General features: G+C 65.5%; 48 protein-coding genes, 1 tRNA gene and 2 rRNA genes (2 of these 51 only partly in view). 37 read left to right on the forward strand and 14 right to left on the reverse strand.

The genetic code is table 11. The annotated features are described in order from the left end of the window. The 3 genes from WMC41_RS02320 to WMC41_RS02330 all read left to right on the forward strand — a co-directional run. A 23S ribosomal RNA gene (locus WMC41_RS02320) occupies positions 1–1,449 on the forward strand; it begins 1,434 nt to the left of the window's first position. Positions 1,450–1,783: 334 nt separating this feature from the next. Beyond that, a 5S ribosomal RNA gene (gene rrf, locus WMC41_RS02325) occupies positions 1,784–1,898 on the forward strand. 100 nt (positions 1,899–1,998) lie between these two features. Further along, positions 1,999–2,075 (forward strand) — tRNA-Met (locus tag WMC41_RS02330). 127 nt (positions 2,076–2,202) lie between these two features. On the opposite strand, the gene WMC41_RS02335 is transcribed toward WMC41_RS02330, so the two are convergent. The 7 genes from WMC41_RS02335 to WMC41_RS02365 form a co-directional block, all read right to left on the reverse strand. Then, a complete protein-coding gene (locus tag WMC41_RS02335) occupies positions 2,203–2,814 on the reverse strand; it encodes a cupin domain-containing protein (RefSeq protein WP_272804466.1) in 612 nt (203 codons plus the stop codon). A gap of 50 nt (positions 2,815–2,864) precedes the next feature. Continuing rightward, positions 2,865–3,623: an SDR family NAD(P)-dependent oxidoreductase gene (locus WMC41_RS02340; protein WP_432346906.1), complete on the reverse strand. Its 759-nt coding sequence runs from the start codon at positions 3,621–3,623 to the stop codon at positions 2,865–2,867. Positions 3,624–3,639: 16 nt separating this feature from the next. Beyond that, positions 3,640–4,818, reverse strand: a complete 1,179-nt coding sequence (locus WMC41_RS02345) for an amidohydrolase (protein WP_432346907.1) — start codon at positions 4,816–4,818, stop codon at positions 3,640–3,642. After that, positions 4,815–6,683: a dipeptide ABC transporter ATP-binding protein gene (locus WMC41_RS02350; protein WP_432346908.1), complete on the reverse strand. Its 1,869-nt coding sequence runs from the start codon at positions 6,681–6,683 to the stop codon at positions 4,815–4,817. The genes WMC41_RS02345 and WMC41_RS02350 overlap by 4 nt, the downstream gene beginning before the upstream one ends. Then, a complete protein-coding gene (locus WMC41_RS02355) occupies positions 6,683–7,594 on the reverse strand; it encodes an ABC transporter permease (RefSeq protein ID WP_432346909.1) in 912 nt (303 codons plus the stop codon). Before WMC41_RS02355 ends, WMC41_RS02350 begins: the two co-directional genes overlap by 1 nt. A gap of 8 nt (positions 7,595–7,602) precedes the next feature. Next, positions 7,603–8,592 carry an ABC transporter permease gene (locus WMC41_RS02360; protein WP_432346910.1) on the reverse strand — a complete coding sequence of 330 codons (990 nt, stop codon included), beginning with the start codon at positions 8,590–8,592 and terminating at the stop codon, positions 7,603–7,605. A 68-nt stretch (positions 8,593–8,660) separates the two neighbouring features. Then, entirely contained in the window at positions 8,661–10,190 is a 1,530-nt protein-coding gene (locus WMC41_RS02365) for an ABC transporter substrate-binding protein (RefSeq protein ID WP_432348236.1), read from the reverse strand. A gap of 703 nt (positions 10,191–10,893) precedes the next feature. On the opposite strand from WMC41_RS02365, the gene WMC41_RS02370 reads away from it, so the two are divergent. The 15 genes from WMC41_RS02370 to WMC41_RS02440 all read left to right on the forward strand — a co-directional run bounded on the left by WMC41_RS02370 (position 10,894) and on the right by WMC41_RS02440 (position 28,699). Then, positions 10,894–11,970, forward strand: a complete 1,077-nt coding sequence (locus tag WMC41_RS02370; RefSeq protein WP_432346911.1) for a transporter substrate-binding domain-containing protein — start codon at positions 10,894–10,896, stop codon at positions 11,968–11,970. Next, the gene (locus tag WMC41_RS02375) at positions 11,971–12,675 is read left to right on the forward strand and encodes an ANTAR domain-containing response regulator (RefSeq protein WP_272804473.1); all 705 of its coding nucleotides are present in this window, start codon (positions 11,971–11,973) and stop codon (positions 12,673–12,675) included. A 281-nt stretch (positions 12,676–12,956) separates the two neighbouring features. Beyond that, a complete protein-coding gene (locus WMC41_RS02380; protein ID WP_244768088.1) occupies positions 12,957–14,204 on the forward strand; it encodes a transporter substrate-binding protein in 1,248 nt (415 codons plus the stop codon). Between the two features lie 64 nt (positions 14,205–14,268). After that, on the forward strand, positions 14,269–15,138 hold the full coding sequence (gene urtB / locus WMC41_RS02385) for an urea ABC transporter permease subunit UrtB (protein ID WP_432346912.1): 870 nt from the start codon (positions 14,269–14,271) through the stop codon (positions 15,136–15,138). Between the two features lie 28 nt (positions 15,139–15,166). After that, the gene (gene urtC, locus WMC41_RS02390; RefSeq protein ID WP_432346913.1) at positions 15,167–16,288 is read left to right on the forward strand and encodes an urea ABC transporter permease subunit UrtC; all 1,122 of its coding nucleotides are present in this window, start codon (positions 15,167–15,169) and stop codon (positions 16,286–16,288) included. Continuing rightward, complete coding sequence (urtD, locus tag WMC41_RS02395) at positions 16,285–17,049, forward strand: urea ABC transporter ATP-binding protein UrtD (protein ID WP_272804477.1); 765 nt, start codon at positions 16,285–16,287, stop codon at positions 17,047–17,049. The genes urtC and urtD overlap by 4 nt, the downstream gene beginning before the upstream one ends. Further along, positions 17,042–17,737, forward strand: a complete 696-nt coding sequence (gene urtE, locus WMC41_RS02400; protein ID WP_432346914.1) for an urea ABC transporter ATP-binding subunit UrtE — start codon at positions 17,042–17,044, stop codon at positions 17,735–17,737. The genes urtD and urtE overlap by 8 nt, the downstream gene beginning before the upstream one ends. Before the next feature lie 11 nt (positions 17,738–17,748). Then, positions 17,749–18,783: an aliphatic amidase gene (locus WMC41_RS02405; protein WP_432346915.1), complete on the forward strand. Its 1,035-nt coding sequence runs from the start codon at positions 17,749–17,751 to the stop codon at positions 18,781–18,783. 71 nt (positions 18,784–18,854) lie between these two features. Beyond that, complete coding sequence (locus WMC41_RS02410; RefSeq protein WP_432346916.1) at positions 18,855–20,186, forward strand: purine-cytosine permease family protein; 1,332 nt, start codon at positions 18,855–18,857, stop codon at positions 20,184–20,186. A 58-nt stretch (positions 20,187–20,244) separates the two neighbouring features. Next, positions 20,245–21,264, forward strand: a complete 1,020-nt coding sequence (locus tag WMC41_RS02415) for an alpha/beta fold hydrolase (protein WP_432346917.1) — start codon at positions 20,245–20,247, stop codon at positions 21,262–21,264. A 45-nt stretch (positions 21,265–21,309) separates the two neighbouring features. Then, the gene (locus tag WMC41_RS02420; RefSeq protein ID WP_432346918.1) at positions 21,310–22,122 is read left to right on the forward strand and encodes a CbbQ/NirQ/NorQ/GpvN family protein; all 813 of its coding nucleotides are present in this window, start codon (positions 21,310–21,312) and stop codon (positions 22,120–22,122) included. Positions 22,123–22,147: 25 nt separating this feature from the next. Next, positions 22,148–24,337, forward strand: coding sequence for a nitric oxide reductase activation protein NorD (locus WMC41_RS02425; protein ID WP_432346919.1), 2,190 nt, complete (start codon positions 22,148–22,150; stop codon positions 24,335–24,337). Between the two features lie 273 nt (positions 24,338–24,610). Next, positions 24,611–25,267 carry an ABC transporter ATP-binding protein gene (locus WMC41_RS02430; RefSeq protein ID WP_432346920.1) on the forward strand — a complete coding sequence of 219 codons (657 nt, stop codon included), beginning with the start codon at positions 24,611–24,613 and terminating at the stop codon, positions 25,265–25,267. Beyond that, complete coding sequence (locus WMC41_RS02435) at positions 25,264–27,663, forward strand: FtsX-like permease family protein (protein WP_432346921.1); 2,400 nt, start codon at positions 25,264–25,266, stop codon at positions 27,661–27,663. The genes WMC41_RS02430 and WMC41_RS02435 overlap by 4 nt, the downstream gene beginning before the upstream one ends. Next, positions 27,653–28,699: a lipocalin-like domain-containing protein gene (locus WMC41_RS02440; protein ID WP_288083162.1), complete on the forward strand. Its 1,047-nt coding sequence runs from the start codon at positions 27,653–27,655 to the stop codon at positions 28,697–28,699. Before WMC41_RS02435 ends, WMC41_RS02440 begins: the two co-directional genes overlap by 11 nt. Positions 28,700–29,196: 497 nt before the next feature. Here WMC41_RS02440 and WMC41_RS02445 read toward each other — a convergent pair whose 3' ends face one another. Continuing rightward, a complete protein-coding gene (locus WMC41_RS02445; protein ID WP_288083161.1) occupies positions 29,197–30,084 on the reverse strand; it encodes a PfkB family carbohydrate kinase in 888 nt (295 codons plus the stop codon). Between the two features lie 124 nt (positions 30,085–30,208). Continuing rightward, on the reverse strand, positions 30,209–31,297 hold the full coding sequence (locus WMC41_RS02450; protein WP_288083160.1) for a LacI family DNA-binding transcriptional regulator: 1,089 nt from the start codon (positions 31,295–31,297) through the stop codon (positions 30,209–30,211). A gap of 261 nt (positions 31,298–31,558) precedes the next feature. On the opposite strand from WMC41_RS02450, the gene WMC41_RS02455 reads away from it, so the two are divergent. The 3 genes from WMC41_RS02455 to WMC41_RS02465 all read left to right on the forward strand — a co-directional run bounded on the left by WMC41_RS02455 (position 31,559) and on the right by WMC41_RS02465 (position 34,238). Beyond that, entirely contained in the window at positions 31,559–32,404 is an 846-nt protein-coding gene (locus tag WMC41_RS02455) for an ABC transporter substrate-binding protein (protein WP_244768073.1), read from the forward strand. 125 nt (positions 32,405–32,529) lie between these two features. Continuing rightward, positions 32,530–33,453, forward strand: coding sequence for an amino acid ABC transporter permease (locus WMC41_RS02460; protein ID WP_244768072.1), 924 nt, complete (start codon positions 32,530–32,532; stop codon positions 33,451–33,453). After that, positions 33,453–34,238 (forward strand): amino acid ABC transporter ATP-binding protein, encoded by a 786-nt coding sequence (locus WMC41_RS02465; protein WP_288083159.1) that lies wholly within the window; start codon positions 33,453–33,455, stop codon positions 34,236–34,238. Before WMC41_RS02460 ends, WMC41_RS02465 begins: the two co-directional genes overlap by 1 nt. Positions 34,239–34,292: 54 nt before the next feature. Here WMC41_RS02465 and WMC41_RS02470 read toward each other — a convergent pair whose 3' ends face one another. Genes WMC41_RS02470 through WMC41_RS02480 form a run of 3 tightly spaced genes read right to left on the reverse strand, consistent with a single transcriptional unit; the run spans position 34,293 to position 36,972 of the window. Next, positions 34,293–35,231, reverse strand: a complete 939-nt coding sequence (locus tag WMC41_RS02470; protein ID WP_244768070.1) for an ornithine cyclodeaminase — start codon at positions 35,229–35,231, stop codon at positions 34,293–34,295. Between the two features lie 10 nt (positions 35,232–35,241). Further along, positions 35,242–35,952: a GntR family transcriptional regulator gene (locus WMC41_RS02475; RefSeq protein ID WP_432346922.1), complete on the reverse strand. Its 711-nt coding sequence runs from the start codon at positions 35,950–35,952 to the stop codon at positions 35,242–35,244. An 18-nt stretch (positions 35,953–35,970) separates the two neighbouring features. After that, positions 35,971–36,972, reverse strand: a complete 1,002-nt coding sequence (locus WMC41_RS02480) for an SIS domain-containing protein (RefSeq protein ID WP_272804492.1) — start codon at positions 36,970–36,972, stop codon at positions 35,971–35,973. A 150-nt stretch (positions 36,973–37,122) separates the two neighbouring features. On the opposite strand from WMC41_RS02480, the gene WMC41_RS02485 reads away from it, so the two are divergent. Together WMC41_RS02485 and WMC41_RS02490 are read left to right on the forward strand one after the other, a co-directional pair. Continuing rightward, positions 37,123–38,625: an FAD-dependent oxidoreductase gene (locus WMC41_RS02485; protein WP_272804493.1), complete on the forward strand. Its 1,503-nt coding sequence runs from the start codon at positions 37,123–37,125 to the stop codon at positions 38,623–38,625. A 65-nt stretch (positions 38,626–38,690) separates the two neighbouring features. Continuing rightward, positions 38,691–39,530, forward strand: coding sequence for a sugar phosphate isomerase/epimerase family protein (locus WMC41_RS02490; protein ID WP_432346923.1), 840 nt, complete (start codon positions 38,691–38,693; stop codon positions 39,528–39,530). 196 nt (positions 39,531–39,726) lie between these two features. Here the strand turns inward: WMC41_RS02490 and WMC41_RS02495 are convergent, their stop codons facing one another. Next, a complete protein-coding gene (locus WMC41_RS02495) occupies positions 39,727–40,797 on the reverse strand; it encodes a LacI family DNA-binding transcriptional regulator (protein WP_432346924.1) in 1,071 nt (356 codons plus the stop codon). Between the two features lie 225 nt (positions 40,798–41,022). On the opposite strand from WMC41_RS02495, the gene WMC41_RS02500 reads away from it, so the two are divergent. From WMC41_RS02500 to WMC41_RS02515, 4 genes are read left to right on the forward strand one after another with little or no spacing between them, the layout of a single operon-like run. After that, the gene (locus tag WMC41_RS02500) at positions 41,023–41,859 is read left to right on the forward strand and encodes an ABC transporter substrate-binding protein (protein ID WP_432346925.1); all 837 of its coding nucleotides are present in this window, start codon (positions 41,023–41,025) and stop codon (positions 41,857–41,859) included. A gap of 56 nt (positions 41,860–41,915) precedes the next feature. Next, on the forward strand, positions 41,916–43,424 hold the full coding sequence (locus WMC41_RS02505; RefSeq protein ID WP_432346926.1) for an amino acid ABC transporter permease/ATP-binding protein: 1,509 nt from the start codon (positions 41,916–41,918) through the stop codon (positions 43,422–43,424). Positions 43,425–43,437: 13 nt separating this feature from the next. Further along, positions 43,438–44,445, forward strand: a complete 1,008-nt coding sequence (locus WMC41_RS02510) for a Gfo/Idh/MocA family protein (protein ID WP_432346927.1) — start codon at positions 43,438–43,440, stop codon at positions 44,443–44,445. Positions 44,446–44,490: 45 nt separating this feature from the next. Further along, positions 44,491–45,615 (forward strand): NAD(P)/FAD-dependent oxidoreductase, encoded by a 1,125-nt coding sequence (locus WMC41_RS02515; protein WP_432346928.1) that lies wholly within the window; start codon positions 44,491–44,493, stop codon positions 45,613–45,615. Positions 45,616–45,621: 6 nt separating this feature from the next. On the opposite strand, the gene WMC41_RS02520 is transcribed toward WMC41_RS02515, so the two are convergent. Further along, entirely contained in the window at positions 45,622–46,617 is a 996-nt protein-coding gene (locus WMC41_RS02520; RefSeq protein ID WP_288083152.1) for a LysR family transcriptional regulator, read from the reverse strand. Positions 46,618–46,779: 162 nt separating this feature from the next. On the opposite strand from WMC41_RS02520, the gene WMC41_RS02525 reads away from it, so the two are divergent. From WMC41_RS02525 to WMC41_RS02570, 10 genes are all read left to right on the forward strand, one after another. Continuing rightward, on the forward strand, positions 46,780–48,360 hold the full coding sequence (locus WMC41_RS02525; RefSeq protein WP_432346929.1) for an ABC transporter substrate-binding protein: 1,581 nt from the start codon (positions 46,780–46,782) through the stop codon (positions 48,358–48,360). 41 nt (positions 48,361–48,401) lie between these two features. Next, positions 48,402–49,124 carry a maleate cis-trans isomerase family protein gene (locus WMC41_RS02530; RefSeq protein ID WP_432346930.1) on the forward strand — a complete coding sequence of 241 codons (723 nt, stop codon included), beginning with the start codon at positions 48,402–48,404 and terminating at the stop codon, positions 49,122–49,124. Positions 49,125–49,150: 26 nt separating this feature from the next. Continuing rightward, positions 49,151–50,035, forward strand: coding sequence for an ABC transporter permease (locus WMC41_RS02535; protein WP_244768058.1), 885 nt, complete (start codon positions 49,151–49,153; stop codon positions 50,033–50,035). Positions 50,036–50,039: 4 nt separating this feature from the next. Then, on the forward strand, positions 50,040–50,987 hold the full coding sequence (locus WMC41_RS02540) for an ABC transporter permease (RefSeq protein WP_272804502.1): 948 nt from the start codon (positions 50,040–50,042) through the stop codon (positions 50,985–50,987). Between the two features lie 11 nt (positions 50,988–50,998). Continuing rightward, the gene (locus tag WMC41_RS02545) at positions 50,999–52,519 is read left to right on the forward strand and encodes an aldehyde dehydrogenase family protein (RefSeq protein ID WP_432346931.1); all 1,521 of its coding nucleotides are present in this window, start codon (positions 50,999–51,001) and stop codon (positions 52,517–52,519) included. Between the two features lie 23 nt (positions 52,520–52,542). Beyond that, entirely contained in the window at positions 52,543–53,568 is a 1,026-nt protein-coding gene (locus tag WMC41_RS02550; RefSeq protein WP_432346932.1) for a dipeptidase, read from the forward strand. Positions 53,569–53,687: 119 nt separating this feature from the next. Then, entirely contained in the window at positions 53,688–54,452 is a 765-nt protein-coding gene (locus WMC41_RS02555; RefSeq protein ID WP_288083148.1) for an ABC transporter permease, read from the forward strand. Positions 54,453–54,462: 10 nt separating this feature from the next. Beyond that, on the forward strand, positions 54,463–55,242 hold the full coding sequence (locus tag WMC41_RS02560; protein WP_432346933.1) for an ABC transporter ATP-binding protein: 780 nt from the start codon (positions 54,463–54,465) through the stop codon (positions 55,240–55,242). 22 nt (positions 55,243–55,264) lie between these two features. Beyond that, positions 55,265–56,239 (forward strand): ABC transporter substrate-binding protein, encoded by a 975-nt coding sequence (locus WMC41_RS02565; RefSeq protein ID WP_244768052.1) that lies wholly within the window; start codon positions 55,265–55,267, stop codon positions 56,237–56,239. Positions 56,240–56,299: 60 nt separating this feature from the next. Further along, on the forward strand, positions 56,300–57,671 hold the 5' portion of the coding sequence (locus tag WMC41_RS02570) for a phytoene desaturase family protein (protein WP_272804507.1). Its footprint extends 239 nt past the window's final position; only the first 1,372 of its 1,611 coding nucleotides appear in the window; the start codon lies at positions 56,300–56,302; the stop codon falls past the right edge of the window.

Consider the following 57,671-nt stretch of genomic DNA (forward strand, 5'->3'; position numbering starts at 1 on the left):
GGTTCCTGCTTAAAGTTAATCTGAGCAGGGTTAGCCGGCCCCTAAGACGAGGCGGACACGCGTAGTCGATGGGAACCACGTTAATATTCGTGGGCCTGGTGGTAGTGACGGATTGCGTAACTTGTAAGGGTTTATTGGATTATCCTTGCAGGGAAGCGGTTCCAGGAAACAGCTCCACCGTATAGACCGTACCCGAAACCGACACAGGTGGTCAGGTAGAGAATACCAAGGCGCTTGAGAGAACTCTGCTGAAGGAACTCGGCAAATTGCACGCGTAACTTCGGAAGAAGCGTGACCCTTTTGCACGCAAGTGTGATGGGGTGGCACAGACCAGGGGGTAGCGACTGTTTATCAAAAACACAGGGCTCTGCGAAGTCGCAAGACGACGTATAGGGTCTGACGCCTGCCCGGTGCTGGAAGGTTAAGAGGAGAGGTGCAAGCTTTGAATCGAAGCCCCAGTAAACGGCGGCCGTAACTATAACGGTCCTAAGGTAGCGAAATTCCTTGTCGGGTAAGTTCCGACCTGCACGAATGGCGTAACGACTTCCCCGCTGTCTCCAGCAGAGACTCAGTGAAATTGAATTCCCCGTGAAGATGCGGGGTTCCTGCGGTTAGACGGAAAGACCCCGTGCACCTTTACTATAGCTTTACACTGGCATTCGTGTCGGCATGTGTAGGATAGGTGGTAGGCTTTGAAGCGGGGACGCCAGTTTCCGTGGAGCCATCCTTGAAATACCACCCTTATCGTCATGGATGTCTAACCGCGGCCCGTCATCCGGGTCCGGGACAGTGTATGGTGGGTAGTTTGACTGGGGCGGTCGCCTCCGAAAGAGTAACGGAGGCGCGCGATGGTGGGCTCAGACCGGTCGGAAATCGGTCGTCGAGTGCAATGGCATAAGCCCGCCTGACTGCGAGACTGACAAGTCGAGCAGAGACGAAAGTCGGTCATAGTGATCCGGTGGTCCCGCGTGGAAGGGCCATCGCTCAACGGATAAAAGGTACGCCGGGGATAACAGGCTGATGACCCCCAAGAGTCCATATCGACGGGGTTGTTTGGCACCTCGATGTCGGCTCATCGCATCCTGGGGCTGGAGCAGGTCCCAAGGGTTTGGCTGTTCGCCAATTAAAGCGGTACGTGAGCTGGGTTCAGAACGTCGTGAGACAGTTCGGTCCCTATCTGCCGTGGGTGTAGGAATATTGACAGGATCTGTCCCTAGTACGAGAGGACCGGGATGGACATATCTCTGGTGGACCTGTTGTCCTGCCAAGGGCATAGCAGGGTAGCTATATATGGAAGGGATAACCGCTGAAGGCATCTAAGCGGGAAACCCACCTGAAAACGAGTATTCCCTTGAGAGCCGTGGAAGACGACCACGTTGATAGGCCGGGTGTGGAAGCGCAGCAATGTGTGAAGCTTACCGGTACTAATCGCTCGATTGGCTTGATCGTTCTCATTGAATATGCTCATCGAAGATGAGCAAAGACCTTTTGTCCTCACGGGCGCATCGCGATCTTCGATCGCTGCCCTGCGGACGGCGCGCCGGACGACCGGCGGCTCGGCTCTGCCGGCTGTTGGATCGCCAACGCGAAAAGGTTCAAAGACGTGTTCAAAACAAAGAAGGCATTGCCTTTACCAGCTTCTCAAAACATGCACGAAGCATGCGCATACGTTCCCGTATGGCCGCTTTGGCACCCCTGTGAGCGACGAGCGAACAGGAAAGGTTTGCCAAAGCAAGACAGGAACGATGTTCATGCCGAAGGCATCAACATTGCCCTTAGCCGACCTGGTGGTCATGGCGGGGTGGCCGCACCCGTTCCCATTCCGAACACGGCCGTGAAACGCCCCAGCGCCAATGGTACTTCGTCTCAAGACGCGGGAGAGTAGGTCGCTGCCAGGTCTGCTAAAGGCAATGTGAAACAATCTTCTCGGAACAAAATCGGCCAAAACCGACAAGGACCGCAAAAGCGGAAACCCCACTTCTTGAAATACCGGAATATCGCGGGGTGGAGCAGCCCGGTAGCTCGTCAGGCTCATAACCTGAAGGCCGCAGGTTCAAATCCTGCCCCCGCAACCAACGATCCCAAAGAGCCCCCTCCGTGGGGCTTTTTGCGTTTCTGGGCTGTGCCGCCTCGCCGTAACCCGACAACGCTTCCTCCCACCCCGAACATCCCAAAACATTGCATATTCTTGCGCGAAGAGCTTCAAAACGTGGGTGGGGTGCATACCCATAGGATGCTCGCTGCGTCATTGCCTATATTGCGGTAGGAATGCGGAATGCTCGAGCGGAAGCAGAAACCGTCGCCGGCTTCGAGGCGGAAGGTGTCGCCGTTGAGGGTCAGTTCGACGACGCCGGTGAGGACATAGCCGACCTCCTCGCCCTCGTGCGTGATGGTCTCCCCGCTCTGCCCGCCCACTTCCAGGTGGTGGATGTTGCATTGAAGGAGATGACCGTCCTTATAGGGAATGATGCGTTCGAGCATGAGGCCACGCGAGGTGCCCTTGTGCCTGTCGAGGGTGATGAACGGACGCGTGCCCTTGCGGAAAATGACGGATTCGTTGTCGGCCGGCTCGTCGAAGAGCCAGCCGATGTTGGTTTCGAGCACCTGCACGACGCGATGGATCATCGGGAGGGAGGGCAGGACCTTGCCGTTTTCCACCTTCGACAGCAGGCTCTGCGAGCATTCGCTGCTTTCGGCGAGTTCCTTCAGCGTCAGGCCCTTCATCTGCCGTGCGAGCCGCAGCCGGACGCCGAGGCTCTTCTTGGTGTCGCTGAGGCTGTCGCGCTGAGAGCCCTGCCTCTTCTCCCGCTTCATTCCGGTTCCTTCTCGGCCGCTGATCGTGCTGGGCGGCGTGTCGTTGAAATTCAATGGGCCATGCCGCCATCGACCATCATCTGCTTTGCAGTGATATAGCGGGATTCCTCCGATGCCAGAAACACATAAATCGGCGCCACCTCGTCCGGCGTGCCCTGTCGGCCGAGCGGTACGATGCGCTTGACGACCTCGCCATGCGCCTCGACACCGCCCATGAGGGCGATGGCCGGGTTGTTGAACGGCGTGTCGATCCAGCCGGGCAGGACGGAGTTCACGCGGATATTGTCCGGCGCCAGCTCCTGCGCGAGCGCCACGGTATAGGCAATGACCGCGCCCTTGGCGGCAGCATAGCCCGTCATGCCCGGTGCGCCGCGAAGGCCCGCCAGCGAAGAGGTGGTGATGATGCTGCCGCCGCCGGCCTTGCGGATGACGGGGGCGGCATATTTCGTCGCGAGGAACGTGCCGCGGGCATTGACGTCGAACACCACGTCCCAGTCGGCGGCGGAGAACTGCTCGGCATGGCCGAGCCTCTGCAGCCCGGCGAAAAAAACGAGCGTATCGATCCCGTTCATCCGGCTTTCGGCCGCCGCGACGGCATCGCGCACGCTCGCCTCCTCGCGGACGTCGCAGGCGATGGCCGAGGCGTGGCGGCCCGTTTTCGCGAGGCTTGCGACCGTTTCCTCGGCCGCCGGCCGGTTGATGTCGGCGATGACGATGTCCGCGTCGTTGTCGGCGAACTGAATGGCCGCGGCTCTTCCGATGCCGGTGGCGGCGCCGATCATCAAGGCTTTCTTGCCTGCAAGTCTCATGTCTCTTCTCCTCTGGTCAGGTCGTTTGCGATTGGCAGGCCTGCGCAAGCGCGACCCAATAGTGCGCACCGAGCGGCAGGATCTCGTCGTTGAAGTCGAAGTCCGGGCTGTGCAGCGCCGTTGGGCGGCCGTTGCCGATCCAGGCATAGGCTCCCTTGCGCGCGGCGAGCATGAAGGCGAAGTCTTCCGAAGCCATGCTCGGCGGAAATTGCGTGACCGGCGCCCCGCCGGCGGGCGAGAGTTCCGCGGCGCGCAACATGATGCCGGCGGCGTCCGGATCGTTCGTCGTGACGGGATATTGCGACGTGAGGTCCAGGGCGATCGCGACGGCATGGGTCCGGGCGATGCCCTCGACGATCTCGTGCATCCGGCGGTGCGCCGTCCGGGCGACGCCGGGATCGAAGTAGCGCAGGGTTCCGCGCAGCGTGACGCTGTCGGGCAGCGCGTTCAGGGAATGACCGCCGTGGATTTGGGTGATCGAGAGCACGAGTTGCTGGTGCGGATCGATGGCGCGGCTGACGATGGCCTGCAGCGCCTGCGTCAGAGCGCCCGCCGCCACGATCGTGTCAGTGCCGAGATGCGGCAGGGCCGCATGCACGCCGTTGCCGCTGACCGTGATCGTGAAGAGGTCCATGGCCGCCATCATCGGCCCCGGCTGCACCGCGATCCTGCCCGTTTCGAGGGAGGGCCAGTTGTGCAGGCCGAAGACGAGGTCGCATTGCGCATGGTCGAAAAGCCCGTCCTCGACCATGACCCTGCCGCCGCCGGCCGCCTCCTCGGCCGGCTGGAAGATGAAATGCAGCGTGCCCGCCAGATCCTCCTGCCGGGAGAGATAGTCGGCCGCGGCGAGCAGCATGGCCATATGCCCGTCGTGCCCGCAGGCATGGGTGGCACCGGGTCGGGCGGAGCGGTAGGGCAGGGACGATTGCTCGTTCAGCGGCAGGGCGTCCATGTCCGCGCGAAAGCCGATGCTTGGTCCCGCCCTCTTTCCCCGCAGGCTCGCCACCAGACCGGTTCCGGCAAGGCCCTGCCTGACCGGCAGGCCCATCTCGTCGAGACGGGCCGCCAGGAAGGCCGCCGTCTCGCGCTCCTCGAAGGCGGTTTCGGGGTTCCGGTGGAGATGATGCCGCCAGGCGCGGTGGGCGGCCGCGCGCTCGCCGAAGAATGCCGACGCCCGTTCGAGGGAGGAGGTCATAGGCTGTCCATTCGTTTCAGGTCGGATCCGTCGCGCGCCGCCGCCGCGATCGAGGGGGTCGGCAGGCGGTCGAGGCCGAGATGGCATGCGGCCGCGCTTCCGCCCGCCCGGGGTGACAGCGGCGGCTCGACGTTTCGACAGGTCTCGATGACGAAGGGGCAGCGGCTGCGGAAGGAGCAGCCTTCGGGAATGTGGATCGGGTCAGGCGGCTCGCCTTCGAGCAGGTAGTCCTTCGGCAGGAAGGGCTTTTCCTCCACCGTGCTCACCGAACTCAGAAGCGTGCGCGTGTAGGGATGGGCGGGCTCGCCGAAGATCGTCTCGTTGTCGCCGATCTCGACGATCTTGCCGAGATACATCACCGCGATGCGGGCGCAGGCCCGCCGCACCATGGCAAGGTCGTGCGAGATGTAGAGATAGGTGATGCCGTGCTTGCGCTGAAGGCTGTCGAACAGGTCGAGAAGCCTGGCCTGCTCGACCTGGTCGAGCGCGGACAGCGTCTCGTCGAGGATCAGCACGCTCGGTTCGAGAACCATCGCCCGGGCGATGTTGACGCGCTGCCGCTGGCCGGCGCTGAGGCCGACGGGCAGGGCGTCATAGAGATCGGGCGACAGGCCGACGTCCTGCATCACGCCGCAGACCCGTTCCCGCAGTCCGCGTCCCGAGGCCAGCCGGTGGATGCGCAGGGGCTCGGCGATCGTCGCACCGATCGAAACATGCGACGGGATGGACGTGTAGGGATCCTGCAGAAGGAGCTGGAACCGCCGCCGCATCGAAAGCAGGGCCGCGCCGCGCAGGGTGGCGACGTCGACGCCGTTCACCTCGATCGCGCCATGATCCGGCGGTTCCAGCGAGGAGAGCAGGCGCGACAGGGTGGATTTTCCGCAGCCGGATTCGCCGATGAGCCCGAGGCTCTCGCCGCGCCGGACTTCGAAGGAGACGCCCCGGACCGCCTGTACCCGGTTCTTGCGGAACAGCGACGTGCGATCCTTCACCGCATAGGTCTTGGCGACATCGCGCACGCTGAGGACGACGGGTTCGGCATTGGCCTCGGGTAGGCTGCCGACGCCGTGCCAGAGGCGGGGAACCTTGGCGAGGAGATCCTTCGTATAGGGGTGAACCGGGTTCCTCTGGATCCTGCCGGTATCCTGCGCCTCCACGATGCTCCCCTTGTCGAGGACGACGACCTCGTCGGCGATGTCGACGATGGTGCCGAAGGAGGAGGAGACGAAGACGATGGAGGTGCCGAAATCCCGTTGCAGGTCGCGCAGCAGCCGCAGGATCTGCGCGGCGACGGTCACGTCCAGCGGCTGGGTGATGTTGTCGGCGACCAGCAGCTTCGGGTTGGAGATCAGCGCATCGACGATCATCGCCCGCTGCATCATGCCGCCGGAGAACTGGAAGGGATATTCGTCGAAGCGCGCGCGGGCGGAGGGGATGCGCACGGCATCGAGCAGGTCGACGACGCGCGTCCTCGCCGCCTGGCGGGAAAGGCCGGGCTCGATGGTCCGCAGCTTCTCCTCGATCTGATGGCCCACCGGCACGGTCGGGTCGAGCGCCGTCGTCGGATTGGCGCCGATATAGGCGATCTCGCGGCCGCGCAGGCGCGCCATGTCCGTCTCCGGCAGGGCGAGGAGGTCGCGGTCCCGATAGATCACCCTGCCGGCGGTGATCACAAGCGGCGGGCGCACCCAGTTCACCAGGGCGCGCGACAGAAGCGTCTTGCCCGCGCCGCTTTCGCCGATGATGCCGAGGACGGATTTCGGCTTCACCGCGAAGGTGACGTTCGAGATGAGGGGGCGTGCTGTACCGGCCGAACCGAGGCAGATGCTGAGGTTTTCGACGTTCAGGAGAGGTTCCGCCGCCATCATGCCGCTCCCTGCAGGACGAGGTTCCGGCTTCTCTCCAGAACGCCGCCCATGAGGTTGAGGCTGCCCAGCGAAAGTGCGAGCAGGCAGCCGGGGACGATGGTGATCCACCAGGCATTCAGCAGATATTGCGTGCCGCCCGAGATGATGGTGCCGAAGGTCGGCGTCGGCGGCTGGATGCCGATGCCGATGAAGCCGAAGATCGCCTCGAAGATCATCATGCGCGCCACGTCGAGGACCGCGACGAAGGCAATGGGCGGCAGGATGGACGGTGCGATATGGCGGACCATGATGCGAAGGTCCGACGCGCCGATGATGCGCGCGGCGCGTACATATTCCTTCTGCCGCTCGGCGAGCGTCACGCTGCGCGCGACTCGGGCATAGATCGGCCAGCCGGAGAGCACGAGCACCGCGACGATGGTGAACGGGTTCGGCCGGGACATGCCGAGAATGGTGATGGCGAGGATGATGACCGGAATGGACATCTGGATATCGGTGATGCGCATCAGGACGACATCCGTCCAGCCGCCGCGATAGCCGGAGAAGATGCCGATGGCGCAGCCGAGCACGAACATCAGCATGACGCTGACGACGCCGATCAGGAAGGCGTTGCGCAGCCCGACCAGCGAGCGCAGCAGGAGGTCGCGGCCGAGCTGGTCGGTACCGAGGAAATAGGGGAGCCTGCCGCCCTCCATGAAGACGGGGGGCAGGAACTTGTCGGCGACGGAGATCTTCGTGGCGGAGGCGTCGATGACGAAGGGCCCGAGCAGCGTCAGCAGGCAGAGCGCAAGGAAGAGCAGGCTCGCCACCTTCATCTCGGAGGAGCGCCAGGCAAGGCGCAGGATGCGGGCATTGACGCTCTGGCCCCGGGCCGGGGCGGAGGACTGCGGGATGGAGGATAGAACGGCCATGATACCCCTCAGAACTTCAGGCGCCGGTCGATCGTCGTCGAGGCGAAGTCGACGGCGATGTTGATGAAGACGAGCACGGTGCTGGCGAAGATCGCGACGGTCTGGATCACGGGGAAGTCGCGCTGGAAGACCGCATTGATGGTCAGGAGCCCGATGCCGGGGAAGCTGAAGATGTATTCGACGACGAAGAGCCCGCCGAGCAGCATGCCGATCATCTGCGCGCCGAAGCTGTTGAGCAGCGGTACGGCCGCGTTGCGCAGCACATGGTGGAACAGCATGATCCGCGCGCTGAGGCCGCGCACCTGGCCGATCTCGTAGAACGGGTCCTGCACATTGGTCGCGACCGCCACAGAGATCGAGCGGATCATCACCGGCGCGAGTTCCACCGCGACGACGATCGCCGGGATGATGACATAGCCGATATGCTGGTAGCCGATGGCGGGCAGCCAGCCGGTGCGCGCCGAAAGCAGGTAGATCAGCACGATGCCGACCCAGACATTGGGCAGCGAGACGAGGAAGGAGGAAAGGTAGAGGGCGACCTTCTGGGGCCAGCCGCTGTTCCTCACCCCGGCCAGGATGCCGAGCGGTATCGAGACGAGACAGGCGAGCAGGAAGCCGCAGGCGGCGAGCAGCAGCGTATAGGGCAGGGCCCTGGCGATCAGCTCGATGACGGCGGCCCGCTCGACGGGCGGCGAGCCGGCGGCGTCCTGGGAGCCGCCCGTGGTGCCGCCCTGCTTGCCGCGGATGAAGGAATTGCCGAAGTCGCCCCTGGCGATGTCGCCGAGATAGCGCAGGAACTGCATCGGGATGGGATCGCGCAGCCCGAGGCGTTCGGCCGTTTCCTCCATGGCGCTCGGCGTCGCCATCGGCCCGAGGATGATGCGGATCGGATCGCCCGGCGCGATGCGCAGCAGCGTGAAAATGACGAAGGCGACGGCCAGGACGATGAGAACACCCTGACTGATGCGCCGCAAGAAGAATTCCAGGGCAAAAGCCATCTTTGGTAATCCGGCGATACGGGAACGGGAGCGGGCGATGCGGTGCTGGCGCATCGCCCGCAGGCGGCCTAGGACAGTGTCGCCTTCGACAGATCGATCGGCCCGTTCGGATAGAACGTGACGCCGTCGAGCCTGGCGCTCATCGCGCGCAGGAAGACCGAGGAGAAGAGCGAGATGCTCGGCGCCTTCCCGGCGATGAGCGGCAGGGTCTCTTCCTGCAATATCTTCAGGCGCTCCTCCGTGGAGGTGGCGCTGCGTTCCTTGTCGAGGGATGCGTCGATCTGCGGGTCGCTGACGCCGTTGATGAGTGCGAACTGGGAATGATAATTCGGCCGCAGCACGAGGTCGGGTTCGGGCGAGCCGGTGATCCAGCCGACATCGATGATATGACCGGGGCCCTGGCCGTCGGCGCGGCGATAGAGCTGTTCCTCCCAGGCGGCGGGCTCAAGGGTGGTGAGCTTCACCGGGAAACCCTGTTCCTGCAGCATGGCGGTGATGAGCTCGCCATATTCGCGGGTCTTCGGATAGAAGCCGACAGAGGTGATGTACTCGATTTCCGGCAGGCCCTCACCGTTCGGGAAACCGGCCTCGGCGAGAAGCGCCTGTGTCTTTTCCGGATCGTATTCCGGATAGCCCTTCACGTCGGTGAAGCCGAACTTCACCGGCGAGATGTGGCAGTTCGATGCCTGTCCGGCCTCTCCGACCACGGCAAGGACCTGGGAACGGTCGATGGCATGGCAGACCGCCAGCCGGATGCGCGGATCGTCGAAGGGCGGCTTGTTGCAGCGGAAGTGGAGATATTTGTTCTCGCTGGAAAGCGAGCGGTCCGTCTTCAGGCTCGCCTCCTTCTGGAGAGAGAGATACTGCTCCGGCTCCAGGCGCTCGGTCAGGTGATACTGGCCGTTGAGGAGGCCGAGCACGCGGGTGTTGGCGTCGGGCACATAGGCCCAGACGATCTCCTCGATGGTGGGCTCGCCCTCATGGAAATCGTCGAAGGCGGCGAACTTGATCTGGTCGCCGACGGTCTCGACATATTTGAACGGGCCCGTTCCGTTCGGCCTTTGCTTGAGCGTATCGGGATTGGCGACGTCGGCGGCCGACAGGATCGGCAGGAAGCTCGAAACGTACCAGAAATTCAGCGCCGGATAGCCGTATTGCCTGGTGTTCAGCCGCACCGTGTGGTCGTCGATCACTTCGACGTCCACGCGCCCCGGATACCAGGCCGAGGCCGGGCGGTCGGGGTTGGAGGCATATTCGTAGGTCGCCTTGACGTCCGCCGCGGTGAAGGGCTTGCCGTCATGGAAGGTGACGCCCTGGCGCAGTTTGTATTCCAGCGTGTGCTCGTCGATGACGGACCATTCGGTCGCAAGGTCCGGCAGGATCTCGCCTGGATTGGCCTCGCTCATCGGGCATTTGGTCAGGTGGCCGAAGAGGAAGCCCTCGGCGGTGATCTGCGGGGCGACCGTGTGCGAGGTCGGGTCCCAGCTGCTGGTCACGGTGCCTGCCGCCGCGAAGATGAGCGGGCCGGATGCGGCCGCGGCCCGGCTGGCAAGGCTCGGTAGCGAAAGCGCGGCGACGCCGAGGGCGGTCGCCTTCATGAATTCACGTCGGTTGATCGTCACGGTCAGGTTCCCTCTGGTTGGCGAAAAGGCACGCAGAGAGGCGCCGGCTCTCGGCCGGAAAATGTCGATGAAAAATGCTGCCCCTCCAGGAAGGCGGATTTCTCTGGATCCGCTTGCTTCCACGCGTTTTGTAAACTTAAACGCAACTATATTCAAGTGACTTGAATGTGAAGGTGGTGTAATTTCCTTTCGCGCCTCTCGCTTGAGGAGCGTGGTCGGCAAATCCGCTGAGACGGGCACGCCCTCGATTTCCGGCGGTTTGCGGCGTGTTGCGTCGAAAAGGCAGGCGATATGGCGGCGGCACAAAAGCGCGAAGAACCGCATGTTGACATTCCGCATTTCTCGATCTTATCGTAACGGGACGTCAATCCGTTGACGGGCGGCAAGGTTGCCGCCGGACTTCTGAGCGCAATGTCGCCTCCTGTGCCTCGCATCGTTCCGAGGCTGGGAGGTTTTTTGTTTTCTGGCGGGAGAACGAAAACAGGCGCATCCTGGGAAACGCGGACGGACGGCACTTCGGCAAGCTGAAGCCATGGGGCGACAAGACCTCACCGGCGATGGCCGATCAAGAAAAGGGGATCAAATACAGGGATGAACCGAGACAATGGGAGCTCTCAATCGAAACCAGCGGACCTCCGCGCCATGGCGTGTGGGGGTCCTGTTCTCGAAGACCGGATTCATGTCGGTCATCGAGGAAACCCAGCTGCGCGGCACGCTGATCGCCATCGATGAAATCAACGACCGGGGCGGCGTCAACGGGCGCCCGATCGAGCCGATCGTCTACGATCCCGGCTCGGAAATCCGGTCCTACGGGCAATATGCCAAGCGCCTGATGGTCGAGGATGGTGTCAGCACGATCTTCGGCTGCTACACCTCGGCGAGCCGCAAGGCGGTCCTGCCGGTCGTCGAGCGGCTGGATGGCCTTCTGTGGTATCCGACGCTCTACGAGGGCTTCGAGTTCTCGCCGAACGTCATCTATACGGGCGCGACGCCGAACCAGAATTCCGTGCAGCTGTGCAAGGCGCTGATGAGCCAGTTCGGCAACCGGTTCTTCTTCGTCGGGTCGGACTATGTCTATCCGCGCGAATCCAACCGCGTGATGCGGGAGCTGGTGCGCAACAATGGCGGAACGGTCGTTGGGGAGCGGTATCTTCGCCTTGAGGCCGACCGCAGCGAATTCGTGCCGCTGGTGCGCGAGATCAAGCAGGCGCAGCCGGACGTCATCTTTTCGACGGTCGTGGGCGAATCCACCACCTTCCTCTATCAGGCCTATCACGATCTCGGCCTCAATCCGAAGACCGTGCCGATCGCCAGCCTCACCACGACCGAGGCGGAGATCCGGGCGATGGGCTACGATGTCGGGGAGGGGCATTATACGGCCGCATCCTACTTCCAGGGAATCGAGACGGCGCGCAACAGCAGTTTCGTCAGCCACTACCAGAAGCGCTACGGCGACGACGAGCCGACCAATATGTGCCTCGAAGCCTCGTATTTTCAGGTGAATCTCTTCGCGCGCACGCTGGAGGAGACCAATTCTCTCGACACCAGGCAGTTGCGCACCTTCGTCATGGGCGCGGAATTCGAGGCGCCGCAGGGAAGCGTGTCGATCAATCCCGTCTGGGGCCATGCGGATGTGTGGACGCGCATCGGCCGGGCGAACCGGCAGGGCCAGTTCGACATCGTCTTCCAGTCACAGGCCAGCGTGAAGGCCGATCCCTATCTCATCGGCTACGGCCGTTGCCTGGAGAATTGCTGAATGCAGCGAACAGAAACGCGCCGTCCCGCGCGGGAGGAGAAGATGCCGGACATGTCGAGGGCGGACTACGGGCACGATCGCTGGATCGGTACGCAACGGCCGGAAAGCCGCGCCAGCGCGGAGGAGCGCCCGCGGCAGGCGGGCCTGCCGGCCGAATTCACCGTCGCCGTCATCGTCGAGCGTGACGACAACGGCGAGTTCCTGATCCGGGAATTGCAGCGGCAGCGCGTCGCCGTGCGGCACATCTGGCCGAAGCCGGCGCAGATTCCCCTGCAATACGACGCGATCTTCTGCCTGCTGTCGGACGATCTTCCCCAGCGCATACCCTGGGTGCCGGGGGAGCCTTCCTCTGCGCTCATCCTGGTGGATGACGGCAAGGCGCCCCTCAATTTGAAGCTCGTCCACAACTGCGCGGCGCATGGCATGCTGCATTATCCGGCAACCGCCCGGATGATCCAGTCGGTGCTGATGATGGCCCGCGAGCATTTCCAATATGAGCGGCGCCTTCGCGGGCGGATCGACAAGCTCGACGAGAACCTGCGCACCATGCGCCTCGTCGAGCGGGCGAAGGCGCTGCTCATCCGCTTGAAAAACCTGAGCGAAGAGGAGGCCTACAACTTCCTGCGCAAGCAGGCGATGGAGAAGCGCGTGACCATCGGCGCCGTCGCTGCGGCGGTGATTGACTCGCACGAACTTCTCAGTTAGCGTTTTGGAATTGTCCGCGGCAAAGACGCCGCGCACATAAAGGGTGACGAAACCCCGCGGGTCCGCAAAGAGCGGAACGTGGGGTTTTTTGTTTTTCTGAATGGCCTGATGCAGGCCCGGTGAAGCAACGCTGGTGGCGTTGCATCCGGACCCGCCGACAGCCCGAGCACATTCCCCGCGGCGAGGACGCCGCAAACAAATCCAGAGGCGAAGAGGCCCCGAAACGATCTGCCGGACCGGCGGAGCGCTTCGGGGCCTTTGTTTTTTGATGGAGACAGAGGGTGAACAAGAACAGGCGTGAATTTCTGAAAGTTGGGGCCGCAGCAGGCGCGGTGTCGCTGGTCGGCTTTCCCCATATCTGGTCGAAGAATTCCTCGCTGGCCTTCGCACAGGACGGCGAGATCAAGGTGGGCGTGCTCTTCTCGCTGACCGGCACGACGGCGATCATCGAGGAGTCGCTGAACAAGGCGACGCTGATGGCGATCGAGGAGATCAACGCCAATGGCGGCATCAACGGCCTGAAGATCACACCGGTCGTGGAGGACCCCGCATCGGACCCGGCGACCTTCGCCGAAAAGGCCCGCAAGCTGGTGCTCTCCGACCGCTGTGTTTCCGTCTTCGGCTCCTATACCTCGGCGAGCCGCAAGGCGGTGCTGCCGGTCTTCGAGAAGCAGGAGAACCTCTTCTGGTATCCGACGCTCTACGAGGGCCGCGAGTGCTCCAAGAACGTCATCTATACCGGCGCCGTGCCGAACCAGCAGCAGGACGATTTCATCCCCTGGCTCGTCGAGAAGTTCGGCAAGCGCTGGTACCTGATCGGCTCGAACTACATCTACCCGAAGGAAGAGAACAACTACTGCAAGAAGCTGCTCGAAGGGCTCGGCGCGGAAGTGATCGCCGAGGAATACGTGCCGCTCGGCCATTCGGAATTCTCCTCCGTCATCAACAAGTTCCGCTCGGAAAAGCCCAACGTCATCTTCTCGACGGTGGTCGGCGATTCCGTCGTGGCGCTGCACCGGCAGTATCGTGCGGCCGGCCTCGATCCGGCGACCATGCCGATGGCAAGCCTCACCACCTCGGAGAACGAGGTCGCGGCCATGGGCGGTGACGCCGCCGCCGGCCACTTCACCTCCGCACCCTATTTCATGGTCTTCGATTCCCCGGAGAACCAGCGTTTCGTCGAGGCCTATCGCTCGCGCTGGGGCGGCGACAAGGTCACGCATTTCGTGTCGGAATCCGCCTATTTCCAGATCCACCTCTTCAAGCAGGCGGTCGCCAAGCTTGCCGCGAGCGACATCGGCCCGCTCGCCATCCGCGAGGCGGTGAAGGGCGAGGAATACAAGGCGCCGCAGGGGCTCGTGAAGGTGGAGCCGGAGAACCTGCATTGCTGGCTGCGCCCGAAGATCGGGCAATGCAAGCCGGACGGGCAGTTCGAGATCCTGACGCAGTCCGCCGACTGGCTGGAGCCCAATCCCTACAGCGCCTATCCCAACCAGAAGTGCACCGCCGAAGGCCTCAAGGAGGTCTGATCCCCCAAGCAGCCGGCGGCCGTCTGTCGGTCGGCCGCCGGCCCAACCTGCGGAGAAGGTGCATATGGACTTCGTCGTTTCGCAAATCCTGACAGGCCTCAGCCTGTCGTCGATCCTGCTTCTCGTGGCCCTCGGGCTTGCGATCATCTATGGCGTGACCGGCGCCATCAACCTTGCCCACGGCGAGTTCGTGATGCTCGGCGCCTATTGCGCCTGGCTGCTGCAGAGCCAGCTTGGCTGGAGCCTGCTGGCGAGCCTTGCCGTGATCTTCCTCCTGATCGCCGCGCTCGGCTGGCTGATCGAGGTCGCCGTCATCCGCCATCTCTACGACCGGCCGCTGGACACGATCCTTGCCACCTGGGGCCTTGGCGTGATGACCCAGCAGATCGTCCGCCTGACGGCTGGCGGCGAGCTGCGCTACGTCCAGATGCCGCCGTCGCTCTCCGGCAGCGTCGATATCCTCGGTGCGACCGATTCGGCCTACCGGCTCTTCGTGCTCGCCGTGGCGCTCGGCCTCTTCCTCGCGACCTGGTGCATCTACCGCTACACGCCCTTCGGCCTGAAGCTTCGGGCGATCACCCAGAACCGCGCCATCGCGTCGAGCTTCGGCATCAATTCCGCCAGGGCCTACCGGCTGACCTTTGCTTACGGGGCCGGAATTGCGGGGCTCGCCGGCGCGCTGATCTCGCCCTTGAAGAGCGTCTCGCCCGAGATGGGCACGACCTATGTTGTCGACGCCTTCATGGTTGTCGTGCTCGGTGGCGTGCAGAGCCTTGTCGGCACGCTCGCGAGCTCTGCCGTGCTCGGCGAGACCTCCGGGCTCCTTGCCTATTACAGCAACGACACGATCGCCAAGGCGCTCGTTCTCGTCGCCATCGTCATCATCATCCGGTTCCGGCCGCAGGGCTTGTTCGCCCCGCGTGTGCGCGCCTGACCGCCCGCGTCAACGAGAGGTTCCGTCCTTGTCTGGAAAAGTCTCCCGCCAAATCCTCCTCTACGGCGCCGTCTGTCTGGCGATCCTCATCGTGCCCGTGCTGGTCGACGACGCCTTCCTGCTGAACAAATATGCCCGCTACCTGATCTTCGGCATGCTGGCGATCGCGCTCAGCCTGTCCTGGGGCTATGCCGGCATCCTCAATCTCGGCCAGGCGACGACCTTCGGCCTCGGCTCCTACTGCATGGCCATGTTCCTGAAGCTGAAGACGGTGCCGATCCACACCGGCAGCGACGGCCTTCCCGACTTCATGGTCTGGAACAACGTGACGGAACTGCCTTGGATCTGGGTGCCGTTCCATTCCATGCCCGTTGCGCTCCTTGCCGGCATCCTCGTCCCGGCGCTCTTCGCCGCGCTGCTCGGCTGGTTCATGTTCGGCGGGCGCATCGCCGGCGTCTATGCGGCGATCATCACGCTTGCCGCCATGGTGGTGGTCAACCTCATCATCATCGACCAGCAGAGCTATACCGGCGGCTTCAACGGCGTCACCGATCTTGCGCGGTTCGAGATTTTCGGCCTGACCTTCGACGCCTACTCAGCCTCGACCTACTATCTCGTCGCGATCTGCCTCACGGTTACGCTGTTCCTCGCGCTCGCCGTTTCGCGCAGCAAGACCGGCCTCATCCTGCAGGCGGTGCGCGACCAGGAGGAGCGGGTGCGCTTCTTCGGTTATGACGTGGCGCTCTACAAGACCTTCGTCTTCGCGCTTTCGGCCGCCATCGCCGGCCTTGCGGGCATGCTCTACACGATCATCATGGAATTCGCCTCGCCGACCTTCCTCGGCGTGCCGCTCAGCCTTTCCATCGTGATCTGGGTCGCCGTCGGCGGCCGGCAGAGCCTTCTCGGCGCCATGCTGGGCGCGGTGCTCGTCACCGGCGTGCAGGGCGCGCTGTCGGAAACCGAAGCCTTCCTCGAAACCTGGACCCTCGTCATGGGCGGCCTCTTCGTCCTCATCGTGCTGTTCATGCCGAAGGGGCTGGCGGGCGCCGCCCTCGTGCGCCGCTTCCCTAAGGCGGAGCGCAAGGGCGGCGCCCGCCATGCCACCGAGCAGACCTCCAAATCCCAACCCCATCTCGGAGGTGCGCTATGACGCCCGCACGCGAACAGCTCCTTGCGCTCAAACAGGTGACCGTGGCCTTTTCCGGTTTCATTGCTGTCGACCGGCTCGACTTCGAGGTGGCGTCGGGCGAGCTGCGCTGCCTGATCGGCCCGAACGGTGCCGGCAAGTCCACGACGCTCGACCTCATCTGCGGCAAGTCCCGCATCACATCCGGGGAAATCGCCTTCCGCGGCGCTCCGATCCACGTTCTCAAGGAATTCCGGATCGCACGCACCGGCATCGGCCGCAAGTTCCAGGTGCCGAGCGTCTTTCGCGAACTGACCGTCCGGGAAAACCTGGAGATCGGCTGCTCGCGCGATCCGGGCGTCTGGCGCAACCTGTTCCGCTTCTCCGGCGGGGTGGACACCGAGCGGCTGGAACGCCTCGCCGTCCTCGTCGGGCTGGAGGATCATCTCGAAACCCAGGCAGCGCAGCTTTCGCACGGCCAGACGCAATGGCTGGAGATCGCCCTCATCCTCGCCCAGGACCCTGCGCTCATCCTGATGGACGAGCCGACGGCCGGCATGACGGCGCACGAGACCAACATGACCGCCGAGCTCTTCAACCGGCTGCGCGGCAAGCACACGCTCGTCGTCGTCGAGCATGACATGGGCTTCGTGCGCGACATCGCCGAGACCATCTCGGTCATGCATCAGGGCAAGCTGCTGGCGCAGGGCACCGCCGACGAGGTTTCGCAGGATGCGAAGGTCCGCGAGGCCTATCTCGGTTCGGGAGGCATCGGCCATGCTTGAGCTTTCCGATGTCGACGGCTTCTATGGCCGCAGCCGCGCACTCCAGTCCGTCTCGCTCTCGGTGCGGGAGGGGGAATTCCTGACGGTGCTCGGGCGCAACGGCGTCGGCAAGACGACGCTGCTGCGCACCATCCTCGGCCTCATGTCGCGCTGCGCCGGCTCGATCCGGCTCGACGGGGCGGAGATCAACCAGCTCCCCACGCACATGAGGGCACGTGCCGGGCTCGGCTACGTGCCGCAGGGGCGGGGCATTCTGCCGAGCTTCACCGTGCGCGAGAACCTTCTCATCGGCACCTTCGCCGCGGAGAAGCCGGCGCGTACGATCCCCGACCACATCTTCGATCTCTTCCCGATCCTCAAGGAATTCCTCGGCCGGCGCGGCGGCAACCTCTCGGGCGGCCAGCAGCAGCAGCTCGCCATCGCGCGGGCGCTCCTGTCGGAGCCGAAGATCCTGCTGCTCGACGAGCCGACGGAGGGCATCCAGCCCAACATCGTCGAGCAGATCGAGGACGTGCTGATCGACCTCAACCGCAAGCACGGACTCGCCGTGATCCTCGTCGAACAGAACATCAAATTCGCGCGGCGGGCCTCGCACCGCTTCGCGATCCTCAATCGCGGGAGCGTGGCCCTGTCCGACGACATCGGCGCGCTCAGCGATGAGCTCATCCAGAGCCACCTCGTCGTCTAAGGAGACTTGAAATGTACCATGGTGACATCAGCAGCAGCAAAGATACCGTCGGCGTTGCTGTCGTGAACTACAAGATGCCGCGGCTGCACACCAAGGCCGAAGTGCTGGAGAACGCCCGCAAGATCGCCGCCATGATCGAGGGCATGAAGATCGGCCTGCCGGGCATGGATCTGGTCGTCTTCCCGGAATATTCGACCCACGGGATCATGTACGATTCCAGGGAGATGTACGAGACCGCCTCGCAGATACCGGGCGAGGAGACGGCGATCTTCGCCGAGGCCTGCCGCAAGGCCAATGTCTGGGGCGTCTTCTCGCTGACCGGCGAGCGCCACGAGGAGCACCCGAACAAGGCGCCCTACAACACGCTCATCCTCATGAACAACAAGGGCGAGATCGTCCAGAAATACCGCAAGATCATGCCCTGGGTGCCGATCGAGGGCTGGTATCCCGGCGACTGCACCTATGTCTCCGAGGGGCCGAAGGGCCTGAAGATCAGCCTCATCATCTGCGACGACGGCAACTATCCGGAGATCTGGCGCGACTGCGCGATGCGGGGCGCCGAGCTCATCATCCGCTGCCAGGGCTACATGTATCCGGCCAAGGAGCAGCAGGTGCAGATCTCCAAGTCGATGGCCTGGGCGAACAATGTCTATGTCGCGGTCGCCAATGCCGCCGGCTTCGACGGCGTCTATTCCTATTTCGGCCATTCCGCGATCATCGGCTTCGACGGGCGCACGCTCGGCGAATGCGGCACGGAGGAGAACGGCATCCAGTATGCCCAGCTCTCCGTCTCGGCCATCCGCGACGCCCGCCGCAACGGCCAGTCGCAGAACCATCTCTTCAAGCTCCTCCACCGCGGCTACACCGGCACGATCAATTCCGGCGACGGCGACCGCGGCGTCGCGGCCTGCCCTTACAACTTCTACGCCAGGTGGGTGAACGACCCGGACGGGACGCGCGAGATGGTCGAGGCCATGACCCGCGGCACGGTCGGCACGGATGAATGCCCGATAGACGGCATCCCGCACGCGGCCGCCCATCGCTGATGCCAACCGGGCCATCCGGTCCTGGGAACCGGATGGCCTTCCTCAACAAGAAAGACATGAGGGGAACGAACATGTCTACACACTCCAAAGGGCCCGGCGATCCGTCGCCGCTCGATGCCGACCATGTGCTCGGCGAGGAATACGAACATGCGCCGGTGCCGCTTTCGGCCCGGCACAGCCTGTTTTCCATGGTGACGGTCTGGGCCGGCTTCCCGGCGATCATCACCGGCTCCATGACCGGCTCGATCCTCGTGCTGGGCATGGGCTTTTCCCGCGCGCTCGCGGCGATGGTCATCGGCAACCTGATCATGTTCGCCTATGTCGGCGCGCTCGGCCTTTCGGCGACGCGGAGCGGCCGGAATTTCGCGCTGATCGCGTCGGAAGTCTTCGGCACGAAGGGCTATGCGCTCGCCTCGGGCCTGCTCTCGACGCTGCTGCTCGGCTGGTTCGCGGTGCAGACGGGTATTACCGGCGCGCTCATCGCCAGCACCTACGAGATGAACTATGTCGCCATGACCATCGTGGCAGGCCTGCTCTACATCGCCATCACCTTCATCGGCGTGCGCGGCCTGCACCTGATCGGCCTCGTCTCGGTGCCGCTGTTCTTCGTGCTCGGCCTGTTCGTGGTGTTGCATTCGGCTTCGACCACCACCTTCGATGCGATCTGGAGCTATGCCGGCAACAACGGCGTCGCCACCATGTCCATGGGGGTCGGGCTGACGGTCGTCATCGCCCTCTTCATCGATGCCGGTACGGTCACCGCGGACTTCAACCGCTGGGCCCGGACCGGCACCCATTCCCTCATCGCGACCTTCTCAGCCTTTCCGGTCTCCAACCTCGTCGCCATGCTGGTGGGCGGCATCCTGACGGCGGCCCTTGCCGTGCCGCATGCCAACCCGTTCGGGGCGGACAACATGTTCGGCTACATGAACACGCTGCAGATCGGCTGGCTCAGCGCGCTCGCCTTCCTGTTCCTCTACATCAACCTCGGCTCGGTCTGCTCGCACTGCCTCTACAATGCGGCGACGGGCTGGTCGCGCATCCTCGGCTCGAAGATGCGGCTGCTCGCCGTCGCACTCGGCATCCTCGGCATCGTCATCGCCGCGGGCAATGTCTGGGCCTTCTTCATCCAGTGGCTGTCGCTGCTCGGTATCGTGGTCCCTCCCATCGGCATGATCCTGCTCGTCGAGGCCTATGCCTTCAAAAGCGGCGGCGGGGTGGAGAAGGAATGGCGCTCGACGCCCTTCATCTCCTGGGTGATCGGCGCGGCCGTGGGCTTCATCGTCGAGTTCTATGCGCCGCAGCTTTCCACCGCGATCAGCGCGGGCATCGTCGCCGGCATCGCCCATTTCGCGCTCTCCTCGCTGAAGGACCGGCGGTCCGCCGTGGATGCATCCGCTTGAAAGCGGCGGCGCGCCTCGGCGCGCGCCGAACGCGCATTTTCAATGAAGGAAAACAGACATGACGCTCGATTACGAGATCTTCGAACTCGGCGATTTCGCCCTGCAGAACGGCGCGATCCTGCGCGAGGCCAAACTCGCCTACAAGACCTTCGGCACCCTCAATGCCGCGAAGGACAACGCCATCCTCTATCCGACCTGGTATTCCGGCCAGCACTACGACAACGAATGGCTGGTCGGCCCGGGCATGGCGCTCGACCCCGGCAGGTATTTCATCATCATCCCCAACATGTTCGGCAACGGCCTCTCCTCCTCGCCAAGCAACATGCCGGAGCCCTATAATGCTGCGCGTTTCCCGAAGGTGACGGCCTATGACAATGTCCGCGCCCAGCACCGGCTGGTGACGGAGCATCTGGAGATTTCGCATCTGCGCCTGGTGACGGGCTGGTCCATGGGCGGGCTCCAGACCTTCCATTGGGGCGCGATGTACCCCGGCATGATGGACCTGCTCGCGCCCTTCTGCGGCTCGGCGAAATGCTCGCGCCACAACTTCGTCTTCCTCGAAGGCGTCAAGGCGGCCCTGACGGCGGACGGTGCTTTCCAGGACGGCTGGTACAAGGAGAAGCCGCAAAAGGGCCTGCGCGCCGCCGCCCGTGTCTATGCCGGCTGGGGCTTTTCGCAATCCTTCTACCGCGAGGAACTCGACCTGAAGACGCTGGGCTACGCCTCGCTGGAGGACTTTCTCGTCTCCTTCTGGGAAGGCTTCTTCCTGCCGAAGGATCCGAACAACCTGCTTGCCATGCTCTGGACCTGGCAGAACGGCGACATCTCTGCAAACGAACTCTACAACGGTGACTACAAGGCCGCGCTCAACGCCATCAAGGCGAAGGCCTATGTCATGCCCGGCAGAACCGACCTCTATTTTCCACCGGAGGACAGCGAGAACGAGGTCGCGAACATGCCGAATGCGACCTACGTGCCGATCCCCTCGATCTGGGGGCACTTTGCCGGCGGGCCGGGTACCAACCCCGTCGACGTCAAGTTCCTGGACGACAAGCTGAAGGAACTGCTGGCGTCCTGAAATCCCCCGCGCCGCGATGGCCGGGAGCATCGCGGCGCCAACTCCATGAGGTCTATCGTGACGAACCTGGATGCCTATCGCATTTCCAGCGAACCTTTCTATCGGCCGGTCGAAAGCGAGATCGCGCTGTTTACGGCCGCCCACAAGAGCCGCATGCCCGTCATGCTGAAAGGGCCGACCGGCTGCGGCAAGACGCGCTTCGTCGAGCACATGGCTTGGCGGCTGGGCAAGCCGCTGATCACCGTCTCCTGCCATGAGGACATGACCGCCTCCGACCTCGTCGGCCGCTACCTGCTCGATACGGACGGCACGGTCTGGCACGACGGACCGCTGACCCTTGCCGTGCGCGAGGGGGCCATCTGCTATCTCGACGAGATCGTCGAGGCGCGGCAGGACACCACCGTCGTCATCCACTCGCTGACCGACGACCGGCGTATCCTGCCGCTCGAGAAGAAGAACGAGGTGGTGCGGGCGCATCCGGATTTCCAGGTCGTCATCTCCTACAATCCGGGCTACCAGAGCGTGCTCAAGGACCTGAAGGAATCGACCAAGCAGCGCTTCGGCGCCATTGCCTTCGGCTATCCGTCGCCGGATATCGAGGCGGAGATCGTCGCCCGGGAGGCGGGCATCGACCGGCGCACGGCGGAGACCCTGGTGCGCATCGCCGAGCGGTCGCGCAACCTCAAGGGGCAGGGCCTCGAAGAGGGAGCCTCCACGCGCATGCTCATCAATGCCGGGCTGCTCGTTGCCGCCGGCATTGCCATCGAGGCGGCCTGCCAGGTGGCGATGGTCGTGCCGATCACCGATGATCCTGATCTGCGCGATGCGCTCTCCGGCGCCATCGCCGCCTGCCTTTGAACGTTTCATGCAGGAGGCGGCAATCATGAATGCGCCCGATGGATTTCCGCCCGAATGGCGGGAGCGCTGGCATGTCGCGCATGGCCGCATCGACCGGGCCGGTTACGGCGACCTCGTCGCCGATGCCTATCGCCGCGCCGGCCCCGCCCTTGCGGCGCTTGCCGGCCCGGCTTTTGCCGTTCGGCTCGCCTCGGCGGTATCGCAGGTCGCGATCCGCTCGGGCCGGCTGGCCGCAAGCCGCGTGCCGCAGGCGGCGCTTGTCGCATCGCGCCATTTTGATGAGGTGGGGATGAACGCCTGGGCGGCGGCGATTGAGGATGTCGCGCGCCGGGCGCCGGAGGCCGCGCTTCCCCTTCTGGAAAACACCGGCCGGCTCCTTGAGGCACTGGATGCGCGGGATTTCGTCGCCTTCGTGCGCATGGGCCTGCATATCGGCGCCAAGGACGTGGCGCGCCGGCGCGCTTTCTTCGCATTGGAAAGCGGCGAGGCGATCCGCCTGGTCGAGGGGCGCGGGGCGGGAGGCGGCCTTGCTGAATGGCGCCATGGCCTCGGCCTTTACCTCAAGGCTCTCTGGGGCATGGCGCCGCCGATTGCCGAAGCGCCGCCGGATGCGCCGGAACAGATGCGGCGCAGGCCCGGTTTCGGTGGTGGCGGCGTGCGCCTGCCGGCCGCCTTCGCCGGCTTCGAGGGCGGCGAGGCGAAGCTGCTCTACCGCGCCGCCGTCGCGCATATCGGCGCGCATCATCGCTTCACGCGGGCAAAATTTCCCGCCGCCGGGCTGAAGCCGCTGCAGATCGCCCTCGTTTCCCTCATCGAGGACGCGCGTGTCGAAAGGCTCGCCGCCCGGACGATGCCCGGCCTTGCCGCCCTCTGGCGACGCTTCCATGTCGCCCGGCCGGAAGGCCCGCCCATCGCGATCGCCCTGATGGCCCGGCTTGCGCGGGCGCTGGTGGATCCGGACTATGCCGATCCGCATGGCTGGGTGGAGAAGGGGCGGACACTCTTCGCCGAGGCCGTCCGCGAAAATATCGGCGACCAGCAGCTCAGCCGACGCATCGGCGGGCTGCTCGGCAACGATATCGGCCAGATGCGCCTGCAGTTCGACGCCAGGACCTATGTGGTGCAGCCGGCCTACCGCGACGACAATATCGGCATCTGGGATTTCGGCCCGGACGACAGCCAGGCGCCGGTCGAGATCGAGGCCATGCTCGAAGGCGCGCGGATCGAGCAGCAGGCCGGCGACGATGGCCGCCGCGAGGAGGGCGAGGATGGCGATACGGCGAGCGGGCGGCTGGCCGAGGCGCAGGACGAGGACGGCCTGCTCGTTGCCCGCTACCCGGAATACGACCATGTCACCGGCCGCTACCGGCCGGAATGGTGCCGGGTGCGCGAAATGCCGGGCCAGATCGGCCTGCCCCGTGTAGCATCGGCCTTGAGCGAGGCGCGGTCCGACCTCGTCGACCGGCTTTCGACGCTCATCAAGGCCTCGCGGATCAGCCGCCAGCAGCGGGTCCGCGGCCAGACCGAAGGGGAGTTCCTCGACATGGACGCGAGCATCGCCGCCATGATCGCGCGGTGGGCGGGCGAGGTGCCGGATACGCGGGTCTACGGCCGCTACGAGCGGCGTTCGCGCGACATGTCGGTGCTCGTGCTGATCGATTCATCTCGCTCCACGACGGAGAGGGTGCGCGGTTCGCAAGGCTCCGTGCTGGAGATGGAGCGGTTGTCGACGGCGCTGCTCGCCCGCGCGATGACGGATGTCGGCGATCCCTTCGCCATCGCCGCCTTCTGCTCCAATGGGCGGGAGGACGTGCGCTACATGTGCATCAAGGATTTCGGCCGGCCCTTCGACCGCTTCGCCATCGCCCGCCTCGCAGGGCTTACGGGCGACTATTCGACCCGGCTCGGCGCGGTTATCCGCCACGCCGGCAGCGATCTTCGCCGGCAGCGCAGCTACCGCAGGCTGCTCCTCATCGTCACGGACGGCGAACCCTCCGACATCGACGTCGACGACCGGCGCTATCTGGTGGAGGATGCCCGCATGGCGGTGCACGAACTCGGCCGCGAGGGGATAGACACCTTCTGCGTGGCGCTGGATTCGGACGCGGATTCCTATCCGCAGCGCATTTTCGGGCCGCGCGGTGCGATATGCATCGACTCGATCGACCGGCTCGACACGCTGCTGCCCGCGGTCTACCTGAGGCTGCGAGCCTAGAGCATTTCCAGCCGAAGCGAAGTCGCTTCGGCGTCGGATAATGCGGAAATGCTCTAGTGGGCCGGCCGGCAGGGTGTTTCCGGCGGTCCGGAAGCTCGGCGGGAAAGAACCGTGATTGGCGCCGGGCCCTTGAGGAATATGCCTGTCGTTCGAAATTCGGATCGTTGCGGCCAACGATCCGACGCGATGCGGCCGGGCGTCGTTTGTGTGCCTTGTCGACGGATCTTGCGACTTGGCCTTTTTACTTTCCGCCGCATGCGATAGCTGTGTTGCATGCTGCTTTCGATCGAGGACCTGCGGAAATCCTATTTAGGCCCGGAAGGCCCGGTGCCTGTGCTGCGCGGCGTGACGCTCTCGCTCCAGGCCGGCGAGACGCTGGCGCTGACCGGCGAATCCGGTTCGGGCAAGAGCACGCTGTTGCACCTCGTGGCGGGGCTGGACGCCGCAGACGGCGGGCGCGTTCTGCTCGACGGGCAAGAGGTTACGAGGCTCGACGACAGCGGGCGCGCGCGACTGAGGCGAAGCGCGGTGGGCATCGTCTTCCAGCAGTTCAACCTCATCCCCTCTCTGGACGTCGCCGTCAACATCGCCTTCCAGGCGCGCCTGAACGACACGCCGGAACCGCGGGCGCTTTCCCGGCTGGCCGGCGCGCTGGGCCTGGAGCCGCACCTGCGGAAATATCCGGAGCAACTGTCCGGCGGCCAGCAGCAGCGCGTGGCGATCGCCCGGGCGCTCGCGGCGCGGCCGAAGCTGATCTTGGCGGACGAACCGACCGGCAACCTCGACGAGGCGACCGCGGACGAGGTGATGGAGCAGTTCCTCGCGCTCGTGGCGGAGACCGGCGCGGCGCTCCTGATGGTCACGCACTCCCCGCGCCTTGCCGCGCGGCTCGGACGGCAGGCGCATCTCAGCCAGGGCCGCCTCCTGTGACTGGCGCGATCCTTTCGGCACTGGCGTCGCACTGGCGACGCAACCGGCTCCAGTTGCTGACGCTGGTGCTCGGCCTCGCGCTGGCGACGGCGCTGTGGTCGGGCGTGCAGGCGATCAACGCCGAGGCGCGCGCGAGCTATGACGCGGCCGCCGCCACGCTGGCCGAAGGCCGGTTCGACCAGCTCCTGCCGCCCGAGGGGGATGCCATGCCGCAGGCGCTTTTCGTCGCGCTGCGCCGCGCCGGCTGGCTGGTCAGCCCGGTGGTGGAGGGCAGGTTGCGGGTGGGCGGAACCGCCGTGCGGCTGGTCGGCGTCGATCCGCTGACCGCGCCGCCGGGTTCGGCGGCGCGCGCGGCACTGGCGCGCGCCGACCTCGACCGTCTCGTGCGCGCCGACACGCTGGTCGCCGGGCCGCAGACGGCCGCGCTCCTTGCGCCGAACCTGTCCAACCCGGTCCTGGTCGATCAGGCGATCGCACCAGGCACCGTGCTTGCCGACATCGGCGTTGCCCAGAAGCTGCTCGGCCGCGCGGGGCGCATCAGCCGCCTCATCGTCCTGCCGGACCAGCCGCTGCGGCAACGGCCGTTGGCCGAGATCGCGCCGGACCTGCTGCTCCAGCGCGCCGACGGTGCGACCGATGTCGGCCGGCTCACCGACAGCTTCCACCTCAATCTCACGGCCTTCGGCTTGCTCAGCTTCGCGGTCGGCATCTTCATCGTCCACGGGGCGATCGGCCTCGCATTCGAGCAGCGGCGCGGCATGGTCCGCACCCTGCGCGCGCTCGGCGTGCCGCTGCGCCGCCTGATCGTCCTGATGGTGCTGGAGCTTGTGGTGCTGGCGACGGTTGCCGGCGCGCTCGGCATCGTGCTCGGCTATCTCATCGCGGCGCTCCTGCTGCCGGACGTTGCCGCGACGATACGGGGCCTTTACAGCGCCGACGTCGCCGGCACGCTGCAGATCCGTCCGGCATGGTGGCTTTCGGGAATGGCCATGGCGCTCGGCGGCGCCTTGCTCGCCTCGGCGAGCGCGTTGTGGCGGCTGGCGCGGATGCCGGTCCTGGCGAGTGCCGGCGGACGCGCCTGGGCGCTGGCCTCGGGGCGGACGCGCAAGCTGCAGGCCGTGGCGGCAGCCCTGCTGCTCGCGGCGGCAGGCGTTCTGGCCGTCGTCGGGACCGGGCTCGCCGCCGGCTTCGTGCTGCTCGCCTGCCTGATGCTCGGCGCGGCCCTTGCGCTGGCGCCGTGCCTTGGGGCGATCCTGCGCCTTGGCGAAGCACGGGCAGCCCGCGCCATGACGCAATGGTTCTGGGCGGACACCCGCCAGCAACTTCCCGGCCTCGGGCTTGCGCTGATGGCGCTGCTGCTCGCCATGGCCGCGAATGTCGGCGTTTCAACCATGGTCTCGAGCTTTCGCCTGACCTTCGTCGGCTTCCTCGACCAGCGCCTGTCCGCCGAGCTCTACGTCGATGCGGAGGCTGTGGCGGACCGGGCAGGCCTGGAACGTTTCCTCGAGGCGCGCTCCGACGCGGTGTTGCCGATCATGTCCGTCGATGCGACGCTCGCCGGGTTGCGGGCGGAGATCTTCGGCGCGCGCATCGGCTACACCTATCGTGAAAACTGGCGCTTCCTTAACGCCGTCCCGGCCGTCTGGGACGAGGTCGAAGCGGGCGGGGCCGTCATCATCAACGAGCAGCTTGCCCGCCGTGCCGGACTGAGCGTGGGCGACGCGCTCGCGCTTGGCCCCGGACTGTCGATGCCGGTCGCGGGCGTCGTCGGCGACTATGGAAACCCGATCGGCCAGGCCATCGTCGGCGAGGCGCTGTTCCGCCAGGCCTTCCCCGGCGTCGTGCCGCGGCGTTACGGCGTGCGCACCGACGACCCGCAGGGCCTGCGCCAGGCGCTCGTGGAGGCGTTCGACTTTCCTCCGGCGCGCATCGTCGACCAGGCGGCGCTCAAGGCGTTCTCGCTGTCTGTCTTCGAGCGTACCTTCTCGGTGACCGGGGCACTGAACGTGCTGACGCTGGCGGTTGCGGCGTTCGCGATCTTGATGAGCCTGCTCACGCTGGCGGCGATGCGGCTGCCGCAGATGGCGCCCGTCTGGGCGATGGGAACGACCCAGCGCCGTCTCGCCGGCATGGAGATCCTGCGCACCGTGCTGCTCGCCGCGCTCACCGCGGTGCTGGCCTTGCCGCTGGGCCTGGTGCTCGCCTGGGTGCTGCTCGCCATCGTCAATGTCGAGGCGTTCGGCTGGCGCCTGCCGATGTACCTGTTTCCAGCCGAATACACCCGCCTGATGCTCTTCGCGCTCGGCGCCGCGCTTTCCGCCGCGCTCTGGCCGGCCTGGCGGCTGGCGCGCATGGAGCCTGCCGCGCTGCTGAGGATCTTCGCCAATGAACGTTAGGGCCCTGCTCTTCCTGCTGCTGGGTGTCGGCAACGCCTTCGCCCAAGGTTTTGCCGGGCTCAGCACCGACGCCGAGGGCTTCGCCGTGCCGGAGCGGGGCAGGCAGCTCGCGTTCCCGCAGGATCACGGCGCCCATCCGGACTACCGGATCGAGTGGTGGTACGTCACCGCGAACCTCACCGGGCCGGACGGTGCGGACTACGGCCTGCAATGGACGCTGTTCCGCTCGGCGCTCGCACCGGGCGAGGGCGCGGCATGGGAGAGCCCGCAGGTGTGGTTCGGCCATGCCGCCGTCACCAGCGCCGCCGTGCACCGCGCCACGGAGCGTTTCGCGCGCGGCGGCACAGGCCAGGCGGGCGTGACGGCCGAGCCCTTCGCGGCCTGGATCGACGACTGGCAGATGGCGGGCGACAGCCTGGACCGCCTGCGGCTCACGGCGACGGGCAAGGATTTCGCCTACGATGTTGCCATGCGCGCGGAAGGCCCGATTGTGCTGCACGGCGAGCAGGGCTATTCGGTGAAATCGGCGAAAGGGCAGGCGAGCCACTACTATTCCCAGCCTTTCTTTGCCGTGGAGGGAACGATCACCCTGCCGGAAGGCGAAATCCCGGTGCGCGGCACTGCGTGGTTCGATCGCGAATGGTCGTCGCAGCCGCTGGCGGAGGAACAGTCCGGCTGGGACTGGTTCTCGCTCTCCTTCGACACAGGCGAGAAGCTGATGGGTTTCCGCCTGCGCGATGCCGCTGGCGGCGACTTCACCTCCGCCACGTGGATCGCGGCGGACGGTACGGCGACGCCCTATGGCGACGGCAGGCTCGTCGCGACCCCGGTGGAGACGAGCCGGGTGAAGGGGCAAGACATCCCGACGCGCTGGCGGCTCACCCTGCCCGACCGTCGGCTCGACGTCACTGTCGGCGCGCTCAACACGCAGGCCTGGATGGATCTCGGCATTTCCTACTGGGAAGGTCCCGTGCGCGTGGCCGGCAGCCATCCCGGCAAGGGCTATCTGGAGATGACGGGCTATGGGCAGCGATAAGCATGACCCATAGCCGGCCTCGGTAACGCACGGTGGCGATCCCCGACCCGTTCCAATATCCGGTGCGTTGGTGGGAAAGATGGATGAATGGTGACAGGCAGAAGCGGTTGCAAGGTTGCCTTGAGGCCGGCTCCTGCCAAATTCACCGTATCGCGGCTCGCGTCGCGACCGGAAAGGGTTGAGATTTGGTGGGAAGCGGGCAGGCGGCTTTCGCACCCCTTCGTGTCGATGAACGCAAAGGTATCGGCCTGCGTCTTCGTGCGCAGTGGCAAGGTGCGCCAATCGACTGTCGGATCGTGCCAGGCGTTGCAGCCGCGTGCCTGCCGCTCGCCTCGTGGCAGAAGCGCAGGCCCGAGGGGGCGCGGATCATCGGCGCCGAGACGGGCAAGGCGAAAGCGCGGGCGTCGCCAATTGCGAAACCGGCGTGCAAGCGGAATGCCGTGAAACGGAGCACACGGGTAGAGGGCTCCGGCCGGATCAGCATGGAACCGCGTCCGTCAGGCGTCTTCGGGCACTTTTGCGGGACGGGTGGTGCGATAGATCTCCTCGAGGCTCATCATGTTCGAGAGGTCGACGCTCATGGTGGCGGCATGGCCGAAGGCGCCGCGTATCAGGCAGGTCCGGGCCGCCGCTTCTGCCGCATCCTTCAGGATCGTTTCGGGATCCCGCTTGCCGAGCAGGCCGACGAGGACATTGGCGATATAGGTGTCGCCGGCGCCGAGCGTGTCGATGGCGTCGACCGGTTGGGCCGGCGCCTCGAACACACCGGCCTCGCCGGCAAGGACGGCTCCGTCGATACCCCTGGTGACGAGGCTCCAGCGCGCACCGGCCGCTCGCGCGGCCTGCGCCAGCGCAAGGGCCTCCTCATGGCGCGTGCCTCCCGCGGAAAGGGCGAGGAGGAAGCAATGGGGCGCGACCTGGGCGATGCGCTCGGGATCGTGGACGGTTGCAAGATCGTAGGAAACCTTCGTCGCCGCCGCAAAGCGCGGCAGCCAGGCATCGACATGGCTCGACCGGCCGGTATGGACGGCATCGAAATCCGAAAGCCGCGCGAGGTCCGCCCGCAAAGGCGCGATGATCGACACGCCGAGATTGGCGCCGATGAACACCCGCTCGCCCTCCTGCGTCTCGATCACGCAATAGGCCGTCTGTCCCGGTTCCATCCGCAGCGAGGAAACATCGACGCCTTCCTCGATCAGCGCCTGGCGGATCAGCCGCCCGGCGTCGTCGTCGCAGACTGCGCCCGCATAAGCCGTCTCGGCGCCGGCGCGGCGCGCGAAGACGGCATGGTTGACGCAGTTCCCGCCGGGGAACATCAGGTTCTGGTCGAGGTAGCAATCGACCACATTGTCTCCGAAGGCGAGGATTCTGGTGCGGCGCGACATCGGGCAGGCGTCTCCTGATAAGGAACTGAGAACGTTCTCATTTATAGGACCGCCCCCGGAATGGCAAATGGTTTCCTCCGGCCGGCGCGGCTGAAACGGCGCCCCGGACCGTTTTGCGAGGGGATCAGAGCCGGGCGACGGAACCGCGCTCGACCAGTTCGGCGGGCATCAGCACCGTGCGCGGCGGAAAGGCTTCGCCGCGAATGCGCTCCAGCAGCATTCGCGCGGCGGCCTCACCCATGGCAAGGCGCGGCTGCGCCACGGTCGTGATGCCGGGGCGGTGGAAGCTCATCCAGTCGAGATCGTCGAAGCAGATGAGCGAGAGATCCTGCGGGATCGAGAGCTTCAACTCGGTGAGGGTCCGCATGGCGCCCTCGGACATGGTGCCGTCCGTGGTGAAGAGCGCCGTCGGCCGGTCGGGTGCCGTCATCAGGCGGGACACGACCGCCTGCGCGGCAAGGGCGGAATAGCTTCCCGCCCGAAGGGTCAGGCGCGGATCCACGGGCAGGCCCTCGATCCGATGCGCCCGGATATAGCCGAGAAGACGCTGCCAGCTCGGATAGAGCGTTTCGCTCTCGATCGGATCGCCCGCCACGGCGCGCGCCAGGAATGCATCCAGCTTGCCGCTCTCCTCGTCGACGAGCTCCGCCACGATGCCGATCCGGCGGTGTCCGGCCGCGATAAGGTGGCGGACGGCCTGTTCGGCGGCGGCGATGTTGTCGGTCGCCACCCGGTCGACCATCAGGCCGGCGACGGCGCGGTCGATCAGCACCAGGGGCATGCCCATGGCCTTGAGATTGTGCAGGTGCCGCGCCTTGCGCGTGTCGCTGGGGGTAACGATCAGGCCGTCCACCTGCTTCTGGGCGAGAAGCTCGACGGAGTGGACCTCCTTTGCCCGGGCCTCGTCGCTATTGGTGATCAAAAGACCGAATCCGTTGGCCTCGGCGACGTTGGAAATGCCGCGCAGGACAGAAGCATAGAACGGATTCTGGATATCGCCGGCCACCACGCCGAGCGTGCGGGTCTTGCCCGTGATGAGGCTGCGGGCGAGCGCGTTGGGCCGGTAGCCGAGGTCCTGGGCGGCCTTGAGAACGTGCTCCTTCTTCTCCTCGCTGGTATAGCCATAGCCGCCGAGCACGCGCCCCGCCGTTGCCGTGGAAACGCCTGCAGCGCGCGCTACATCCGCGATGGTTGCCTTGCTTTTCGGGGTCACGTGGCACTTCCCTCTCACATTTCGGGCCTGCCGACTGAGAATCCGATCATGCGTATTCCGGTAGAAGACGGTAGGCTTTTTCAGGTGTTACCAGATCGATGGCCGTTTTCAATGTCTTTACGCCCTCGATCGGTGCGGGAGGCGCTTGACGGATGGGCCATCTCCGTGTCTCATATGTGAGAACGTTCTCGCCATTATCTGCAAGGGGAACCAGAGAACGCAATCGCGGACCCGCCGGTTCGCCACGACAAGGAGGTTGTCATGTTCAAATCCATTCTCGCCGGATGTGCCCTGAGCGCGGCGCTGGCAATGCCGGCGCTTGCCGATGTCATTCCCGCCCTGCACGATGCCCTGCCGCAGGAATATAAGGACAACGGCATCAAGGCCGCGGTCTTCAACGACTGGGCGCCCGACGAATTCCTCGATTCCGATGGTCAGCTCAAGGGTTGGAGCGTCGATATCGCCAAGGAGATGGAAGATCGCCTCGGCGTGACCTTCACCTTCGAGGGCACCAGTTTCGACGCGATCATTCCGGGCCTCCAGTCGAAGCGTTTCGACGCGGGCTTCTCGTCCTTCGGCACCACCGCGGAACGCCTGAAAACGCTGGATTTCGTCTCCCAGCGCAAGATCGGCACCTCGTTCGCCTATCCGGCGGACAGCAAGCTCGACATCAAGACGGCCTCCGATGCCTGCGGCCTGACGGTCGCCGTGCTGAACGGCTCCTGGGACCTCGGCCTCTTGGAGAAGCTGAACGCCAACGAATGCAAGGACAAGCCGGTGATCATGCAGACGCATGGCACACAGGCCCAGGCGGAACTGGCCGTGCGCTCGCAGCGCGCCGAGGCGACCGTGGCCGGCTCCGTCAAGCTTGCCTACATGGCCAAGCAGACCGGCGACCTGAAGGTGTCGGAACTGGTTCTGTCGCCCGTCAACAGCTGCATCGGCGTGCGCAAGGGCGATCCGCTTGGCCAGGTCATGACGGATGCGATCCAGTCGATGATCGACGACGGTACCTATGAGAAGATCATGGCCAAGTGGGGCCTGAACGATTCCGGCATGCTGAGCAAGGCGCTTCTGATCACGGAAGAAAATCCGGCGGACCTCTAGGCGTTTGTGCTTTTCTTCGAAACGCGAAAACTGCGCACGCTTGCTGGAATGCTCCAGCGCCGCTTTCCCGGCTCGGGGCTTGCCTCGGGCCGGGGCGAGGTCCGCGACCGGCACAAGGAACGACGATGTCTGAAGAACCGCCACACCGCCCCTCGATCCACGATCTCAAGCCCATCGCGGTGCCGAAGATAGGCCACTGGATCGGCGGCGTGGTTCTTGCCGTCCTTGCGGTCGTCTTCCTGCAGGTGCTCGTCACCAACAAGAACATGCAGTGGGCCGTCGTTGCCGAATACATGTTCAACCGGGCCATCCTGTCGGGTCTCGGCATGACGCTGCTGCTGACATTCCTCGCCATGGTGCTCGGCCTTGCAATCGGTGTCGTGCTGGCCATCATGCGCCTGTCGGCCAGCCGCGTCTTCCAGTCCGTCAGCTGGGGCTGGATCTGGTTCTTCCGCGGCGTGCCGCCGTTGGTGCAGATGATCTTCTGGTACAATCTGGCGCTTCTCCTGCCAGAAATATCGATCGGCATCCCATTCGGCGGGCCGAAGCTCCTCTCCTGGAATACCAATCAGCTCATCACCCCCTTCAGCGCGGCCATCATGGGCCTTGCCTTCACAGAAAGCGCCTATGCCGCCGAAATGATCCGTGCCGGCATCCAGGCCGTGAATGTCGGCCAGACGGAAGCAGCCGCCACGCTCGGCATGACGCGCGCCCAGATGCTTCGTCGCATCGTCTTGCCGCAGGCACTGCGCATCGTCATTCCGCCCATCGGCAACGACACGATCTCGATGCTGAAATTCACCTCGCTCGTCTCCGTGCTGGCATTGCCCGATCTGCTCTATTCGGCGCAGATGGTCTATGCGCGCACCTACCAGACGGTGCCGCTGCTGCTCGTCGCGACCATCTGGTATCTCGTTCTCACCACGATCCTGACGGTCGTCGAGCATGCCGTCGAGCACCGATTGAAATCCGAGCACCGGGCCGGCGCGACGAAAGCGGGCGGGATCTTCCCCTTCCGCCTGTTCGCGCGCCAGCAGGAGGCCGTGTGATGAGCCAGGCGAACGGCGAGCCGCTTCTGAAGGTCGAGCGCCTGCGCAAGAGCTTTGGCGCGCACGAGGTGCTGCGCGGCATCGATGTCGCGGTGATGCGCGGCGACGTGACCTGCATCGTCGGGCCCTCCGGCTCTGGCAAGAGCACGTTCCTGCGGTGCCTCAACTATCTCGAAAAGCCCACCGGCGGCGCGATCTTCCTGCATGGCGAACCCGTCGGCGTGCGCTGGAAGGGCGACAAGCTCTACGAGATGAGCTTCAACGAGCTCTCCCGCCAGCGCCAGCGCATGGGCATGGTGTTCCAGGGTTTCCATCTCTTCCCGCACAAGACCGCGCTTGAAAATGTCATCGAGGCGCCGATCCTCGTCAAGCGCGTGCCGCGCGCCACGGCGGTCGAGGAGGCGATGGTGCTTCTGGAGCGCGTCGGCATGAAGGAGCGGGCGCACTATTATCCGGCGCAGCTTTCCGGCGGCCAGCAGCAGCGTGCGGCCATCGCCCGCTCGCTGGCGATGAAGCCCGACGTCATGCTGTTCGACGAGCCGACCTCGGCCCTCGACCCGGAACTCGTCGGCGAGGTCCTCGCCGTGATGCGCAAGCTTGCCGACGATGGCATGACCATGGTCGTCGTCACGCACGAAATGGGCTTTGCGCGCGATGTCGCCGACCACCTGATCTTCATGGATGGCGGGGTGATCGTGGAGCAGGGGCGGCCGGTCGACGTGCTGACGCGCCCGCAACATGATCGTACGCGGGCCTTCCTGGCGCGTGTTCTGGCCGACGCGTGATGCGTCAGGGCATTTCCGGACGCAAAACCGCTTCGCCCTTTTGCTGGTATTGCTTTAGCCGAGCGTCTGCGACAGTGCGGCGGCGGTGAAGAGGTCGAGATGCGCGCCGCCGTTGTTCTTGAACACGGTGATCTGATCGGCGCCGGTGCGGCCTTCCCTTTTGCCCTGGACGAGCTCGAAGAGGTCGGCCTTCACGGCATCCCAGGTGATCGCGCCGGATGCGACAGCCTGCGAGAGATCTCCGCCGCCCGCCATGTTGTTGCGGCTGTCGACGAAGATCGTGCCGCGGGTGAGCGCCGCGTCGTCGGCTTCGCGAAGGGTGGGCAGATAGGCGCCGACGAGATCGAGATGGGCGCCCGGCCGCAGGCGCGCGCCCTTGACCAGCGCCCTGTCCGACATGGTGACGCAGGACACCACGTCGGCGCGGGCGACCGAGCCGTCGAGGTCTTCGCTGACCGTGGCGTCGATGCCCTTTTCGCGAAGGTGCGCGGCCACCGCCGCGGCCCGGGGCGCAGTGCGGTTCCAGATCGTGACCCGGCGCAGCGAGGGCCGCGCCGCCAGATGCGCCTCGGCGAAATGCGGGGCGAGCGCGCCGGCCCCGACGATCAGCAGGTCCTCCACGTCTTCCCGCGCGAGGATGGCCGCGCCGAGGGCGGAATCGGCGGCGGTCTTGCGCGCCGTCATCGCCGCGCCGTCCGCCGCAAGGAGCGGCCCGCCGGTCGTGCCGTCGAACAGCGCCACCAGCCCCTGGACGGCGGGTTGCGGCGGCTGGAGGGCCGCGTTCTGCGGAAAGACGCCGACCATCTTCACGACGATCGGGCCGCCGGGCGCCCAGCCGGGCAGGGTGACGAACTGCGCTTCGCCGCCCATGGGATCGGACTGCACCACGACGTCGGAGGCGGGCATCGGCCCGAGATGCGCCTTGCGCAAGGCCTCGATCAGAAAAGTCCACGGGAGCGCCGCGTGAACGGCGGGCGCATCGAAAACGTGCATGGCGAACCTTTCAGGTCTTGATCGTGTAGGTGACCAGATGGCTTGGGGTGACGAGCTGCGACAGGGCGAGCGGGCGCCCTTCGGCGTCGGTGACGATCTTCTCGATCCGGTAGACCGGCTGGGCGGCGGTCACGGCCAGGATGGTGCGCTCGGCGGCCGAGGCGAGGCCGACATCGATCTGCCGCTCCGCATGGGCCGGCACGATGCCCGCCCTGTCGCGCAGCGCGGCGAAGAAGGAGCCGCCAGCGGCGACCGGCGCGGTCACCTCGGGAAAACGTGAGCCGTCGAACCAGAGCGTTTCGAGCGTCATCGGCCGGCCGTCGTCCTCCAGCAGCCGGTCGAAGCGGATCAGCGCCCCGGCCTTGAGGCGCTCGCGGATGGCCGGCGCGTCGGGATTGTCGTCGCGGGCGAGGATGCGATGGCCGGCCTTTCTGCCGAGACCATCCATGGTTTCGGAGAAGCCCGACAGCGAGACGAGCGTCTGGCGCACCTTGCCCGGCATGATCACGGTGCCGCGCCCCTGTTGCCTTTGCAGGCGGCCATCGGCGCAAAGCTCGCCGATCGCGCGCCGCAGCGTGATCCGGCTGACACCGTAGAGTGCCATCAGCTCCGGTTCGGCGGGCAGGAAGCTGCCTTCGGCGAACTGGCCGGACTCGATGCCGGCCAGGATCGAGCGCCGGACCTGTTCATAGAGCGGCAAGAGATTTGCTTGGTCGTCCATCCGCCCTTCCAGGCCCGGTCAGTAGGCGATCTTCTTCATGTAGCGCCGTGCCTCGAGCATCTCGTGCTTGCGCAGGTCGGCGATCTTATAGGCGAAACGCCAGAGCGTGTCGAAGAAGATCAGCGGCACGACATTGCCGCGGAACTGGGGGGCGATGCCGGAGAGGTCGAGCTTTTCGGCATCGAGAACGAGGATGTTCTCCGCCGCGCCGAACCGGTGCAGGAATGCGTCGGCGCGCTCCTCCAGCGGCCGCGTGCTGTCGAGGCCCTTCATGAGGATGAAGGCGCGGTCCTTGTCGAGCACCTCGAAGGGGCCGTGGAAGAACTCGTTGGCATGGATCGCCTGGCTGTTGATCCACTGCATCTCCATGAGCACGCAGATGGCGAAGGAATAGGCCGCGCCGTAGCTCGCGCCGCTCGCGACCGTATAGACCACATCTTCCTTGGCGAAGCGCGGCGCATAGTCCTCGAACATCGGCGCGAAGGCGGCCTGCGCGCGGTCGATGGCCGGCTGGAGGGCGAAAAGGCTTTCGATCAGCGCCTCGGTCAGGTTCTCGCCGCCGGTGAGGGCAACGAGACCCATGACGATCTGGTAGATCCGCGAATAGTTGCTGTTCTTCGCATCGATCGGCACGCCGGTCGTATAGGGCGCCTCGAAGCCGACGACATGGTCGACCGCCTTGCCGAGCGGGGAGGCGGGCTCGACCGTCAGGCCGATGGTCGTCGCGCCCCTGGAGCGGGCGAATTCGGCCGCGGCAGTGGTTTCCTTCGTGGTGCCCGTCATCGAGCAAAGGACGACCAGCGATTTATCGTCCAGCGACCGCGGCGCGCGGGCGACGAACTCGGCGGCGTTGTAGACATCCGACGGCAGCGGCGAGTGCTGGTCGAGGAGGAACTTGGCCGGATGCATGATCGACAGCGAGCCGCCGCAGGCGATGAAGAATACATGTTTTACCGATTTCGCATCGAGGGCGGAGAGCGCGGCGACGACGCCGGCGTCGAAGGCGGAGGGGAAGGGCATGAATGGACCTTTCTGATATGACGTTATAATACGTATTATAATCTTTCCGCTCGCGTCAAGCGGACTTGACACCGTCGCCAGAATTTTGCGAACGTTCTCACATCAAACGTTGAGCGCATCGCCTCATGGGCGGCAGGGCGGGGATGGACCGTGACCCAGACTTACGACACCGTGGTTGTCGGCGGCGGCATCATCGCCGCGGCGGCAGGGCAGCATCTGGCGGCGGCGGGCTATGGCACGCTGCTCGTCGAGCGTGACGATTATGGATCCGGCACCTCCAGCAGGACCTCGCGCCTTCAGCATTGCGGGCTCGGTTATCTGTCCGCTGCCAGCGGATCGATCGCGTCTTTTCTCGCCCGCCCGCGCAGCGCAATCGAATGTTTCAGCCTCATGCGCCGGGCGATGCGGGGGCGGGCGGAATTCGTGCGGACCGCGCCCGAGCGGGTGAAACCCGTCACCTTCGTCGTTCCGCTGACGCGGGAAAACGCCATTCCCCGCTGGAAGGCGCGGCTCGCCTTCCGCCTGATGGCGACGAGCGACGGCGGTCGTGTCCCGCTGGACCTGCAGATCTTTTCCGCCGGGGAGGCGCGGGCGCATCCGGCGCTGCAAGGTATGGCGGGGCTCGACGGCATTCACGGCGCGATGACCTTCACGGAATATCAGTATTGCTGGCCGGAGCGCATCGTGGTCGACACGGTCATGAAGGCGCGGGCGATCGGCATGGAGGCGCTGAACCACACCGCGGTGACGGCGCTTGCGCGTGATGGCGACCTGTGGCGGGTCACGCTGACAGCGGCGGGGGTATCGCGCGATGTGCTGGCGCGTGCGGTGGTCAACTGCGCGGGCGTCTGGGTGGACGAGATCACCGCGCTTGCCGGCGCGCCGCATATCCGCAGGAACAGCGGCGAGAAGGGTACGAACATCGTCGTGCGCCTGCCGGAAAGTCTTCGTGGCATCGGCTTCGAGACCGTCACCGCGGCGGGCGCGCCCTTCTACCTGATCCCGTGGGGCGCCCTTCACTATGCCGGCCCGTGGGATTCCGCCTCGGACGGCCGGCCCGAAGGCTTCCGGGCGAGCGAGGCGGAGATCGCCGCCATCCTCGACCAGCTGGGGCGATTGTTTCCCGGTTTCGGGCTGCGGCGCGAGGACGTGCTCTATTCCTGGGCGGGCGTGCGCCCGCGCAGCCTCGCCCGGGACGGCAAGGGGCCTGCGCCCGCCGTCCGCGAGCACGACCTGACCGATGAGGGCCTGCCGAACCTTTTCACCTTCACCGGCGGGCTGCTGATGACCCATCGCGACGCGGGGCGGCGGCTGAGGCGTGCGGTCGCCCGCCGGCTGAAGCCGTCCGGCCCGCCGCGGCCGCTCGACACGGCCTCGCCGCCCGTCGAGGACATGGACCGCGTCACGCAAGCCTCCGTCGCCCATGCGGTGCTGAACGAGCAGGCCCGCACGCTGTCGGATATCCTGCGCCGCCGTCTTTCCGTCGGGTGGGAGCCGGATCTCGGCCTGCGCCATGCGGAGGCCGCCGCAAGGTTCGCCGCCCCGCATCTCGGCTGGACGCCGGAGGAGACGGCGGCCCAGATCGCCTGCTTCATCGACGAAACCGTCACCGAATTCGGCCTTCGTTGGCCATCTCACGATTTGGCACGCTGAAATGAGAACGTTCTCATAAAATAAATGAAATCGTCGCTTCGGCGACCACCGGCGGAGGACATGCGATGGCACTCGACGAACGCAATATCAGCGTAATGAACTTCCACTATGTGCGGCATACGCTGGACCGGTTTCTGGCCGATGTGCGCGAGGCCGGGGTCTCGCGCATCGAGCTGTGGGCGGCCGCTCCGCATTTCTATATCGGTGACAAGACGCTGGCCGATGCACGGGCGCTGGGGCGGACCGTGCGGGGAATGGGCCTCGACATCGTCGCGTTCACGCCGGAACAGTGCATCTATCCCATCAACATCTCGGCGAGGGAGCCGGAGCTGCGCGACCGTTCGGTGCGCTATTTCCTGGAATCGATGGAATTCGCCGTCGAATGCGGCGCGCCCGCCCTGCTGGTGACGGCCGGCGGCGGCTATCGCGACGAACCGGCCGCAGAAGCGCTGGAGCGCTGCGTCGATTCCATGGGCATCCTGTGCGATCGTGCGCAGAAACTCGGCCTTGACCTCTGGATGGAGGCGCTGCCGGATTCCTTCGCCAACATCGTTCGCTCGGCAAAGGAGATCCGCGCACTGATGGACATGCTCGCAAGTCCCGTGCTCCATGCGGTCTACGATGTCGCGGGCGCCGTGATGACGCGCGAGAGGTCCGAGGACTATTTCACCCACCTTGCAGGCCGCGTCGCGCATGTGCATTTCACCGACGCGGATGCCGGCGGCAGCCATCTGGCGTGGGGCGAGGGCATCGTCGATCTCGACACGCTTGTCGCCTATCTCCGCAGCCAGAATTACGAAGGCTCGCTGACGGTCGAGCTGACCAACTGGAAATACAATGTCGATCCCACCCCGCCGCTAAGGCAATGCGTCGAGGCTATGCGCAAGGCCCTTGGTCCGGCTTGAGAAGCGAAGGGGAGGAACGGAAGCCCGCCGCCGCGGCGCCGAAGAGACAGGGATCCGCTGCTGTGGCCATTGCCCAGGCCGCGGTGCTGGGTGTCCTGTGGCTTGGCAGGCGTTCTTGGCCCGCGCGGAATGCCTGGAGCATTTCCAGCCGAAGCGAAGTCGCTTCGGTGTCGGATAATGCGGTACCGGAAATGCTCTAGGCGGGCGCCTCGGCAACGGAGGCGCGCTCGATGACTTCCGTCTGCAGGACGACGCGGCTCGCCTCCGCGTGGTTGCCGTTCAAGCGCTCGACCAGCAGCTTCGCCGCCGTCTCGCCGAGGCGGTAGACGGGCTGGCGCACCACCGTGACGGGCGGCGTCGTGACGGACGTCCAGTCCGCATCGTGGAACGACACCAGCGACAGGTCGTCCGGTATGCTGAGGCCGAGCGCGCGGCACACCTTGAACACTTCGAGCCCGATCACGCTGTCCGAAGCGATGATCGCCGTCGGGCGCTGCGAGGACTGGAGCATCCCCGTGACGATGCGATGCGTATGCTCCGGCGTGACGGCGCCCACATGCACCCGGTCTTCCATTCCTTCGAGGCCCGCCTCACGACAGACGCCGAGAAAGCCCTCGATGCGCCGCCGCACCGAGCCGGTATTGATGTCGGACGGCGTGCGAAAGCGGTGGTCCGGCGTGTCGCAGGCTGTCAGATAGGCGATGCGCCTGTGGCCGAGCGCGATGAGCCGGCGCGTGATGCCCTCGGCGGCATGCCGGTCGTCGGCGATCACCATGTCGACGTCGAGCATTTCGCTGCCGCGGTCGAGCAGGACGAGCGGCCGGCCGGCGCGGGCGGCTTCCCTGAGATGGCCGACATCGCTCTCCTTGGCCGGCGAGACGATCAGGCCGTCCACCCGCTTGGCAAGCAGGGTGCGGATCGCGGCCTTCTCCGCCTCGGCGTCCTCGCCGGAATTGATGAGGACGACGGTGAAGCCGGCCTGCCGGGCGATATCGGTGATCCCCCGCATGGCGAGGCTGAAGAACGGGTTCTCGATATCGCCCACCACGACGCCGATCGTGCCGGAGCGGCCCGTCGTCATGCTGCGGGCAAGTTCGTTGGGCTGGTAGTCAAGGGCGCGCGCGGCGGCGGTCACGGCATCGCGCACCCGGTCGCTCACGGTGCCGTAGCCACCCAGAACGCGCGCGGCGGTGGCCTTCGAGACGCCCGCCTTGCGCGCGACGTCGGCAACCGTGACGGAGGGGGAACGGGGCGGGCTCTGGTCCATGGGCGCTAGCCTTACAAGAGATATTGACGACTGGCAAATGCGAAGATAACAATTGCGAAACGTCAAAGAGACCGGTCTCTTTTAATATGAGACCGGTCTCAAAATGAGAAGAGCAGAATCCCGGCATGCAGATGGCATGGGCCGGACAGCGGGTCGCCGCTGCCCGGGTGGGACCCGTGCGCCTTGAAGTCATTGCAGACACCACCACCAGAGGAGACGAGACCAATGCGATTTTCCAAAGCCATCACTTCCCCCCTTTCCCGAATGCGCGCGGCCGCCGTCGCGCTGGCCCTCGGCGTCCTGGCCGGCGCCGCGATGCCGGCTGCCGCCGACGACAATCCGCTTGGCCTGATCGACCCTGCCGTCATCAGCGTCGGCACGATGGGCGATGCCAAGCCCTATGCCTTCACCACCTCCGACGGCAACTTCACCGGCTTCGACATAGAGCTCTTCCTTAACGTCGCCGAGCGTATCGGCTTCAAGAAGGAACAGGTGATCTTCACCGGCCAGGAATTCGCCGCGCTGATGCCGTCGGTCGCCAACAGCCGCTTCGACGTCGCGGCGGCCGCGATCGGCACGACGGACAAGCGCAAGGAGACGGTCGATTTCACCGACGGATATCTCGCAGGCTATCTATCGATCCTGACGCCGGACGCCGCGATCAAGGACGCCGCCAGCCTGCAGGGCAAGCGTCTCGGCGTCGTGCAGGGCACGCTGCAGGAGATCTACGCCGAGAAGAATTTCGCAGGCGCCGATCTCGTCAAGTTCCCCGACAACAACTCGGCCGTCGCCGCGCTCAACAACGGCACCGTGGACGCGCATTTTCTCGATTACGAGGCGGCGAAGGACTATTCGGGCCGCTACCCCGAGCTGACGATCGCGGTCAACATCCCGAGCTTCGACGCACCGGCCGGCTTCGTCGTGCGCAAGGGCAACGACAAGCTGCGCGAAGCGCTAAACAAGGCGCTGCATGACGCCATGCAGGACGGAACCTGGAAGAAGATCCACGAGAAGTGGTTCCCCGGCACGCCGATGCCGGCCGAATACCTCCCCAAGACGTGACGCCGGCTGCCGCCCCGGCTGCGGCCGGGGTGGCCTTTCCCTGAAGGGCCTTGTTGATGAACTGGCTTGAAAACCTGCGCCGCAGCTTCCTCGACTGGAACGCGATGGCCGAAGTGCTGCCGACCATGATCACGGTCGGTCTCAAGAATACGCTGATCCTTGCTGCGGCCTCGACGGTGCTCGGCATCATCATCGGCATGGTGCTCGCCATCATGGGCATTTCCCGCTCGCCGTGGCTGCGCATCCCCGCCCGAATCTACACGGATGTTTTTCGCGGCCTGCCGGCCATCGTCACCATTCTGTTGATCGGTCAGGGTTTTGCGCGCATCGGCCGCGAGCTGTTCGGCCCGTCGCCCTATCCGCTTGGCATCCTGGCGCTCAGCCTGATCGCCGGTGCCTATATCGGCGAGATCTTTCGCTCGGGGATCCAGAGCGTCGACCGGGGCCAGATGGAGGCCTGCCGGGCGCTGTCGATGAGCTATGGGCAAGGCATGCGGCTCATCGTCGTGCCGCAGGGCGTGCGGCGCGTGCTGCCGGCCCTTGTCAACCAGTTCATCGGCAACGTGAAGGATTCGAGTCTCGTCTATTTCCTCGGCTTGCTCGCCTCCGAGCGCGAGATCTTTCGCGTCGGCCAGGACCAGGCGGTGGTGACCGGCAATCTTTCGCCGCTCCTTCTTGCCGGCGTCTTCTATCTCGTCGTGACCGTGCCGCTTACCCACGTCGTCAACGCGATCGACAACCGCCTGCGGCTCGGCAAGCAGCGCCCGGCAGCCGTCACCAGCGGGCTTGAGGAGGTCAGCGAACTCGATGGCGCCGGCCGCGCTTCCGAAGCGTCTTTCAAGGGCGGCAGTCTCGACGTGCGCAACCTCGGCATGGCCTATGGCGAGCTCGACGTGCTGAAGGGCGTGGACCTTTCGGTCAAGCCGGGTAGCGTCACCTGCGTTATCGGCCCGTCCGGCTCCGGCAAGTCCACCCTGCTGCGCTGCCTGAACCGGCTGGTCGAGCCGAAGAGCGGCGATATCCTTCTCGATGGCGACAGCATCCTCGCCATGAAGCCCGAGCGGCTCCGCCGGCGTGTCGGCATGGTCTTCCAGCACTTCAACCTCTTCCCGGATCACACGGCGCTGGAAAACGTCATGCTGTCGCTGACGAAGATCAAGGGCCTGCCGAAGGCGGAAGCGGAGCGGATCGCCAAGGCGCGGCTTGCCGATGTCGGCCTTGCGGGCCGCCAGCATCATCGCCCCGGCGGGCTTTCCGGCGGCCAGCAGCAGCGCGTCGCCATCGCCCGCGCGCTCGCCATGGAGCCGGAGGTCATACTCTTCGACGAGGTGACGAGCGCACTCGATCCGGAACTGGTCAAGGGCGTGCTCAACCTGATGGCCGACCTCGGCAAGCGCGGCATGACCATGGTCGTCGTCACGCACGAGATGGGCTTTGCCCGCCGCGTTGCCGACCAGGTCGTCTTCATGGATGAGGGGCGCGTGGTGGAGACAGGCACGCCCGAGGCGATCTTCGACAACCCTGAGAGCCCACGCCTGCGGCGCTTCCTCGCGGAAGTCCTTTGAACGAGGAGACACGATGACACGAACGATACGATGGGGCATCCTCGGCTGCGCGGGCATTGCCGCCAAGGCGGTCATTCCCGCCATTCAGTCGAGCCGCCTGGGGCGGGTCGAGGCGATCGCCTCGCGCGATCCGGACAGGGCGACGGCGATGGCGGCGCGCTTCGGCATCGCCAAGGCCTACGGCGACTATGAGGCCATGCTGGCCGATCCGGACATTGACGCGATCTACAATCCGCTGCCCAATCACCTGCATGTGCCCATGACGATCAGGGCGCTGGAGCAGGGCAAGCCGGTGCTGTGCGAAAAGCCCATCGCACTCGATGCTGCGCAGGCCATGAAGCTTGCAGCCGTGCAGGAAGCCGTCGGCCTGCCCGTCGCCGAGGCATTCATGGTGCGCCATCACCCGCAATGGAAAAAGGCGCGCGCGCTGATTGCCGAGGGGCGACTCGGCGAGGTCAGGGCCATTCAGACGATCTTCTCCTACTATCTCGACGACCCGCAGAATGTGCGCAACCAGGCGGATATCGGCGGGGGCGGCCTGTTCGATGTCGGATGCTACGCCATCAACACGGCCCGTTTCCTGTTCGATGCCGAACCGTTGCGGGCGATCGCGCTCATGGAGCGCGATCCGGTCTTCGGCACGGACCGGCTGACGAGCGGGCTGCTCGCGTTTCCCGGCGGGCGGCAGCTCGCCTTCACCTGCTCCACGCAGCTTGCCCTCACGCAGAAGGTGACGGTGCTCGGAACGCGCGGACGTCTGGACATCCCCGTCCCCTTTAATGCACCAGCCGACGAGCCGACTGTGCTCGTCCTCGACGACGGGCGCGACCTTGCCGGCGGCGGGTGCGAGGAGATCGCCATCGGGCCGGTCGACCAGTACCGCGAGCAGGCCGACGCTTTCGCCGAAGCCGTTCTCTCCGGCAAGCCGCTCGAAACGGGGCTGGACGATGCGATCGCCAACATGAGGGCCATCGACGCACTGTTCCGCTCCGCCGCCCACGGCCGCTGGGAAGCGCCCTGAACCGCTCGCTCCATCTGCATGACCAACCGATTGAAAGACACCCCCATGACAGACAACACCATCTCCTCGGCAGTCATCGTCGGCGCCGGCATCTTCGGCGTTTCCACGGGCGTCCAGCTCGCCCGCCGCGGCATCCGCGTGACGATCCTCAACGATGGTCCGCCGGCCAATGGCGCCTCCGGCCGCTCGCTCTCCTGGCTGAACTCGGCGCGCATGCGCTCGGAGCCCTATCACCGCCTGCGCATGGCTGGCATCGACCGCTACCGCACCCTTTTCGCGCAACGCCCCGATACGGACTGGCTTCGTTTCGACGGTGGCCTGACCTGGGATGCCGACGACGAGCGCAATGAGATCGACGCGGCCTATCGCCACGAAGTATCGCTGGCCTATGACGCGCAGCGGCTTTCCGCCGGCGAGGTCGCCCGCGTCGCACCGGGCGTTGATGCGCGCGCGATCACGCCCCAGGGTGCGATCTTCAATCCCGGCGAAGGCTGGGTCGATCTGCCGGCGCTGATCGGCGTGCTTCTCGATGAGTTTTCGCTGCTCGGCGGCACGCTGGTGACGGATCAGGGGGCTGCGCGGGTGACGGTCGAAGGCGGCCGCGCCGTCGGGGCGGAGACGGCGACAGGCGGCCGCTTCAAGGCCGATGCCGTCGTGCTCGCAACAGGACCCGCCGTGCCGCGAATGGCGGCGGAAAGCGGCCAGCTGATTGGCGACGATACCCCGACCGCCCTCCTCGTGCAGACGAAGCCGCTTGCCCATCCGCTGCGTGCCGTCCTCAACACGCCGCGCGTCGCCGTGCGCCCGGCGCCGGGCGGCACCTTCTCGCTGGATGCCGACTGGGCGGCGGACGAAGGCCTCAGGCTTCGTCCTGACGGCGGGTATGACATTGACGAAGCCGTGGTGGACGCTCTGCTTGCCGAGGCCGCGAAGGTGATGGACGGCAACCCAAAGCTCGAAGTCGCCTCCATCGGCGTTGGCGGCAAGCCGATCCCCGGCGATGGCGAGCCGGTGATCGGCGCGCTCAAGGCCATTCCCGGCTATTATGTTGCCTTCAGCCATAGCGGCGCAACGCTCGGCCTCATCGTCGGTGAACTGCTCGCCTATGAGGTTGCGACGGGTGCCGAGCATCCGATGCTCGCGACTTTCAGGCCGGAGCGTTTTTCATAGGTGCGGTTACCATTCTTCGGAAACCGGTATTCCGGACGTCGTGATCCTCGAATGGCCGTTGGAAATCGCGGCAAGTTCCGCCTCGACCGTTTTCACGAGGGCAGTTACCATCGGAGGGAAGGCGCGCCCGAGCCGGCTGACAATATAAACGCTGCGCCACGCGACCGGATCGGTGAGCCCGAGGAAGGCGATGCGGTCGTCTGGAAGGAACTCCGCCGCCAGCGCCGGCGCGGTGGTGATGCCGAGGCCGTTTTCGATGAGTGCCCAGAGCGTCGGATAGGTCGACACCTCGTATTTCGGCACGCGGATGGATTCGGGAAGGTGCTCCATCTGCGAGAGGATCGGACCGGTCGCCGTGTCCAGCGTCAGGCCGACGAAATTGTGGTTGGCAAGGTCGGCCCAGCGCAGCACGCCATCCTTCGCGGCGGCGTGCAGGGGATGCGTGTGGCGAAGGAAAAGGCCAAGCTGGTCCCTGAACAGCGGCTTGAACACGAGCTCGGCATCGGGACCGTCCATGCTGGCAAAGCCGATGTCCACCTCGTTGCGCCGCACGAGCCGGCGCACGTCGTTCGAGTTTCCCTCGCGCAGCTGGACGCGTAGGCCCGGCCGGGAGGCGAGGAAGCCTTCCAGGATGCGGGGCATGATCTTGGTCGCGATCGAGCTGACGACGCCGACGCGGATGCAGCTGTTGCGGCTCGAGGCCGTCAGCCGGATGTTGCGGATCGCCAGGTCGAAATCGTCGACGACGCGTTCGGCGACCGGGAAGAGATCCGTTCCCTCCTGCGTCAGGATCACGTTGCGCGTCGTCCGGTCGAACAGCGTTCCCCCGACGATGTCCTCGAGCTGCTGGATCGTCATGGTCAGCGAAGGCTGCGACAGATGCAGCTCCGTGGCCGCGCGCGTGAAACTACGATGTTTCGCGACGCTGAGGAACGCCCGCAGGTGACGGATGGTCGCGGTGTAGGACGGGGGGGGCAGAGCCTGTGGTTGTGGGCCGGCCATCGAGTATCTCCAGACGTTTATTTATAGATCATTGTGATCAATCCGGAAAGTTTTTCAATTTGATTTATTGAACCCTGGCACCTTTAATGATGGTCACGGGTCGCAGCCACTCATCCTCGGCGCGGAAGAAACCCAACCAACAAGGGGAACAGGATGTTGAATATGTTGACGAAACGCCGCCTGGCGACGGCCCTCGCTTGCCTTGTCGCCAGTTCCGCCCTCGTGGCGCCGGTTTCCGCGCTGGCGCAGACTGTCGTCATCGGTTCGGAAGGCGCCATACCGCCGCTGGATCCGCACCGCATGACCGGTACGCCGGGTCTTCGGGTGATCGACGCGATCTACGACCCGCTCGTCCGCGAGGATCTTTCGGTCGTGACCGACACGGCGCCGACGCTGAAGGGCGGCCTCGCCGAAAGCTGGACGGTGAGCGATGACGGCCTCGTCTACCGCTTCACGCTGCGCTCCGGCGTCAAGTTCCATGACGGCACGGATTTCAACGCGGAAGCCGTTCAGGCGAATTTTGCCAGGATCATGGACAAGGCCTCGCCGCTCTATGACGAGCGCGCCGCCGGCAACATGACCTTCCTGACCCGCTGGATAGCCGGTACGGCGGCGATCGATGCGCAGACCTTCGAGATCAAGGTGAAGGAGCCGTTTTCGGGTCTGCTGCGCCTTCTCAGCGACCGGCGCTCCGGCATCATCAGCCCGACGGCGATGGCCGCCCACAAGGGGGATGCGATGGGGTTGAACCCCGTCGGAACCGGCCCCTTCCGGCTGGAGGCCTTCCAGCAGGGGCAGCAGCTCGACCTGAAGCGGAACGACACCTATTGGGGTGGCGCGGCCGCCGTCGATACCCTCATCTTCCGGCCCGTGACAGACCCGACCGCCATGGCGATCGCCATGCAGACCGGCCAGGTCGACATCATCCCGAGCGCAAGCTCGCAGCAGATCGCCCAGCTGTCCGTCGATCCCAGCCTGCAGGTCCAGTATCCCGAGCCGGCGAACCAGTATTTCGTGCGGCTCAACACCAAGGCGCAGTACACGGACAACAAGCTGTTTCGCCAGGCGCTGAACTACGCCGTCAACCGCGACAACCTGGCGGCCCTGCTCAACGGGCAGGTCACGCCGCTCGGCGGCCCGGTGCCCTCGGGCAACGAGCTGCCGGGTACGACCGGATCGACCTATGCCTATGATCCGGCGAAGGCGAAGGCGCTGCTGGCCGAGGCCGGTTTCTCGACCGGCGTCACCATCAAGCTGATGGCGCCGAACAGCGGCCCCGGTTTCGGGCAGGCCTCCGAAGTCATCGCTCTCCTGCAGCAGGATCTCGGCGAGGTCGGCATCACGCTGGAGCCGCAGTTCCTGGAATTCGCGACGCTCGTCTCGACCGAGGGTCCCGGTTACAAGGATGACGTCCAGGGCTCGTTCAACGGCTGGACGACCGGTGCCGACAGCGCCTACTGGCTGGAGCGCATGTTCGCCGGCGACCAGCAGCCGCCACGCGGCGTCAATCGCGGCTGGTTCACCAATGCCGAGGCCGACCGGCTCTTCACCGAGGCGCGCGGCGAAAGCGACGAGGCCAGGCGCCTCGACCTCTATCGGCAGGCGGCCGAACGCATTGCCGACGATAGCCCGTGGATCTTCCTCTACCAGGATCGCCTGCCGCGCGTGCTGAGCGCCCGTGTCGGCGGCGTCCTGCCGGCAAGGTCCGTCTTCATCGACTACCCCCGCATCCAGGTAAAGTAACCTGCTGTTTTAATTAGGATTTGAAAGAGGAGAATACACAGATGATGTTAGGTTGGCGCGCGCGTATCGGGCAGATGAGGCCGGCGACGGCGATCGAGGGGGCCGAGGAATGGCGGTCGGTGGCGCCCGTCGGCGTCGCCTTCGCCGATGCCCGGACCATCGTGCCGCGGGTCGACGAGGACGGCCTCAAGGTGATGATGTCGCAGGTGCTGGAGGCCTCGCGCCAGCTGGCGACCGCCAAGGTGGATCTCATCGTCCAGTGCGGCGCGCCGGGCACGTTCCTGCGCGGCGTCGGCCACGACGAGGAGGTCTGCGCCCAGATCGAGGCCGAAACCGGCATTCCGGCCATCACGATGATGGCGGCGCAGATGGATGCGCTGAAGGCGCTGGGTGCGACCTCGATCGCCGTCGCGACGATCTATTCCGACGAGGTCAACGAGAAGATGGGCGCCTTCATGGAGGCCAAGGGCTTCAAGATCGCCTCCATGCTGGGCCTCCAGATCACCGATCCCTTCGATGCCAGCGTGCATGACGCCGACAGCGCCTACAAGCTGGGCAAGCAGGCTTTCAAGGCCGCCGGCACGTGCGACGCGATCCTGATTTCCTGCGGCACCTACCGCACCTTCCCGATCCTCCCCTATCTCGAAATGGATACGGGTGCGGCCGTCGTGTCGAGCAACCAGGCGACGCTCTGGCGGGCGCTGCGCGCCGTCGGCCTGAAGGACCAGATCCCGAACCTCGGCAAGCTCTGGTACGCCGCCTGATCGCAGAACCGCGACGGAAGAGAACGATGACGACCGTGATCGAACAGACAGTCAGGCCAGCACGCAGATGGCGAAGAGCCCTTGGCGGCATCCTGGACAATCCCGCGCTGGCCATTGGACTTGGCATCCTGGCCGTCATCGTCTTCGCCGCCGTCTTTGCAGACTGGATATCGCCGTTCGACCCGTTGAGAGCCAATCCGCTCGCCCGCTACAAGGGTGTGTTCTCCGGATGGAACCTCCTCGGCACGGACGAACTCGGGCGCGATATCCTGAGCCGCCTCATCCACGGCACGCGCTATGCGCTGCTGGTGGCGATCGTCCCGACGGTCATTGCACTCGGCATCGGCGGCCTGCTCGGGATGATCGCCGGTTACATCGGCGGGTTCGTCGATACCGTGATCATGCGGTTCTTCGACATCATGTTCGCCTTTCCGGGCATCCTGCTAGCGCTCGGCATCAGCGCGGCGCTCGGGCCGGGCCTGTCGTCGATGATCATCGCGATGGTCGTCGTCACCGTGCCCGCCTTCGGCCGCATCGTTCGCGGCGCGGTGCTGCAGGTCAAGGAAGAGGTGTTCATCGAGGCGTCCCATGCCCTCGGCTTCCGTGCCCGGCGCATCGCGCTCCGGCACATCCTGCCGAACATCCTCGGGCCGGCCATCGTCTACGGCACGCTGCAGACCGGGCGGAACGTCATCCTGTCGTCGAGCCTCAGCTTTCTCGGCCTCGGCCCGCAGCCGCCCGCTCCCGAATGGGGCCAGATGCTGTCGAGCGGCCGCACGGCGCTGGCGACCGCCGCCCATGTCGCGACCATTCCGGGCCTTGCCATCGTCGTCCTCGCCGTCGCCTTCAACCTGATTGGTGATGGTGCCCGCGACTACCTCGATCCACGTTTCAACAAGCAGCGGGACTGAAACGATGCTCGTGTTCGCCCTCAGACGCGCGTTCCAGATCGTTCCCGTGATCATCGGGGTCACGATCGCGACCTTCCTGCTCGCCAAGATCATTCCCGGCGATCCGGCCGACATGCTGCTCGGCGCCACGGCCTCCGAAGAGGCAAAGGAAGCTCTGCGGCTCAGCATGGGGCTGCATGAACCGGCCTATGTCCAGTATCTGATCTATGTCGGCAACCTGCTGCAGGGCGATCTCGGGCAGTCCTTCACCTTCGCGCAGCCTGTCGCGACCGTCATCCTCGATCGCCTCGGCAACACGGCTCTTCTCGCCGTCGCCGCCATCATCCTCGCCGCCATCGTCGGCGTTGCGGCGGGCACCTGGGCTGCGCTGAAACCGGGTTCGCTGCGCGACCAGTCGCTTTCGGTCGTCGTCCTGTTCTTCAACTCCATGCCGTCGTTCTGGCTCGGTCTCGTGCTCATCATGATCTTCGGCCTCCATCTGCGCCTCCTGCCGGTCGCCGGCATGCAGAGCGTCGGCGGCGGCGATGGCATGCTCAGCCTCATAGCCCACATGATCCTGCCGTCGATCACCCTTGCCGCCTGGTCGCTGGCCACGATCGCCCGCATGACCCGCTCCTCGCTGCTGGAGGTCATCAACAGCGATTATGTCCGCACGGCGAGGGCGAAGGGCATGCGGGAGTCCCGCGTGGTGCTGCGCCATGCGCTGCCGAACGCCATGCCGCAGATCATCACGGTGATCGGCATGCAGATGGGCTTCCTGCTCAGCGGCGCCGTGCTGACCGAGACGATCTTCTCCTGGCCCGGCATCGGCCTTGCCATGTACCAGGCGATTTCGACCCGCGACATTCCGCTGATCCAGGGCGGCATCCTGATCCTCGCTCTGGCCTTCGTGCTGATCAACTTCGCCGTCGATGTCCTCTACTCGTACTTCAACCCGAAAATCAAACTGTGAAGGAGCCGGCCATGTCTCTCCTCGCGCTGCAAACGGACCCGACCCCGACAATGCCCACATCCGCCCAACAGGACGTTTTCACCTCCTATGTCAGCGGCGCCGCGATCGCGCCGGCCGGCCGGAAGATCCCGCTTCATGACCCCTCGACCGGTGCGGTCTGGGCAAGTGCCTTCGTTTCCGACGAAGCCGTGGAACTCGCCGTCGCCAGCGCCGCCAAAGCCTTCGCCTCGGCGCCCTGGGCGTCGATGACGGGATATGAGCGCGCATCGCTCCTGCGCCGGCTGGGCGCCCTGATCGCCGCCAATGCCGATCGCCTCGGCGCGCTGGAAAGCCTCGCCAACGGCAAGAGCCATGCCGCCACCGCCGCGGAAATGAAGGCGACCGCCGCCTGGTACGACTATTATGCGAGCGCCCTCGACACCCATGACGATGTCTTCCGCACCGTTTCGCGCACCGCGGATGCCCGCATCGTTCGCGAGCCGCTCGGTGTCGTCGTCGCCATCACGCCGTTCAACGGCGCGCTCTCGCTCGGCTCCTGGAAGTTGGCGCCGGCGCTCGCCATGGGCAACGCGGTCATCCTGAAGCCGCCGGCAGAAGCGCCGGGCTCCAGCATCGCGCTTGCGGAACTGGCGATGGAAGCGGGCTTTCCGGCCGGCATCGTCAATGTGGTGATCGGCGATGCGGTGGCCAGCGAGGCGCTCGCGACCCATCCCGGCGTGCAGATGGTGAGTTTCACCGGCAGCACGGCAACGGCCAAGGTCCTGGGCGCGAAGGTCGCCGCCGGCATGAAGCGTTTCGTCTGCGAGGCGGGCGGCAAGTCGGCCCATATCGTCTTTGCCGATGGCGATGTCGACAGCGCCGTGATTGCCGCGACGCAAGGGGCCTTTTCCGGCAGCGGCCAGACCTGCGTCGCCGGTTCGCGCATCCTCGTGCAGGCCGAAATCTACGACAGCTTCGTCGAACGCTACATCGCCTCCGTGAGCCGCATTCGCCTTGGCCATCCCGCCTCGCCGAAGGCACATATCGGCCCGGTCGCGAACAGGCGGCAATACGAGCGCATCAACGGCTTCGTGAACGAGGCGGTGGCGGCGGGTGCGCGCCTTGCCTCCGGTGGCCTAAAGCCCGATCTCGGGCCGGAATTCATCGATGGCTACTGGATCGCGCCGACGATCGTTCTCGATGTTTCGAGCGACATGCGGATCTGCCGTGAGGAGATCTTCGGACCTGTCGTCACCGTGCAGCGCTTCGAGACGGAAGAGGAGGCGATTTCCATGGCGAACGGCGTGGAATACGGCCTTGCCGCCGGCTTCTGGACCCGCGACGTCGGCCGCGTGCGCCGCGTCTCGCGGCAATTGCAGGCCGGGACCGTCTGGGTGAACACCTATCGGGCGATCAACCTGCGTGTCCCCTTCGGCGGCTACAAGCAATCCGGCATCGGCCGCGAGAACGGCGTCGAGGCCATGGACGAGTTCTCTCAGGTCAAGGCGATCGTCGTCGAATACGGCCCGGCGGCCGACCCCTTCGCAAACTGACATTCGAACGGAAAGGAAATCCGATGACACTATCGGCAAGAAAGCCCCTGTTGATCGACGCCCTGCAATACAACAAGCCTGAGCGCGCCCGCTTCGAGGAGTGGAAGCGCGGCGGCGTCGGCTGCGTGCATGTCACGCTGTCGATCTGGGAGAATGCGCGCGAAACGCTGACCGTGATCGGCGAATGGAACCGCCTTCTCGAGCAGAACGCCGACCTGATCGCGCTTGCGACGACGGGCGAGGACATCGAGCGCATCGCCGCCTCCGGGCGCACCGCCGTTGTCTACGGTTTCCAGGATACCTCGCCCTTCGAAGACGACATCGAGCTGATCGAGATCTTCCACCAGCTCGGCGTGCGCATCGCGCAGCTCACCTACAACGTCCAGAACCGCGTCGCCTCGGGGTGCTGGGAGCCCGACGAGGCCGGCGTTTCGAAATTCTTCGGCCGCAACGTCATCGCGGAGATGAACCGCGTCGGCATGGTGGTGGACGTCTCGCATTGCACGGAGCGCACCTGCTTCGACGCGATCGAATATTCTTCACGCCCGATCGCCGTCACCCACGCCAATCCGCAGGAATTCGTCGGCACGGACATCGAACTGAACCGGCGCAACAAGTCGACGGCGCTGATCAAGCGCCTCGCCGAGACCGGCGGCGTGATCGGCCTCAGCAACTATCCGAAGATCATGAAGAACGGGTCGGACTGCACGCTCGACACCTTCCTGGACATGGTCTCCTGGACGGTCGATCTCGTCGGCACCGATCATGTCGGCCTCGGCACGGACTTCTATGACGGCTGGCCGGAAAGCCAGATCAAGTGGTGGCGCGCCGGCCGCTGGGCGCGCGAGAGCGCCATCCCGATCAAGGGCTTTTCCAAGTGGCCGTCCTGGTTCCAGTCCCCCGTCGACTTCCCGAACATCCTGGAAGGTCTCGAAAAGCGCGGCTTTTCCGGCGAGGAGATCGCCAGGATCGCCGGCGGAAACTGGCTGAAGCTCTTCCGCGAAGGCTTCGTTCCAGCCGCCTCGGCGAGAACGGCAAACGCCGCTTGAAAAGGCGGTGATGGCGGGAGGCACCTGTCGTCCCGCCATCACCCATCAGGATCGACCCGGAGAGCACGATGAGCCAGACGGATATGACAATGCAGGCGAGCGGAGGCACGGGGTTTCCCATGAGGATATCCCGCGTGGTCTACCCGCTCCTGTCGCTGATCGTGATCATCGTGCTGTGGCAGGTCGTCGTTTCGGTCGCAAAGCCGGCGCCCTATCTCCTGCCGTCGCCCGGTTCCGTGGCCTCCACGCTGATCTCGCAGTTCCCCGTGCTGATCTATCATTCGGGCATCACAGCGTTCGAGACTCTGATCGCCTTCCTGCTCAGCATCGTCATCGCGCTGCCGCTGGCGGTGTTGATCGCGCGGTTCCGCTGGTTCGAGGATGCGGTCTATCCGCTGCTCGTCACCAGCCAGGCCGTGCCGAAGGTCGCACTGGCGCCCCTCATCCTTGTCTGGCTCGGCTTCGGCCTGCACACCAACATCGTCGTCGGCGTGCTGATGGCCTTCTTCCCGGTCGTCATCAGCGGCGTGGTGGGGCTGAAGAGCGTGCCGCAGGACATGATCTTCCTCGGCAGGACGATGGGGCTTTCGCAGGCGCAGATGTTCCGCAAGATCTATCTGCCCCATGCGCTGCCGAGCCTCTTCGGCGGCCTGAAGGTCTGCGTGACGCTCGCCGTGGTCGGGGCCGTGGTCGGCGAGTTCGTCGGCTCGGATCGCGGCCTCGGCTATCTGATCCTGCTCTCCAGCGGACAGTTGCAGACGGCGCTGATGTTCGCCGCCCTCATCCTTCTGGTCCTGATCGGGGTCGTCAGCTTCGCCATCGTGCAATTCGTCGAGGCGCGCGTGATGCCGTGGCATCGCTCGCAGCGCAGCGACGGACATTGAGGAGCGCGCCATGGGCAAGTCCATCACCATCGACAAGGTCTCGCGGTCTTACGCCGGTCTGGAGGCGCTCGTGCCGACCTCCATCGACATCCAGCCGGGCGAGTTCCTCTCCATCGTCGGGCCCAGCGGATGCGGCAAGAGCACGCTGCTGCGCATCATCGCCGGTCTCGATTTCCCGACTTCGGGCACGCTTTGCATCGGCGGCCGGCCGGTCAGCAAGGCGGAAACGGACCTCGGTTTCGTCTTCCAGTCGCCGGTCCTCCTGGAATGGCGCAGCGTCATCGACAATATCCTCCTGCAGGCGGAAGCGCGCGGGCTGCCGGATGCCGAATACCGCGCGAAGGCGAAGGACCTCCTGGCCGCAGCCGGTCTGGCCGGCTTCGAGAATGCCTATCCGCACCAGCTTTCGGGCGGCATGAGCCAGCGCGTCAGCGTCTGCCGCGCCCTCGTGCACGATCCGTCGCTGCTGCTGATGGACGAGCCGTTCGGCGCACTGGATGCGCTCACCCGCGACCAGATGATGGTCGACCTCCAGTCGCTCTGGCTGCGCTCGCGGCCGACCGTCGTCTTCGTCACGCACTCCATCCAGGAGGCCGTGTTCCTGTCCGACCGCATCGTGGTGATGGCGCCGCGCCCCGGGCGCGTCGAAGCAGTGCTCGACGTAGCCTTGCCGCGCCGTCGCCGGCTCTCCATGCGCGGCACGCCGGAATTCAACGCGATCGTCGACCAGATCCTCATTCAATTCGAACGCATGGGCGTCATCCGTGACGACGCCGAAGACGCAGCCTGACATCCTTGGAAAGGAACCGGACATGAGACATTTCAAGCAGACGGGCGGCACGCTCCTCGCCCTTGCCCTGATGAGCACGACGGCCCTTGCTGCCGACAGCATCCGCCTGCGCCTCGACTGGAGCTGGTGGGCCGGGCAGACGCCGATGATCCTCGCCAAGGAGAAGGGCTTCTACGACGAGGTCGATCTCGACGTGGAGATCGCGCAGGGGCAGGGATCGAAGACCACGACCATGGTGGTCGGGGAAAATGCCGATCCGATCGGCCATGCCAACCTTTCCACCGTCGCCCAGTCGGTCTCCGCGGGTGTGCCGATCACCGCCGTCGCCGGCTGGTGGCAGCAGGGCCCGATCTCGCTGATCTGCACCGACCCGTCCATCAAGACGCCGGCCGATGTCAAGGGCAAGCGCATCGGCTCCACGCCGACCGGTTCCGACGGCCAGATCCTGCCCGCCTTCCTCAAGGCCAACGGCCTCGAACTGACCGACATCTCGCTCGTCAACATGCCCGGCGACGCGAAGTTCGCCGGCATCGCCTCCGGCCAGCTCGATTGCATCAGCGGCGACGATTATTTCTACGCCCCGCAGCTCAAGGCGCAGGGCAAGGAGGTCTCGGTCCTGAAATATGCCGATTGGGGTGTAACCAATCTCGGCTTCGGCATCGTCGTCAACAACGATTACCTGGCGCAGAATCCCGACATCGTGAAGCGCTTCCTCGCCGCGACGCGGAAGGGCATGGAGTACACGTTCGCCCACAAGGACGAAGCGGTCGGGATCTTCCTCAAGGTTTCCGGCAACACCCAGCCGGCCGAGTTCCACCGCAGCGTGCTCGAGGCTTACGAGGCCTCGCTCCACACCAGGCACAGCGAGGGCAAGCCGCTCGGCTGGATGGCCGAGGCGGACTGGGAGGCGATGAACGAGACGCTCGCCGAATTCGGCTCGATGCTCGGCAAGAAGGAGGCGACCGCCTACTTCTCCAACGACCAGCTGCCGCAGTAGCCCCGCCATGAACGCGGGCGGTTCGGCCGCCCCCACTTTCGCAAGCAAAATGGAAATCGCATGTCGAACATTGCCGATATATCGACTGGCACATACGACGCCATCGTCGTGGGGGGAGGGCACAACGGTCTCGTTGCGACCGCCTATCTCGCCAAGGCCGGGCTGCGGCCGCTGCTGATCGAGGCGCGGCCGACGCTCGGAGGCCCCTGCGGAACCTTCGAGTTCCTGCCGGGCTACCGCTGCGCCTTCACCAATTCGCCCGGCAGTTTCGAGCCGCGCTTCATCGCCGAGCTGCAGCTGGAGCATTTCGGCCTGAAGTTCATTCGCACCGACCCGACCGTCGTCCACCCGTTTCCGCGCGGCGCCTTCATCGGCTGGCGCGACAGGGGCCGGCTGGCGGCGCAGTTCGACGCCTATGCGCCGGGCGAGGCGGAGCGCTATTTCGGCCTCCTGTCAGATCTGGAGGAACTCGGACGGCATCTGGGTGCGTCGATGTTCGCGCCCTCTCCCGATCTGGTCCATGCCGCCCGCGACGTGCCAGGCCATCTCGCCGGCCTTTTCGACCGCGTGATGTGCGGCAGCCTGCGCCAGCTGCTCGACGAGCGGCTGAAATCGGAGGAAACCAAGGCGTTGCTCGGCATGCTGGCGCTCAACGCGACGCTGACCCCGCCGTCTGCGCCCGGCTCGGCCGTGGGCCTGATGATGCGGCCGATCTCGCTCGCCTCCTATGCGGCGCTGGACGACGACGATCCACGGCGTGCAGCGCTTCGCGGCTCCACCGGCCTTCCGGTCGGCGGCATGGGCGCCATCATCGACGCGCTCGAAGCCTGTTGCCTTGCGCATGGCGCGACCATCCTCAAGGATGCACCGATCGAGCGGATCCTGCATGCCGCGGGTAGGGCCCGGGGTGTCGTCACTGTCAAGGGCGATGAATTCCTGGCACCGGTCGTGCTGTCGGCGATCAACCCCAGGCCCCTCTTCGGCAAGATGCTCGACGACGAGGCCGTGGGCGCCGACGTCAGGCGCGAGATCGCCGCCGTGCCGATGCGGGGCTCCGCTTTCAAGCTGGTGCTGGCGCTCGACGGGGTGCCCCGCTATGCCGGCCTGCCGGCGGATGTCGACCCGGCGCAGGCGGCGCAGGTGCAGTTCCGCATCGCGCCCTCGCTCGACTATATCGAGCGGGCGATTGCGGACGGATTGGCCGGCAGGCTGGCGGAGCGTCCGATCATGTGGGGCCTCATTCCATCGGTGACCTCGCCGGACATGGCGCCGGCGGGCTGCCATCTCCTCAGCGTCAACGCCTGGCATGCACCCTATGCGCTTGCGGAAGGCAGCTGGCCGGAGGCGGGCGAGCGTTTCGCCGACATCTGCATAGACGCGCTTGCCAACTACATGCCGGACCTGCGCCGGCGCCTCATCGGGCTTCGCTACT

Source organism: Shinella yambaruensis (assembly GCF_050859155.1).
GTDB lineage: Bacteria > Pseudomonadota > Alphaproteobacteria > Rhizobiales > Rhizobiaceae > Shinella > Shinella yambaruensis.

Excerpts from the sequence above, each read along its gene's own strand:
- WMC41_RS02335 (WP_272804466.1), bottom strand. The coding sequence starts at position 2,814 with ATGAAGCGGGAGAAGAGGCAGGGCTCTCAGCGCGACAGCCTCAGCGAC.
- WMC41_RS02340 (WP_432346906.1), bottom strand. The coding sequence starts at position 3,623 with ATGAGACTTGCAGGCAAGAAAGCCTTGATGATCGGCGCCGCCACCGGC.
- WMC41_RS02345 (WP_432346907.1), bottom strand. The coding sequence starts at position 4,818 with ATGACCTCCTCCCTCGAACGGGCGTCGGCATTCTTCGGCGAGCGCGCG.
- WMC41_RS02350 (WP_432346908.1), bottom strand. The coding sequence starts at position 6,683 with ATGGCGGCGGAACCTCTCCTGAACGTCGAAAACCTCAGCATCTGCCTC.
- WMC41_RS02355 (WP_432346909.1), bottom strand. The coding sequence starts at position 7,594 with ATGGCCGTTCTATCCTCCATCCCGCAGTCCTCCGCCCCGGCCCGGGGC.
- WMC41_RS02360 (WP_432346910.1), bottom strand. The coding sequence starts at position 8,592 with ATGGCTTTTGCCCTGGAATTCTTCTTGCGGCGCATCAGTCAGGGTGTT.
- WMC41_RS02365 (WP_432348236.1), bottom strand. The coding sequence starts at position 10,190 with ATGAAGGCGACCGCCCTCGGCGTCGCCGCGCTTTCGCTACCGAGCCTT.
- WMC41_RS02370 (WP_432346911.1), top strand. The coding sequence starts at position 10,894 with ATGTCGGTCATCGAGGAAACCCAGCTGCGCGGCACGCTGATCGCCATC.
- WMC41_RS02375 (WP_272804473.1), top strand. The coding sequence starts at position 11,971 with ATGCAGCGAACAGAAACGCGCCGTCCCGCGCGGGAGGAGAAGATGCCG.
- urtB (WP_432346912.1), top strand. The coding sequence starts at position 14,269 with ATGGACTTCGTCGTTTCGCAAATCCTGACAGGCCTCAGCCTGTCGTCG.
- urtD (WP_272804477.1), top strand. The coding sequence starts at position 16,285 with ATGACGCCCGCACGCGAACAGCTCCTTGCGCTCAAACAGGTGACCGTG.
- urtE (WP_432346914.1), top strand. The coding sequence starts at position 17,042 with ATGCTTGAGCTTTCCGATGTCGACGGCTTCTATGGCCGCAGCCGCGCA.
- WMC41_RS02405 (WP_432346915.1), top strand. The coding sequence starts at position 17,749 with ATGTACCATGGTGACATCAGCAGCAGCAAAGATACCGTCGGCGTTGCT.
- WMC41_RS02410 (WP_432346916.1), top strand. The coding sequence starts at position 18,855 with ATGTCTACACACTCCAAAGGGCCCGGCGATCCGTCGCCGCTCGATGCC.
- WMC41_RS02415 (WP_432346917.1), top strand. The coding sequence starts at position 20,245 with ATGACGCTCGATTACGAGATCTTCGAACTCGGCGATTTCGCCCTGCAG.
- WMC41_RS02420 (WP_432346918.1), top strand. The coding sequence starts at position 21,310 with ATGAGGTCTATCGTGACGAACCTGGATGCCTATCGCATTTCCAGCGAA.
- WMC41_RS02425 (WP_432346919.1), top strand. The coding sequence starts at position 22,148 with ATGAATGCGCCCGATGGATTTCCGCCCGAATGGCGGGAGCGCTGGCAT.
- WMC41_RS02430 (WP_432346920.1), top strand. The coding sequence starts at position 24,611 with ATGCTGCTTTCGATCGAGGACCTGCGGAAATCCTATTTAGGCCCGGAA.
- WMC41_RS02440 (WP_288083162.1), top strand. The coding sequence starts at position 27,653 with ATGAACGTTAGGGCCCTGCTCTTCCTGCTGCTGGGTGTCGGCAACGCC.
- WMC41_RS02445 (WP_288083161.1), bottom strand. The coding sequence starts at position 30,084 with ATGTCGCGCCGCACCAGAATCCTCGCCTTCGGAGACAATGTGGTCGAT.
- WMC41_RS02455 (WP_244768073.1), top strand. The coding sequence starts at position 31,559 with ATGTTCAAATCCATTCTCGCCGGATGTGCCCTGAGCGCGGCGCTGGCA.
- WMC41_RS02460 (WP_244768072.1), top strand. The coding sequence starts at position 32,530 with ATGTCTGAAGAACCGCCACACCGCCCCTCGATCCACGATCTCAAGCCC.
- WMC41_RS02465 (WP_288083159.1), top strand. The coding sequence starts at position 33,453 with ATGAGCCAGGCGAACGGCGAGCCGCTTCTGAAGGTCGAGCGCCTGCGC.
- WMC41_RS02470 (WP_244768070.1), bottom strand. The coding sequence starts at position 35,231 with ATGCACGTTTTCGATGCGCCCGCCGTTCACGCGGCGCTCCCGTGGACT.
- WMC41_RS02475 (WP_432346922.1), bottom strand. The coding sequence starts at position 35,952 with ATGGACGACCAAGCAAATCTCTTGCCGCTCTATGAACAGGTCCGGCGC.
- WMC41_RS02480 (WP_272804492.1), bottom strand. The coding sequence starts at position 36,972 with ATGCCCTTCCCCTCCGCCTTCGACGCCGGCGTCGTCGCCGCGCTCTCC.
- WMC41_RS02490 (WP_432346923.1), top strand. The coding sequence starts at position 38,691 with ATGGCACTCGACGAACGCAATATCAGCGTAATGAACTTCCACTATGTG.
- WMC41_RS02495 (WP_432346924.1), bottom strand. The coding sequence starts at position 40,797 with ATGGACCAGAGCCCGCCCCGTTCCCCCTCCGTCACGGTTGCCGACGTC.
- WMC41_RS02500 (WP_432346925.1), top strand. The coding sequence starts at position 41,023 with ATGCGATTTTCCAAAGCCATCACTTCCCCCCTTTCCCGAATGCGCGCG.
- WMC41_RS02505 (WP_432346926.1), top strand. The coding sequence starts at position 41,916 with ATGAACTGGCTTGAAAACCTGCGCCGCAGCTTCCTCGACTGGAACGCG.
- WMC41_RS02510 (WP_432346927.1), top strand. The coding sequence starts at position 43,438 with ATGACACGAACGATACGATGGGGCATCCTCGGCTGCGCGGGCATTGCC.
- WMC41_RS02515 (WP_432346928.1), top strand. The coding sequence starts at position 44,491 with ATGACAGACAACACCATCTCCTCGGCAGTCATCGTCGGCGCCGGCATC.
- WMC41_RS02520 (WP_288083152.1), bottom strand. The coding sequence starts at position 46,617 with ATGGCCGGCCCACAACCACAGGCTCTGCCCCCCCCGTCCTACACCGCG.
- WMC41_RS02525 (WP_432346929.1), top strand. The coding sequence starts at position 46,780 with ATGTTGACGAAACGCCGCCTGGCGACGGCCCTCGCTTGCCTTGTCGCC.
- WMC41_RS02530 (WP_432346930.1), top strand. The coding sequence starts at position 48,402 with ATGATGTTAGGTTGGCGCGCGCGTATCGGGCAGATGAGGCCGGCGACG.
- WMC41_RS02535 (WP_244768058.1), top strand. The coding sequence starts at position 49,151 with ATGACGACCGTGATCGAACAGACAGTCAGGCCAGCACGCAGATGGCGA.
- WMC41_RS02540 (WP_272804502.1), top strand. The coding sequence starts at position 50,040 with ATGCTCGTGTTCGCCCTCAGACGCGCGTTCCAGATCGTTCCCGTGATC.
- WMC41_RS02545 (WP_432346931.1), top strand. The coding sequence starts at position 50,999 with ATGTCTCTCCTCGCGCTGCAAACGGACCCGACCCCGACAATGCCCACA.
- WMC41_RS02550 (WP_432346932.1), top strand. The coding sequence starts at position 52,543 with ATGACACTATCGGCAAGAAAGCCCCTGTTGATCGACGCCCTGCAATAC.
- WMC41_RS02555 (WP_288083148.1), top strand. The coding sequence starts at position 53,688 with ATGAGGATATCCCGCGTGGTCTACCCGCTCCTGTCGCTGATCGTGATC.
- WMC41_RS02560 (WP_432346933.1), top strand. The coding sequence starts at position 54,463 with ATGGGCAAGTCCATCACCATCGACAAGGTCTCGCGGTCTTACGCCGGT.
- WMC41_RS02565 (WP_244768052.1), top strand. The coding sequence starts at position 55,265 with ATGAGACATTTCAAGCAGACGGGCGGCACGCTCCTCGCCCTTGCCCTG.